We start from the raw sequence: 57,671 nt of genomic DNA on the forward strand, positions 1-57,671 counted from the left end.
AAGAGGCCCTGACCGCTTCTATGCACGGCCAGATGCTCTCGTCCTCCCCTAAAAAGAAAGAGGTTTTTATGTCGGTTTTTTAATTTGGATATATATAAATCACTACTTTACAATGTGAATTTTATATCTTGATCAGTTTGATCGTTATCAGATACATTTGAGGTACTAACCCCATTAAAGATTTTCAGTGTCCTTGCTGCATTTGATGCTCCAGAGCCATGATATTCTTTATTATGGAATTGAGGATTTACATTGTATTTGTCTCCTAAGTTTACATTTCCGTTACATTTTGAAATGACAATACTGTCAACAATTGCAGGCATGCTCTTCACCTCTTTTTTACTTTTAGTGTATGCTGCTTATTTTGAAAAAAAGATTGTTTATGAAAATAAGTAACCTAATCCCGGGGATGGATTGTAAATTTATGTTAAAATATACATGTAGATTAACAGGTAAATTTAGTCGCTGTCGGTATTGATTTGTATACTGCTATAACACATTTTCTTCTCATTATCTGATCTACTAAACTGTTTTTTCAGCTATGAAAAATAATATGAAAGCAGGGAGATAGAGATGAAAAAGATTGCGCCAAGAACAATTCTTGAAAGATGGTTGGACGGTTTGTCGCTTATTGGGATTGTTGTGATGCTAATATATATTGGCTTCATATGGTTATCTTTACCGCATAGGATTCCAACTCATTTTGGATGGAATGGAGAAGCGGATGGATTTGGCGGGAAAGGGAATATTTTTATTCATCCGATTGTTGGGTTAGGATTCTATATATTATTTCATGTTTTAAGTCGTTTTCCTCATTTATTTAACTATCCTTCGCATGCTACAGAGGCGCAAAAACAACAATTATATTTACATTCCCGCACATTATTAGGTTGGTTACAATTTGAGATTATTACATTTGGTGTATATAGTACGTGGGAAAATGCACAAATTGCAATGCAAAAAGAAGTCGGATTTTCTACAATTTCACTTATCATATTTCTCGTTATATTATTTAGTACAATGATATTTCATATAGTTAGAAGTTTACGGATGATAGAAAAATAGAAGAGTAATTTTCATATGTATTGAAAAAGGTGACAGAAAGTCAGTTTTTTATTTTTTATGAAAAAATTTTGTCTGACCCCCCTAAAACTCATTTTCCTTCCGAATATGTATAGCAAAGAAAGCAAATGGAGGAAAGATGAGATGAAAAAGGTACTATTAAAAGGAACTATGATAACAATGATGGCATGCAGTCCATTTTTAATGGGGACGGCGGCGTATGCTAGCAGCAACACAGATGCAGCAAAAACAACAGAGACAGAAAAGCCGACTTTAGTGCAAGGGGATTTCTTTTACTTTGTAAAAACGATGGTAGAAGATATTAAAATGGCGCTTGCGAACAATGATTTAGACAAGGCAAAGCTACTATCTGAACAAGCGGCAGAACGCATTGCTGAAGCGGATGTGTTAATGAAAAAGGGGAAAGATGATTTCACACAAGATACATTAGAAAAAGCAGCTGAAAACTTAGAAAAAGCGGATGAGCTTTCAGGAGAAACGAAAACAGAAAAGACTGCTGAGGTAAAGAAAGAAGAAACAGAAAAAGCAGCCGACGAAACGAAAACAGAAGTAGAAAAGACTACTGACGTAAAGAAAGAAGAAACAGCAAAACCAGCTGATGAAACGAAAACAGAAGTAGAAAAGACTACTGACGCAAAAAAAGAAGAAACAAAAAAGCCAGCTGACAAAGAAAAAACAGAAGTGGAAAAAGTAAAAGTACATATTGGACACAATATCGAAGCATTAGCAAAAGCGCTTGATAAAGTGAAAAATCCGAAGGCGAAGGAAGCAATTTCCAAAAATATAGAGAAGAGTTTTGCAAGAATTGCTGTTAAAATAGAAAAAGTACAAGAAAAGCAAAAGCATGTTGTTGCACAGGAAAATAAGCCAGTAGATCAAAATATAGAAGAAACTTCTGAAAAAATGGAAGACACAAATAAAGTCGAACAACCATCACAAATAGAGCAGTCCGCACAACCAGCACAGCCAGCACAACCAGCGCAACCAGCGCAACCAGCACAACCAGCACAGCCAGCACAACCGGCACAACCAGCACAACCAGCACAACCAGTACAACCAGCACAACCAGTACATAAAGCTGCTGTTTCTCATGAGAATCATGAAAAATCCAAACAAAAGGAAAATCATGAAGAGAACGGTAAAAAAGTCGGTCAAGAAAAGCGTGAAGAAAAACATGAGGAAAAACAAAGAGAGAAACATGAAGATAAGCACTAAGAAAAGTATGGAAATACTGTAGTGAAATGGTCACTTCTTTAGTGACCGTTTTGCTATTTTAGCAGAGGGGAGGAGAGGGACTACCTGTGTTAAGTTTATTGATGAAAGTCGTAAAAAAATCGACAATAGAAGACGTAGTATTTAAGATACAAAAAAATGAAGAAGATAAGGAAGCTTTTATCGCTCAGTATCGACCTTTTATTCGAAAATCGATTTCGGCTGTCTGTCGTCGTTATATTACGGAGCAGGACGATGAATATAGCATTGGACTGTTTGCATTTCATCAAGCCATTGAACAATATTCATATAAAAAAGGGAAATCTTTTCTTTCGTTTGCTGAACTTCTTATAAAAAGAGATGTAATTGACTATATTCGTAAGGAGTCTAGGCATAACCTCGTCTTTTTAAAAGAAGACCAGCAAGAGGAAACATTAGAAATGCAAGCAGCCCTTACGGAATATATGAAAGAGATGGAAAGCAGCAACCGGAAGGAAGAAATTCTTCATTTTCAAAACGTGCTATCTGAATTTAAAATATCGTTTGCTGAGCTTGCTAAAGAGTCTCCGAAGCATCGTGATACGCGGGAGCATTTAATAGGAATTGCAAAGATTATTGTAAAAGAAGAGAAAATGATAGAAGAGCTGTTCCGAAAGAAAAAGTTACCTCTCAAACAAATTGAACCACATGTTAGAACAAGCCGTAAAACGCTGGAGCGGCATAGGAAATATATCATTGCTATGTGCATTATTTTTGTAAACAATTACGTATACATTCAAGAATATATAAGAGGTGGGCAGGGTAATGAATAAAGGGATTGTGATGGATATAAAAAAACGCAGCATAGTTGTGTTGACACCGGACGGAGAATTTATTAATTGTAAGAAAAAGTTGAACTCTTACGTGATCGGACAGGAAATCGTATTTCCTGAACAAGAAAAGAGACAAGTGTCTTTTTCAGTTCCTTCTATATTAAAACCGGCATCATTAATTTTTACTTGTTTTCTATGTGTCTTTTTGTTTTTATTCAATCAGCCAGAAGAAAAAGCACTTGCCTATGTTTCTATCGATATTAACCCAAGCATAGAGGCGAGTGTGACAAAGGATCTTCGTGTTACGGAATTACGAGCTTGCAATGAGGATGGCAAGCGAATTTTAAAAGAATTAAAACGGTGGAAAAATGAGCATTTGCAAGACGTAGTGCGTGCAATTGTAAAACAAAGCAAAGAGGATGGATACTTAACGAGTGACAAGCAAGTTACGTTAACATCTGTTGCAAAAGAAAAATCATTGGAACCAGAGCTGCAAAAGACTATTCAAGAGTTAAAAAGTGAGTATGACGCAAAACATGTTACAGTCATATTTCAGGAAAGTACGATGCAGATGAGGGAGGATGCCCAAAAAGCAGGAGTCAGCACAGGGGTTTATCTGAAACAAGAAAATGAGAAGAAGAAATCACCTGTTTCCCCTGCGCCGCAAGTACAAGAGGAACAACCTTCTGAAGTAGATTCGCAGCCGGATTCATCGTCTCATTCAGATTCACCAGCGAATTCTTCGTCTTCTGAGCAACAAGACAGAACTGAGCAGAAAGAAGAAAACGAACAACAGCAACCAGCTCATGTACAGCAGCCGCAGGAAAGAAATAACGGCCATCGAGAAGAAAATAAAGAACAGAAAAAAGAAGATCACGAACAGAAAAAAGAGGAACAAGAGCAAAGAAAAGAACAAAAAAAAGAATATCACGAACAAAAAAAAGAACAGCAAGAGTATGAAAAAGAGCAACGAAAAGAAAATAAGCATGGAAATTCTTCAAAGCATGAAGAAAAGGGAAACGGAAAACATAATCGGTAAAAAGGTATAATATTGTATACCAAATAGTTCCGTTAATACGGGATAAATCGCATACCTAGTAATAAATCAACGCTCAGAAATCTATCATTCTGAGCGTTGATTTATTACTTCGCTTATTCAGTTAAAGCACCAGCTAGTTTAGTAAACGATTTTCATTTGAGGCAATATTGTTTTTAACTCTATTAAGTCATTTATCACTAAATCAGCCTGAGCAAGTTCCTCTTCTTGTGCAAAATCAAAATTACATCCAATTGCAATTAAACCATTATCTTTAGCTGCGTTTATATCAGATAACCGGTCTCCAACTACTGCTGCCTTTTTTATATCATATTTATTTATAATTGTTTTAACTAAATCTCCTTTATTGAGCGTTTGTATTTGTTGAATACTAAATGTTTCAGTAACCCAATTATCCAAATGATAATACCTCACAATTGCTTGTAAATATTCCGTTAAACCATTACTTGCTATGTAAATGGAACAATTATTTTCTTTTAAATAACTGAAAACTTCTTTTACATTAGGATATAGAGCACCTTTCCCACTTCTTATGTTTTCAATTAATCTTTCCAGAAAATAAGCATCTGTTTGTTCCCTTATTTCATTGGAATGATTAGGTAACAAAGCTTCCCAAACTTTTGGCAAAGGTACACCCATAATTTCACGGTATTGATCAATAGGGGTTACTGCATCCCATAAATTTAGTGACCGTAAATGGTTAAAAGTATCATCGAGTGATAATTCTAGAATTTTTTCTGTTTGAAATAGAGTTCCATCCATATCGAAAATCAGTGATTGTAACATTTCTTTCTCTCCCTTTTTAGCGTTGCTGAATAACTTATCACTATTCAACGAATCCCGTTTAGATAGATTTTAACATAAATTTACAATGATAATGACTATTGTCACGCAGTTATTCGGTACGCCCTTTACAAGGAATGTGAAAAGTACATATAAACCAATTTTGCAATATTGTTAAAAAATTCTAAAAAATCCTTCCCTTTTGATTTTTATGTTATATAATATAAACATAAAAATCAAAACTGTTATAAAACAGTTTGTGAAAAGGAGAGGCTAATATGTCGACGCAAACTTCGCGGGTTACACTCGTTGGAGAAGTATTACCGGCGTATTTGGAGATTTTGACACCGGAAGCACTCGCATTTATAAAAGAGTTGCATGAGAATTTTAACGGACGCCGTAAGGAATTACTACAGAAACGAGTAGAAAAGCAAAAGAGAATTGATGCAGGAGAGTTGTTACACTTTTTAGAGGAAACTGTAAATGTTAGGGCGGATGATTGGATGATTGCACCGCTTCCGAATGATTTACAAGATCGGCGCGTAGAAATTACAGGACCGGTTGATCGTAAAATGGTTATTAATGCCCTCAATTCAGGAGCGCGTGTGTTTATGGCGGACTTTGAAGATTCGAATGCACCAACATGGCAAAATGCAATGGAAGGGCAAATAAATTTACGAGATGCAGTTAAGGGAACGATTTTATATGAAAATGAAAATGGTAAAAAATATCGTCTCAATGAACAAACAGCTGTATTAATGGTGCGGCCTCGCGGGTGGCATTTACAAGAAAAGCATGTGTTAGTAGATGGTGAAGAAGTATCTGGGAGTTTATTAGATTTTGGGTTGTTCTTTTTTCATAATGCAAGGGCGTTAATAAAAAAAGGGAGCGGTCCATACTTTTACTTACCGAAAATGGAAAGTTACTTAGAAGCGAGATTATGGAATGATGTGTTCGTATTTGCGCAAAAATACGTTGGCATTCCGCATGGAACAATTAAAGCAACGGCACTGCTCGAAACGATTCATGCTTCATTTGAGATGGATGAAATTTTATATGAGCTTCGTGATCATTCAGCAGGGTTAAACTGCGGACGTTGGGATTATATTTTTAGTTTCTTAAAAACGTTTCGCAATCATGAACAGTTTTTACTTCCGGACCGGGCACAGGTGACGATGAGTGTTCCTTTTATGCGCGCGTATTGTTTACGCGTCATTCAAACGTGTCATCGCCGGGGTGCACCAGCGATTGGAGGGATGGCAGCGCAAATTCCAATTAAGAACAACCCGGAAGCAAATGAAGCAGCATTTGAAAAAGTGCGCGCTGATAAGGAGCGCGAAGCTGGTGATGGACATGATGGGACTTGGGTTGCCCATCCGGGACTTGTTCCTGTGGCGATGGAAGTATTTGATCGCATCATGACAAAGCCAAATCAAATCTATCGAAAACGGGAAGAAATACGTATCACAGAACAAAGTTTATTAGAAGTTCCAGTGGGAACGATTACAGAAACAGGTCTTCGTACAAACATTAGTGTTGGTATTCAATATATTGCATCGTGGTTAAGCGGCAGGGGAGCTGCACCTATTTATCACTTAATGGAAGATGCGGCAACTGCAGAAATTTCAAGGGCACAAGTGTGGCAATGGATTCGTCACAAGGAAGGAAAGCTCGAGGATGGAAGAAAAATTACGTTTGCATTAGTAGAACAGTTTAAAGCAGAAGAATTAGAGAAAATAGAGCAAGAGATTGGTAGTGATCGATTTGAAAAAGGACGATTTGTCGAAGCTACGAACCTATTTACAAATCTTGTTCGTAATGATGAATTCGTATCATTTTTAACGTTACCGGGCTATGAGATTTTATAAAGGGAAAAGGGGATGGAAGTAATGGGAAATAAAAGAGCCTTGCAATTACAAGAGAGCTGGGAGCTTGATAAACGTTGGAAAGGAGTTACACGTCCGTATTCTGCAGAGGAGGTCATTCGTCTTCGCGGATCGGTTGATATTGAATATACGTTAGCACGCCGCGGTGCAGAAAAACTTTGGAATTCTCTCCATAGCGAAGATTACATTCATGCGTTAGGGGCATTAACTGGGAATCAAGCAATGCAGCAAGTAAAGGCGGGGTTAAAGGCAATTTATTTAAGCGGTTGGCAAGTAGCGGCAGATGCAAATTTATCAGGTCACATGTATCCAGACCAAAGTTTGTATCCGGCAAACAGTGTGCCGGCGGTTGTGAAACGGATTAATCAAACGCTGCAGCGTGCAGATCAAATTCAGCATATGGAAGGAAGCGGTGATATTGATTACTTCGTGCCAATTGTTGCTGATGCAGAGGCAGGTTTTGGCGGGCAACTCAATGTATTTGAACTGATGAAAGGAATGATTGAGGCAGGGGCGTCTGGTGTTCACTTTGAAGATCAACTTTCTTCTGAAAAGAAATGTGGTCATTTAGGCGGAAAGGTATTACTCCCAACACAAACGGCAGTGCGTAATTTAATATCAGCACGTCTTGCGGCAGATGTAATGGGAGTGCCAACGCTCATTATTGCGAGAACAGATGCTGACGCAGCGGATTTAATTACGAGTGATATCGACCCTGTTGATCAACCATTTATTACAGGGGAAAGAACACCAGAAGGGTTCTTTCGGACGAAAGCTGGACTGGATCAAGCGATTGCACGCGGCTTAGCATATGCACCGTATGCCGACCTTGTTTGGTGTGAAACATCAGAACCGAATTTAGAAGATGCAAAACGCTTTGCAGAAGCAATCCATAAAAAATTCCCTGGAAAACTACTAGCTTACAACTGTTCACCGTCTTTTAACTGGAAGAAAAAATTAGACGATAAAACAATTGCAAACTTCCAAAAAGAAATTGCATCTTACGGCTATAAATTCCAGTTCGTAACACTTGCTGGCTTCCATGCGCTAAACTATGGCATGTTTGAGCTAGCGCGCGGTTATAAAGAACGAGGTATGGCTGCGTATTCAGAGCTGCAGCAAGCGGAATTTGCCGCAGAGCAGTACGGTTACTCAGCAACGCGTCACCAACGAGAAGTTGGTACAGGATATTTTGATGAAGTAGCACAAGTGATTACTGGCGGAACTTCGTCAACGACAGCATTGAAAGGATCTACTGAGGCAGAGCAGTTTACACGATGAGAAAAGAGAGAGTCAGCTACCCTGCTGACTCTCTCTTTTATTACAAATATTTCAAAATGGGAAAAATAAAATTGTCTACCAAATAATTTTATTTTCTATTGGAAGATTATGTAGTTTCATTCTGTTATTTATACAAACGTATAAAAAGAATTTTTAATTAATTAATAAGGGATTGTAAAAAAATTGAAAATATCAATTATTTTTTGTATAAAATGGTACAATTATCCATGTAGATAATTGCATGAAATTATCCAAAATTGACAAAGGAGAGGAAGAAAATGACTGGTAAAGTCGAAAGATACACGCCGCAGTACATTGTGAATTCAAAAACGATTGCGCTGCTTCCAATCGTTTTAAATGATAAACGTATTGTAACGCGTGTAATTGAAGAAAATGATGAATTTTTTGTGTATCAAAAGCCGCTTGAGATTGTAGAACAAAGTTGTCGTCAATATGGCGCTAGCTTTGGCGGGCGAAAAGATGGTACGAAGGAATACACAGGCTTTACGCATAAAGCACCGATTGCAATTAGTCCTACAGATTATATCTATTTTTTCCCCACATTTTCTTACTCTCGCAAAGAGTGTGCTTGGTTATCGCATTTTCATATCGAAAATGTAACCAAGCTTCCGCATGGAAATATTCTAATTGAATTCATAAACGGTCAAACCATTAAGCTAGAAGTATCTAAAAACAGTTTTGAAAATCAGAGAAATCGAACTGCACAACTTCGTGCCGAATTTGAAGATCGAAAAAGAAAACAAGCGGCGACAAAATTTTTACTAGTGAATCAAAATGAGGTTTTAGAACTAACGCCAGCATATGAAAAAATGTATCTTTTTAAAAAAGAAGATTGATCATATGGAATAAGAAGAAGGAACTATCCTTCTTCTTATTCATACATCAGCAGAACTTTTTATCTGTTTTTACCAGTAATTATGTGAGATAATGTAAATATATATAAATCGCTGCCAAATTTGTTCTTACTTTTTCCTTTTATGCTAAGTCTTTATGTCGAAGGGAATTTTATGCATGGCCAGAGGTTCTCGTTCATCTAAAAAGAGAGTGTTTCTATGCCATTTTTTAATTTGTATTTATATAGTTGAGTCCCAAAAATATATCTATTATTATATAGTTAATTTTTCTATTATTTCTCAATTCTTCCAATAAAGTTTGACCGGGGCTTTTTAGTTATTTTTTTACATAAATCAAACAAGATTTTTTGAAGGTGATGAAAAATGAAACCTATGAAACTACTATTTTCTGTAACTGTAGCATCTATCACGTTATTAACCTCGGTTAATAGTGCGTTTGCTGATAGTACACTTATTATTCCAAATTTGCCTAAGGAACCATATCGCAATGGTATAGGCATGTATGAAGGGGTTGTAGCGCATTCAACTGCTACTCCTGAAGTACCGGCAATTAATATTCAACGTTTTCAGTCTCGTACATGGTCATCCGCTTTTGTTCATTATGTTGTTGATTGGGATGAGACGATTCAGACTGCGAGTACAAAATATCGTGCGTGGGGGGCAGGGCCAACTGCGAATGAGAGATTTGTTCAAGTTGAATTAAGTGAGACGAAAAATCCAGTAAAGTTTAAACAGTCCTATGAACGTTATGTAAAACTGCTAGCGGAGATTTTGCGTAACCGCAATATTCATCCATCGAAAGGGTTATTGACTCATAAAGACGTTACGTATAAGTTCGGTGGTACTGATCACGAAGATCCATTATCTTACTTAGCTAGTCACGGTATATCGGAAGCACAATTTCGTGCGGATGTGCTAAAAGCTTATAATGGAAATGCTATTTCAAGCGGGGCAAAAGTGCAGCAATCGAATAAGGCGCAAGGTACGGTATATGTTAATAGAAATAATGTGAATCTACGTTCTGGCCCATCAACGAGTAATCGTATTATTCGTAAAGTGCAAAAAGGAGAAGTGTACAAAGTGTGGGGGCAATCAGGAAACTGGTTAAATGTAGGTGGGAATCAGTGGATTTACAATGATGCATCGTACATTCGTTACACGAAAAAATAATGATTCTTTCGTTCGTAAACAAGTAAACGGATTTGAACTCTTTTTTCATTATATAAGTTTCTAAAATAAAAGAATCGACGCCCAATAAGCGACGGTTCTTTTGTTTATATATATCTACTTTGATCTTTTAACATTTAAGTTGCTGTTATGTAAAACAAAAAGTGATATGCACCTCCCTTTGTTTTTACATTGCCTGTGGCAGAAAAGGGCCCTGACCGCTCGAAGCGTGACTAGCCGCTCTTGCCCATCTAAAAAAAAATGGTTTTTATGTTGTACATTCTTTTTTTAATATGGTATAGTTAATGTATAGTTGAATACTCTTAAATCAAGCAATCCATATATTATCAAGTGCCGTGAAGCTAGCGAGAAAAATTATGTATGTGTTCTGTTTCGCATTTGATAATGTGTGGATTCTTTTTTTATGTTGTGAAAACTAAAAAATATGTTTATTTTCAGGAGGAAGTTATTATGAAAACAGGTCAAGTAAAATGGTTTAACAACGAAAAAGGTTTCGGTTTCATCGAAGTTCCAGGCGAAAACGATGTATTCGTACATTTCTCTGCTATCACAACTGAAGGTTTCAAATCTTTAGAAGAAGGCGAAAAAGTTAGCTTTGAAGTAGAAGAAGGTAACCGTGGACCTCAAGCTAAAAACGTTGTAAAACTATAATCTTATAGATCATAGTAAAAAAGGATGGCATTTGCCATCCTTTTTTTGTTATTTGAAAAAGGATTTTTTCTAGGAAATATGGAAATTAAATATATATTTAGTTGTCAGATATATCATTTCCCCTTATTGCTTAATAATGGTAAAGTAATAACAAGAAAAGGTAAACGGAAACGTTAGTCAAGAAATATTTTTCTCATGGAGTTGCACAAATCGCGTTCTTCTAGGAAGTGTAATGTCCTCTTCATTCAGAAAAAAGTTACAATTCATTAGAGCATGTAAAGGGGTACATAGTAGGATGGATTTTCAAACAATTAAAGAATTTTTCACAATAGAAAATATGGAACATTTGTTAAAGAGCTATCAGGCATTTGGTCCGTTAATTGGCGTTGGACTTCCGATGATTGAAGCGTTTATTCCAGCTTTGCCTCTCTTTTTATTTGTGATGGCAAATGCAGTTGCCTTTGGATTATGGCTTGGCTTTTTCTATTCATGGCTCGGTTCATGTATAGGAGCGATGCTTGTGTTTTTTATCATTCGTCGTTTTGGAAGAAGTCGCTTTTTTGCTTTTGTAAATAGGCATCCACGAGTTCGCAGTGCGATGACATGGATCGAGCGAAAAGGATTTGCACCCATTTTCCTTTTATTTTGTTTTCCATTTACACCGTCAGCGCTTATCAATGTAGTAGCGGGTTTGTCGCGTATTAGTAAGCGGCAGTTTGTTTTAGCACTTTCACTCGGTAAACTTGTGATGATTTTCATGTTAAGTTACGTTGGTCATGATCTTACCTCTTTTATGCATAAGCCGGTAAAAACAACGATCGTACTAGGTATCATTTTTGTTTTATGGTACGTTGGAAAGAAAATTGAAGTAAAGCTTGAACTGAGCAGAGACTAAACTTCGTAAGTGAGCGCACCCCTGTTATAGAAAAGAGAAAGGGATGTGGCATGATGAAGCGAAAGTGGAAAAAAGAAAGCATAGAGTGGATGAGAGTCATTTTAGTAGGTGTTTTATTAGCTGTATTTTTCCGCACTTTTTTCTTTGCAACGTACGTGGTAGAAGGGAAATCGATGATGCCTACGCTTCAAGATGGTAATATGCTGATTGTGAATAAAGTGGGTTATCAGTTCGGTGAATTGAACCGCTTTGATGTTGTTGTTTTTCATGCGAATAAACAAGAAGATTATGTAAAACGAATTATTGGACTTCCAGGAGACCAAATTGCATACAAACATGATAAACTATATATTAACGGACAATTTATTGAAGAGCCGTATTTAGATGCATACAAAAAACAAATTCATGGAAGACAGTTAACCGGAGACTTTACCCTAGAAGAGTTAACAGATGAAAAGATTGTTCCGCAAGGGTTTATCTTTGTAATTGGAGATAATCGTTTAGGAAGCTGGGATAGTCGTCACTTCGGATTTGTAAAAATAGAACAAGTTGTTGGAAAAGTTGATTTACGCTATTGGCCAATCAATGAAGTACAAACAAATTTCTCTAAAGGGTAATTCGAAATTTCGAATTACCTTCTTTTTCGGATAAAGTGAAACTTTAATCAGAGGGGGTTTTCTTCATCACCCCTCTGATTATTAGTTGAACCAATCGGGCTTTTACGGGCAGTTATCCCACACCTATCTTCTTCGATTCTTTCTCAATCTTGAGGTGGGGGTCTTACTGCCCGTTAATGCGGGATAGATTTTGATTGGTCGAAGTTCACTTATAGAAAGGCGGGTTTACATGTCACTTCGATTTATAATAGGACGAGCTGGAAGTGGAAAGAGTACGATGTGTTTGCAAGAAGTACAGCATGATTTGCAGCATCGTCCAAAAGGTGAAACGATTTTATATCTTGTGCCAGAGCAAATGACATTCCAAACGCAGCAAGCATTAATTAGTGGGGACGTAAGCGGCTCTATTCGTGCACAAGTGTTTAGTTTTTCACGGTTAGCCTGGAAGGTGCTTCAAGAAGTAGGCGGAGCAAGTCGCCTTCATATTGATGAATCTGGTGTGCATATGTTGCTTCGTAAAATTGTTGAGGCGCGTAAAGAAGAATTATATGTTTTTCAGAAAGCAGCAGAGCAAAACGGATTTTTTGAACAACTTGGCAGTATGATTACGGAATTTAAACGCTACAATTTAACGCCGTCAAATGTATATGCAATGTGGCAAGAATTAGAGGCTCATAGCAATGGAAATGAACAGAAACTGTTAGCAAACAAAATGTATGATTTGCAGCTTCTATATGATGATTTTGAACGAGCGTTAGTTGGAAAATATTTAGATTCTGAAGATTATATGAAGCTTTTATTTGAAAAGCTACCGTATTCAGAGTATGTGAAAGGTAGCATAATTTATATTGATGGATTCCACACATTTTCACCGCAAGAGTTAGAGATTGTAAGGCAGCTACTGCGATGCGGGGCAAAAATGACAATTACACTCACGATTGATGAAAAGACGTTATCACAGCAAGTAGGCGAACTGGATTTATATTATCAAACGCTTATCACGTATGAAAAAGTAAAACAAGTAGCAAGTGAAGAGAAAATTGTTATTGAAAATACGATTGTCATGCGAGAACAACCACGCTTTATGTCACCAGCACTTGCACATTTAGAGGCGCATTATGATTCTCGTCCTTATGCAGAGTTTCAAGGTGAATCACACATTACACTATATGCTGCGGCTAATTTACGGGCGGAAGTGGAAGGTGTTGCGCGAGAAATTCGCAGATTAGTAGCAGAAGAAGGGTATCGTTATCGTGATATCGCGGTGCTTCTTCGTAATGGTGAAAGTTATTACGATATGATGAGGACATTGTTTGTTGATTATAATATTCCATTCTTTATTGATGAAAAACGCCCAATGCTCCATCATCCATTAATTGAGTTCATTCGCTCTGCGTTAGAAGTCATTAGTGGGAATTGGCGTTATGACGCGGTATTTCGCTGCATAAAAACCGAACTGTTGTACCCGTTAGATGGCAATAAAGCGAGAATGCGTGATGAAATGGACGAATTTGAAAATTACTGCTTAGCGTATGGCGTGCAGGGGAAACGATGGACTTCGGAAGAGCCGTGGACATATCGTCGCTACCGTTCATTAGATGGTATACACGGCGGTCAAACAGATAGCGAACGCGAAATGGAAGAAAAGATTAATCGTCTTCGTGAGATTGTTCGCACACCGATTATTCGTTTGCAAAAGCGATTAAAACGAGCAAGGGCGACAATGAGTATGTGTGAAGCAGTTTATTTGTTTTTAGAAGAGCTAGACGTTCCGAAAAAATTAGAAGAGTTACGCCTGCAAGCAGAGGAAGAAGGGAATTTCTTATTTGCAAGTGATCATGATCAAGTATGGGAACAAGTCATCACGCTGCTAGATACGTGCGTTGAAATGCTTGGGGAAGAGAAAATGTCTCTATCTATGTTTACAAATGTGATGACGACAGGACTCGAGTCACTCCAGTTCGCGAATATTCCGCCGTCTTTAGATCAAGTGTTAATTGCCAATATTGACCGTTCTCGTCTTTCAAATATTCGAACGGCATTTGTAATTGGAGCAAATGAAGGGATTATTCCAGCGGCGCCGTCAGATGATGGTGTATTATCTGATGAAGAACGAGAAGTACTTGTTTCAGCGGGGATCGAACTGGCACCAACAGCGCGGCAAAAGTTACTCGATGAACAATTTGTCATTTATCAAACGGTAACGAGGGCAGCGGAAAAGTTATATATATCTTGTCCACTTGCAGATGAAGAAGGGAAGACGCTATTAGCATCTAGCTTTATAAAGAAAGTGAAAAGAATGTTCCCTTCTTCTGCGGAAATCTTTTTAACGAATGATGTAAATGATTTGTCTCATAGTGAGCAAATTTCATATGTGGCAACGCCAGAAGTGACACTTTCATATTTAACGCAGCAACTGCAAAACTGGAAACGATACGGCTTTGAGGGAAATCTTTCTTTCTGGTGGGATGTATACAATTTTTATGTTACAACGCCGGAGTGGAAGCAAAAGAGCACTCGTGTGTTATCCAGTTTGTTCTACCGAAACCGGGCGCGAAAATTAAGTCCTGCTGTAAGCGAGGAATTATACGGTGACAAAATTAAAGGCAGCGTCTCACGTATGGAGCTCTTTAATCGCTGTGCGTACGCTCATTTTGCACAGCATGGCTTATCTTTAAAAGAACGTGATATTTTCAAATTAGATGCACCGGATATCGGGGAACTGTTCCATGCTGCGCTGAAAAAGATTGCTGATAAATTATTGAAAGAAAAGCGTACTTGGGCTGATTTAACGGTAAAAGAGTGTGAATATCTTTCTGTGACAGTAATCGAAGAGTTAGCACCGCTTTTGCAGCGCCAAATTTTATTAAGTTCTAACAGGCATCATTATTTAAAACATAAATTGCAGCAAATTATTTTCCGTACTTCACTTGTGTTACGAGAGCATGCAAAATCGAGCGGATTTGTACCTGTTGATTTAGAAGTCGGATTTGGTATGGGCGGAACAAACTCATTGCCAGCTATGAAATTTGAATTATCAAATGGTGTGGAAATGGAAGTGGTTGGACGAATTGACCGCGTTGATAAGGCGGAAGATGAAGCAGGCACGTTTTTACGTATTATTGATTATAAATCGAGCGCGAAAAAATTAGATTTAACGGAAGTATATTACGGTTTGGCATTGCAGATGCTGACGTATTTAGATGTTGTCACAACAAACGCAAGCAAATGGATGGAGCGCGGCGGAAATGTAAATCCTGCCGGAGTCCTGTATTTCCATATTCATAATCCAATTGTTGAAATGAAAGGTGACGTGTCGGAGTCGGAAATTGAACAAGAAATTTTAAAGAAATTTAAAATGAAGGGACTCGTAATTGGAGACGCTGATGTCGTTCGGTTAATGGATAACACGTTAACGACAGGAAGCTCAAATATCATTTCAGCGGGCCTTAAAAAAGATGGTAGTTTTAGTGCTCGTTCTGATATTGCGAGCGAACAAGAATTTGATGTACTGCAAAAATACGTACATCGTACATTTGAAAACATCGGGACAGATATTACAGAAGGTGTCATCGATATTGCTCCGTATAAAATGGGGAATAAAACAGCATGTACGTTTTGTAATTTCCGCTCTGTTTGTCAATTTGATGAGTCGTTAGAAGATAACAAATTCAGGGCACTGCAAGATATGAAAGATAGTGAAGCGTTAGAGAAGATGAGAGAGGAGACCCAGTCATGATTCAAACTTGGCCAGCAAAACCAGAAGGAAGTCAGTGGACCGATGATCAGTGGAAAGCAATCGTTGCGGATGGCCGTGATATTTTAGTTGCAGCTGCAGCTGGGTCGGGAAAAACAGCGGTACTTGTTGAACGTATTATTCGTAAAATGATTCGAGAGGACGATCCAGTTGATGTTGATCGCCTGCTTGTCGTAACGTTTACAAATGCAGCGGCGCAAGAGATGAAAAATCGAATTGGGGAAGCGTTAGAAAAAGTATTAATTGATGATCCAGCTTCGCCGCACATTCGAAAGCAGCTCAGTCTATTGAACAGAGCATCGATTTCGACAATCCATTCTTTCTGTTTACAAGTGATTCGAACGTATTATTATATGCTTGATGTTGACCCGCGTTTTCGCATTGCGAATCAGACAGAGAATGAATTATTAAAAGAAGAAGTACTGGATGACATATTAGAAGCAGAGTACGGCATGGAGAATAATGAGTTGTTTTTTGAACTTGTAGATCGTTATACGAGCGACCGCACTGATGATGATCTGCAGCGGATGATTTTTGCGCTCCATACTGAATCAAGAGCGCATCCAGATCCGAATGGCTGGCTTGATAAATTAGTTGAAGCATATGACGTAGAAGGAAAAGCAATTGAAGAATTAATGTATGCTTCGTATTTATTAGAAGATGTAAAGGTGCAGCTGGAAACAGCAAAGCAATATGTCGTAAAAGCACTCGAACTTGCGATGTTGCCAGATGGTCCAGCACCGCGCGTCGAAACGCTGCAAGCGGATCTTTTGTTACTTCAGAACTTGTCCGAAGCAGCTTGTCACTCTTGGACAAGCACATATGAGGCAATGCAAACTGTTTCTTGGCAAACGTTAAAGCGTATTAAAAAGAGTGATTATAATGAAGAGATTGTGAAACAAGTTGATGCATTGCGGAATAAAGCGAAGGATGAAGTAAAGAAACTGCAGGAAGAGTTATTTAGCCGCAGTCCAGAAAGTTTTTTACGCGATTTTCAAGATATGCACCCAGTTTTACAAAAGCTTGTTGATCTTGTAAAAGTATTTACAGAACAGTTCCAAGCGATTAAGCGCGATAAAGGAATGGTTGATTTTACAGATTTAGAGCATTTTTGCCTACAAATTTTAAGCGAGCGTACAGATGAGGGAGAAATGCGTCCATCACCAGTTGCGTGGCAATATCGTCATAAATTTACAGAAGTGCTTGTTGATGAATATCAAGATACGAACTTTGTACAAGAATCGATTATTAAGCTTGTCACAAAAGATTCGGAGCAAGACGGCAATTTATTTATGGTGGGCGATGTAAAACAGTCCATTTATCGCTTCCGTTTAGCAGAGCCAGGACTATTTTTAGGGAAATATAAACGTTTTACATCTGAAGGTATCGATGGCGGCATGAAAATTGATTTGGCCAAAAACTTCCGTAGTCGTCATGAAGTACTAGCAGGGACAAACTTTATTTTTAAACAAATTATGGGCGAAGCTGTCGGAGAAATTGATTATGATGAAGACGCTGAGTTGAAGCTTGGCGCGAGTTATCCAGAAGGGGCGGATCCATCAGCGGAATTGTTATTTATTCATCAATCTGATAGTACGGCAGTGGATGAAGAGGAAGGTGTGGAATTAGAAAAGGCGCAATTAGAAGCTCGCCTCATCGCGCAAAGAATAAAAGCAATGGTCGATTCTGGTTATGAAGTTTATGACCGAAAAACAAATGGTATGCGTCCCGTTGCGTATCGTGATTTTGTTATTTTACTGCGCTCTATGCCATGGGCGCCGCAAATTATGGAAGAGTTAAAACAACAAGGTATTCCTGTTTATGCAGAGCTGGCGACTGGTTATTTTGAAGCGACTGAAGTGAATGTAATGATGAACCTGTTTCGCGTCATTGACAATCCAGCGCAAGATATTCCGTTAGCAGCTGTGCTTCGTTCGCCAATTGTTGGATTAACAGATGAAGAGCTGGCGATACTCCGTTCTCACGGGAAAAAGAGCTCTTTTTATGAAGTGCTGCGCTCTTTCTTGCAAGGAGCACCACTTCAGGAAGAGAAAGAATTGCATGAGAAACTATCATGGTTTTTCGAGCATTTACAAGAGTGGCGTGAATTTGCGCGTCAGCAGTCGCTTTCGGATTTAATTTGGAAAGTGTACCGAGAAACGGGTTATTATGACTTCGTCGGCGGTCTTCCTGCTGGTAAGCAGCGCCAGGCAAACCTTCGTGTGTTATATGATCGCGCCCGTCAATATGAAGCGACTTCATTTCGTGGTTTATTCCGTTTCTTGCGTTTTATTGAGCGGATATTAGAACGCGGTGATGATATGGGAACAGCGCGTGCGCTTGGCGAACAAGAAAATGTTGTGCGCATTATGACCATTCATAAAAGTAAGGGACTGGAGTTTCCAGTCGTATTTGTAGCAGGGCTTGGCAGACGTTTTAACACACAAGATTTAATGAAGCGTTTCTTATTGCATAAAGATTTCGGATTTGGCTCGCAGTTTATTGATCCGAAAAAGCGCATTAAATATACGACATTATCGCAGCTCGCGATTAAGCGCAAAATGAAAATGGAGCTGATTGCGGAAGAAATGCGCGTCTTATATGTAGCATTAACACGTGCGAAAGAAAAGCTCATTTTAATTGGGACAGTAAAAGATAAAGAAAAAGAAATACAGAAATGGCAAGATGCAAGAGAGCATACAGGCTGGTTATTGCCTGATTATGTACGTGCCGGGGCAACTTGTTACTTAGATTGGATTGTACCATCGTTATGCAGACATAAAGATAGTGATATGCTTTTTGAGATGGGACAAGGAAGTATTCCAGCTGAAATATATGAATATGATGCAAACTGGAAAGTAGAAGCGGTTGACGTGGCAGAGTTGCAAGCGCCAGAGCCAATGAAAGAAGAAAAGCAAGAGTTACTGGAAGCGCTTCGTGAGCAAAAAGCCGTTTCTTTATGCAGCGAACGACAAGGGGAAGTATATAAAAGGCTAACATGGAAATACGGATTCGAGGATGCGGCAACGCACCGTGCCAAGCAATCTGTTACGGAAATTAAACGAAATTACCAAGCAGAAGAAGGTAGTGATACGGCGTTTATCAAACGAGTTCGTGCGCCGATTGAAACGCGTCCGCGTTTTATGGAGAAAAAAGGACTTACGTATGCAGAACGCGGGACGGCTGTTCATACTGTTATGCAGCATGTAAACTTAGCGAAAGCAATAACAATTGAAGTGATTCAAGAACAAATTGCAGAAATGGTAAATAAAGAGCTGTTAACATTTGAACAAGCAGAAGAAATCGCACCGGAAAGAATTGTTGCCTTTTTTGAAACAGAACTTGGAAAACGACTGTTAACTGCAAAGTACGTAGAGCGCGAGGTACCGTTTACGATGATGTTATCTGCAGATGAAGCATATCAAGATTGGACAGATGAACAAGACGAATCCATCCTTGTTCAAGGGGTTATTGATTGCATGATTGAAGAAGAAGATGGCCTCGTTTTAATTGATTTTAAAACAGATGCAATTGAAGGGCGTTTCTCAGGTGGATTCGAACAAGCGAGACCAATATTAGAAGAGCGGTACAAAATACAGCTAGCACTTTATCGGAAAGCGCTAGAGAAAAGTTTGCATCAATCCGTAAAAGAAACATATTTATATTTCTTTGATGGCAGTCACGTATTGCGAGTAGATTGATAAAGTGAAACTTCCATCAGTGGGGGGCTTTATCCCCTAGATGGGCTCTTACTTCCCTAAAGTAGCGGGAGAAAGAAAAAACGGAGGGATTCCCTCCGTTTTTTCTTATGCTGTTCCAATTTGATCTTGATCAGCTACATCAGAATCAAATGTATTTGTACCACTTACACCATTAAAGGTATTCAGGATAAAGGCAACATTTGATGAACCTGATCCGTTATAAGCTTTCGTATTTTCTTTCGGAGATACATTATAGAAATCCCCTAAGTTAAAAGAACCGTTACTATTTTGAACGACTAAGTTTCCAACAAGAGACGGCATATTTTCACCTACTTCAATTTCCTTTTATGGTACTATATGCCTTATTGGCGAAAAGGTTCTTTTGTAACAAATTGGTTCAGCACCGTAACATGGGGTTGATTTTTTAAAAATGAATCATTTTTCATACACGGAACGGAGAGTGGCGACTCCTGCGGGAATAGCGAGGAAAGTGAGACCCCGCAGGCTTGCCGAGGAGGCTCGCTCTCGCCCGCGGAAAGCGTCCGCTCGGAGTGGAGTGTACATCTATTTATATGTCACCCCCGTCTTTTGGTGATGAACCAATAAATTGGCGAATTTGTAAAATGCGTGAGTTTGCAAATACATAATCAATAGATCCGATATGAAGACAAGACGCGCTTAGCATGCTTTGGATAGTAATGCGATTTACTTCAATAAAAGGATTTTTATTAATAACTTTCATTTGTACTTCGTTTACGCGAGTTGGAATTGTGATTTCGTCATCGACAAATATTTCATATGATTCGAAGCTTCCTTCTTTAGAAAGAAAGTTAGGCATTTCGCGGTGAACGATAATCGCTCTGCTTTTTAACTCTGCGTGATTTGTATCACCAATTTGAACAACGGCACTAAGTCCTAGCGAGGAAACCGAAGGTTGATGTACAACAGAAATATGTCGAAACACAATGAGTCCTCCTTATCTAGGAGTAGTAGGTACAGCAGTTACGAGTGGTACAAATGGACCTCCTGTAACAGATTCAAATGGTGTATCTAAAATAGAAGATGAAATAATGAAGTTTGCATCACCGACTAAGAATAAAGCAGACGAAGATAACCCGATCGCTCTAATGTTTCCTACTTTGATTTCATGATTAATAACAGTGAAATTCATATGCATTTACTCCTTTCGGAAGTTACGCGGTATATGCTGAATAAAGGAAAGAAATGCTTTATCGATATCTTGTTTCATTGCTTGGATAATGACATCTTTCATATACTGTGGGTTAGATGTAATTTCTGGATGCGGCTGTACTTGAGATAAATAGTACGGAAGACGGTGTTCCATTTGTTGCTTTATATCATCAATCATCATTTGACGGTACATATCGTCGAGAGGTGTCCGTTCTTCTTGCTCAAAATGAAGAATACGACTATATGCTTCTTCGTCTAGATAGCGGTGCATTTCTTGAATGATGTCTTGATAAAAATCGGGATTTACTTGGGTTTCAGGGTTTACTTTTAATGTTTCAGTATCCACATTAAAGTCCTCAATCATTTCTCCTTTGCCTGTAAAGGGATTTAATCCTATATTTAATGTACCATTTAAATTTTCGACTTTTAGCTGATCAAATTTATATTCGACTTTTCCAATGGAAGAGGATGGACGCTGTTTTAGTTCTTCTATTTGCTCTGTTAGCTGCGCTAGTTGTGTTTCTAGAGCGTTTATTTTCTCTTGTTGTTGTTGAATGAATTGTTGCATTTGCTGTAAATAAGTATATAGATCTTGACTCACTGCTAGAAGCCTCCTTTTCGATCTGGAGGGTGTATTGGTATATGTCTATGATATTAGTACGTTAAGAAGAACTAGGAGGAGGGGAAATAGAAATAATTTGTCCCTGAGCTGTTAGCGGTGGGGTTGGTTGTGTGAATCCGCCTGTATTAGAAAACTTTGATAATGTTTTAATACTGCCGGCACTTCCGATTTGAAAGACAGATGAAGTTGTAATACTATCTACCCTTAAATTGTTAATGATAATACTTTGATGTACAAAGAGTTTCAATTTCTATTCCCCTCCTTTAATAAGTAGCAGTGATTGGCTGATCGATAACATCATTATCATTTACATTTGTCGTACTTTCGTAATTATATACAGCTACATTATCTCCAACATTAAAAGACCCCGCTCCTGCAAATGCACGGGAATAACTAATAGGACGAATAGCAAATACATCCCCAATGTGCAATACACCGCTTGATCCGATATTAACAATATTAATGTGTCCAACCATTGCAGGCATAGAAAACACCTTTCATGTGAAAAATTTTTTGTATTTGTCCCTTTTTACTCCGAATGTCTATGATGGGAGTATTACTCTATTATTGTATGGGCGTCTGGGCAAATATGTGTCTGTTTTTTGAAAATAAAAAACGTGCACTTAGTGAGAGTGCACGTCTGTATGTTGAGTTGGCGTATCATCTATTTGTATGAGTAATATAACATTCAAGAGCCTGTCCAGCTCTTGACTACAACTAACCGTTTTTTGAGATGTCATTCCGTATCGTTTGGCCAAGTATTTCATTTTTTCACGTTTTTTTTCAATTGCTTGCTCAAACATAGAATCGGCTCCGTCTCCTTATAGATTTTAGGTGTGTCTGTAGTACATATTATACAAACTTTCCATAAAAAAGAAACGTATTCGCTAAAAGAAGAAGGAATTCTACATATTTTGGCAAAAAAATTTTTCGATTATGTGAACATTAGAGAGAATATTGTAAATTAAAAATATTTTTGGGAGGATTTTTGTTAATAGGTACGAATACAATTACAGTATGAATTTGAAGATGGGATGTGGAAATATGCGGTTTGTGACAGCAAAAACAGATGAAAAAGTGTTTGTTGGTGTTGTAGACGAAACATCACAAACGGTGTTGCATGTAAGAGAAGCGCAGAGGAAAAAAGGAGAAAAAGTTACGATTCCTATTACGATGTTAGAGTGCATTGAACAAGGAGAATCCTTTATTACGAAAGTAAATGAGATTGTCGAATGGACGAAAGAACATGATAAAGATGCTTATTATTCATTATCGGAAGTTAAGTTATTAGCTCCTATTCCAAGACCAAGAAAAAATATTCTTTGTGTTGGGAAAAACTATCGTGAGCATGTAATCGAAATGGACAAAGAGGGAACCATTCCAGAAGATCTTATTATGTTTACAAAGGCTCCAACAACGGTAATTGGCGATGGAGATCAAATTTATAGTCATCCGCATGCGACAAGTGAGCTTGATTATGAAGGAGAGCTTGCCATTGTAATCGGCAAGCGCGGAAAGGAAATTCAAAAAGAAGAAGCCCTTCATTATGTGTTTGGTTATACGATTATAAATGATGTTACAGCCAGAGATATTCAAAAGAAGCATAAGCAATTTTTCCTTGGAAAAAGCTTTGACACGTTTTGTCCAATGGGACCTGCTATTGTACATCACTCAATGATTGCGAATCCGAATGATCTTCAAATTGAAACAAAGGTGAACGGGGAAGTACGTCAATCATCTTCAACGGCAAACATGATATTTTCTATTGAAGAAATTATCTCGATTGTAAGTAAAGGGATGACGTTAGAACCAGGAGATATTATTGCAACTGGAACACCTGCTGGAGTTGGAAAGGGATTTCACCCACCGCGATTTTTGCATGCTGGTGATGAGGTTGTTGTTACTGTAGAAGATGTTGGAACGCTCCGTAATGGTGTCAAATAAAAAGGCGCGTTCTCCATACTTCTGGTTTATCCCCATTATTTTTGCTTTGCATAATGCAGAAGAATATTATTTTTTTCCGGAAATGAAGTATTTCCGCCCGGTTCAAATGGAAGAGAATATGCTGCAATCTAAGCATTTTTTCATAGCGTTACTGATATTAACTGTTTTTGTGTGCGGGGTTGTGTTTATACACAATCTGTTTTTAAAGAAGATTACGTTATATATGGTGTTGTTTACACAGGCCATGATTTTTATGAATGGGATTGTTCATCTTGTAGGGGCAATCTTAAAGAGAGGGTATGTGCCTGGACTTGGTACAGCTATATTTTTAGTCATTCCTTTTTCATTGTTTTTGTTTTGGAAAGGGAGTGTATGTAGTTGGTGGAAATGGAAGCATGTGTGGATATCATGTGTCATCGGTATTTTACTCATGTTTCCTATTCTAGCTAGTCTGTTATATATCGTTAGGACCATTGTATAGCAAAAAGAAGGTTGCCTTTTAACGGGCAACCTTCTTTCGTATTAAGATAATACTTCTTTAATTTTTTCGAATGCCCATTGTAAATCTTCTTCAGAAATAACAAGAGGCGGAGCAATGCGGATTACATTTTCATGTGTTTCTTTACATAGTAAACCAGCTGCCTTTAATTGTTCGCAGTAAGGGCGTGCAGATTCATTTAATTCGATACCGATAAATAATCCTCTTCCGCGTACATCTGTAATCATTGGATTGTCAATTTCACGTAATTGATTTAACAGCTTTTCTCCTAATTGTAAAGAGCGTTCTGTTAATTTTTCTTCTAATAGTACTTCTAAAGAAGCAAGAGAAACTGCACAAGCTAATGGATTACCACCGAATGTAGAACCGTGAGAGCCTGGCTCGAATACTTCTAAAATGTCACGGTTTGCAGCAACGCAAGAAATTGGGAATACACCGCCGCCTAGCGCTTTTCCAAGGATGTACATATCAGGAATAACATTGTCCCAATCACATGCAAATAATTTTCCAGTACGGCCTAAGCCTGTTTGGATTTCATCTGCGATAAATAATACATTTTCTTCTTTACATACATTGTATGCTTCTTGTAAGAATCCTGCTGGTGGAATGTTAATACCAGCTTCGCCTTGGATTGGCTCTAAAATAAAGGCAGCTGTATTTGGTGTAATTGCTCCCTTTAATGCTTCGATGTCGCCGTAAGGAATAACAACAATACCTGGAAGCATTGGTCCAAATCCGCGTTTATATTCATCATTGGATGACATGGATACAGCACCCATTGTGCGGCCATGGAAGTTATCTACGCAGACAATAATTTCAGCTTTATTGTCTTCTACTTTTTTCACATCATATGCCCAGCGTCTTGCTGTTTTGATAGCGGTTTCAACAGCTTCCGCACCTGTATTCATTGGTAAAATCATATCTTTATTAGTTAATTTCGCAACTTTTTCATACCAAGGACCTAATTGATCGCTGTGGAATGCGCGTGATGTTAATGTAACACGCCCAGCTTGGTCGATAAGTGCTTGAATAATTTTTGGATGGCGATGACCTTGATTTACAGCAGAATATGCACTGAGCATGTCCATATAACGGTTGCCTTCTGGATCTTCTACCCAAACACCTTCAGCTTTCGCAATTACGATTGGAAGTGGATGATAGTTATTTGCGCCGTAAGTTTCTGTTAATTCGATAATGTCCTTTGTTTGAATCATGCTAGTTCCCCCTTTTGTTTTTACAAGAAGTTTGTAAATACTCTAAATATTATATCATTTAAGTGACAAAAAAGCGAAATATTTCCTGTAAAGAAATGAACGTGGTATCATATAAAGTGAAAAAGTTTGGGAAAAGAGGAGGAAGAAATTTATATGGTACATATGCACATTACGGCATGGGCGCTTGGGATTATTTTATTTTTTGTGGCATATTCGATGTATACAAGTGGAAAACAGGCAAAAGGCATGCACATGGTAGTTCGCTTACTGTACATTTTAATTATTGCATCAGGGTTATTAATTTATAAAGACGTCCACTGGATGCCTATGATGTATGGGATTAAAATGCTTGTTGGCATCTGGGTAATTGCTTCAATGGAAATGGTTCTTGTGAAAGCAAGTAAACAGAAAGCAACAGGGGCGTTTTGGGCTCAATTTGTTATTATGTTTGTAGTTGTATTATATCTTGGTTTACGATTACCGCTAGGATTTTCGCCATTTGCTTAATCAAAGGAGCACTTTACCTCGCTTATAGAACGAGATAAAGTGCTTTTGTTTTTACATTTCAATGTGTAATTCATCCCCATCCGCTTTTGTAATTTTAAATAGATCCTTATTATTTGTAGAAGAGCGGACATAATGATGATGGAGGGCACAAATTAGTTCTTCATTATCAAATAAGAGAATATTAACGCCTTTGCATGGCTGGTCTTTTGGCTGGAATGATAAAAAATTGTGAGCATAGATGCAGTCGTATAGAGAGTATCCCAGTGATTGTAATGTTTCGGTTACAAGTGAAAAAGCCGAATCTGGCAGTTCTTCTATCCATTCATGATAGCTTGTTATTAATTTTTTTCGAATGCGAATCGTTTCACCGTTTTGCAACGGATGATGTTCATTTGCTACCTGTAAAATATGATCCTCATAAAAACGAGCGGGTAACCAATTGTTGTTATATAAAACTTCAAACCCATCTCCAATCATGTCTTCTAGCAAAGAAGCTTCGTCGCTTTCTTCGTCAAAAAATACCCATTCTTCGTTTATATATTCTACATTTCCAATTGTATGAGCACGCGGTTGACTATACAAAATATGTTTACGCTGTTTCATTCGTGTTCGCTCCTTTATATAGAAGTTTCTATTCTTGTTATAGACAGTTCGGTCTATCTTTATAACAAAGGCACATAGAATTAAAATTGGGCATAGAATAAAAACAGACTGCGGATATGAGATGAGAAAGGGTGATCGCAATGTGTGGCATTACAGGGTGGGTTGATTATACAAAAGTGTTATTACAGGAAAAAGAAGCAATAACGAAGATGGCAGAAACGCTCGCAAAAAGAGGTCCGGATGACACGAACGTTTGGCTTCGGAATCATGTTGCTTTTGGCCATAAACGGTTAATAGTTGTCGACCCAGAAGGCGGTAGACAACCGATGGTGCGGGAGAAAAGAGAAGAACGTTACGCCATTTGCTATAACGGCGAACTATATAATACAGAAGATATTCGGAAAGAATTATTGCAAAGAGGTTATACGTTTAAGGGGCATTCTGATACAGAAGTGTTGCTCGCTTCTTATGTGGAATGGAAAGAACAGTGCGTAAATCATTTAAATGGTATTTATGCATTTGCTGTATGGGATGAACAGGAAGAAAAAGTTTTTATTGCGCGTGATCGCTTGGGAGTAAAGCCGCTCTTTTATAAACATGATGCTGGGCGATTATTGTTTGGCTCAGAGTTAAAAGCGATTTTAGCTCATCCTAATGTGAAGGCAGAGATTACGACAGAGGGATTAGCAGAAGTATTTGGATTAGGTCCGTCTCGAACTCCTGGGCATGGTATATTTGCTGGAATTGATGAATTGCGTCCAGGTCATGCACTTACGTTTTCAAAAGATGGTTTAAAAGTTTGGCGCTACTGGAATGTTGTGAGTGAAGAGCACACACATAATTTTGAAGAAACGGTCGAGCGAGTTCGGTTTCTATTGCAAGATGCCATTACAAGGCAGTTAGTATCGGATGTTCCGCTCTGTACATTTTTATCGGGCGGCGTCGATTCTAGCGCGATTACCGCATTTGCGGCGATGGCGTATGAGCGAGAAGGGAAAGGGAAGCTTCATACGTATTCGATTGATTATGAAGATAACGAAAAATATTTCAAATCAAATGCATTTCAGCCAAATTCAGATGCTCCGTTTATTACGCTAATGACAAATACATTTGATACGATCCATCATCGCTGTGTAATTTCTAACGAAAGTTTAGCAAAACATTTAACGGAAGCTGTCATTGTTCGTGACTTGCCGGGGATGGCAGATATCGATTCCTCATTACTATGGTTTTGCCGAGAAATTAAACAAGATTTTGTCGTAAGTTTATCAGGTGAATGCGCTGATGAAATTTTTGGTGGTTATCCGTGGTTTTACCGCGAGGATGATTTGCAATCCAGTGCGTTTCCGTGGATGCGATCAACAGAAGCTCGTGAACAATTGTTAAAAAAAGAATGGCGTAAAAAACTAAATTTACAAGAGTATGTTCAATATCGTTATGAAGAATCAGTGCGTGAAACTCCGGCGTTGGAAGGGGAAAGCGTACTTGATGCAAAAAGAAGACAACTATTTTATTTAAATATGATTTGGTTTATGACAACGCTGCTTGACCGAAAAGATCGGATGAGTATGGGGGCTAGTTTAGAAGTGCGTGTGCCATTTGCTGATCATCGACTTGTCGAATATGCGTGGAATATTCCTTGGGAAATGAAAATGTATAAAAACCGCGAAAAAGGTCTATTGCGCAAGGCGTTAGAAGGTGTCTTGCCAAATGATGTGTTGTATAGAAAGAAAAGTCCGTACCCGAAAACGCATAATCCGTACTACACGAAAGCTGTCACTTCATGGCTGCAAGAGCTATTAACGGATAAACAGTCGATTCTCCATGAATTATTTGATAACGACCAGTTGCATGGATTAATTGAATCAGGTGGAAGTGCATTTCAAACGCCGTGGTTTGGGCAGCTTATGACAGGGCCGCAGCTGTTGGCGCATTTAGGGCAAATTCATGTTTGGTTTAAAGAGTATGGGGTTGATATTAAAGAATAAAGGGAACCTTCCATCGGTGTGATTGTATTGAACACTGATGGAAGGTTTATGTATAGTTCGTTTTTAAATAAAGATTGATAGCGGATAGGGAATATGTGGTAAAATATTCATAGGATAGGCATCGCTATAGCTGAAAAAGTATAAGGTTTTTTATAAACATTTGTCTTGGACTGTTGCTTGTCAGATTTCTTTTCGAAATACATGAAAAGGAAGGTGCCGAAATATGAATAAAAATCATGTATGGTTGGCTTTGCTTTTAAGTTTCTTAGTGATAAGGCCATTTAGGTGGCTTTTTCCCTTTTCTTCATTATTCTTCGATATTCTCTATGATTTAACGAAGTTCATTTTGTATTTCTTAGTAATACTATTAATACTTCGCTTGTTGCAATATGTAAAAGATAAATTAAGTAATGAAAAGCAAATGGTTGAACTTCTAAAAGAAATTAAGAATGCAGTGGAACGTAAAGAAAAGTAAGTTTTCGATATGAAAATGAAAAAGCTCAGAGTTTTTTGCTCTGAGCTTTTTGGCTTAATTTTTGTTCAAACATAACCTACCTCGGTGAATTGTAACCCCCTTGGTGGTCTAACTTCCCATCAAACATATCTCCAAGTGATTCAATTTGCTCATATGCCCGTTCGCCGTGAAGGGAAAGGTCGAGGCCCATTTTCTCTTCATGTTCATGCGCACGAACTGGGAGGAATAAACTGATCCCTTTAATAATTGCATATGTCATAGTAGCTGTAAATGCATAGGTCGCTCCAATGGCAAGGAGTTGTTTCCAAAGAAGTGCAGCGTTTCCGTAAAATAGTCCGTCTGCACCTGCGCTGTTAACGGATGTTGTAGCGAAAAGTCCTGTTGCAATACCGCCCCAAGTTCCGCCGATGCCGTGACAACCGAAGGCATCGAGTGCGTCGTCGTAACCGAGTTTATGTTTTAAGAAATAGACTGCTAAAAAGCAAAGTGCACCACCGATTGCCCCGATAATCAGAGCGGAGAGTGGTGTTACGAATCCGCAAGATGGTGTAATTGCGACGAGACCAGAAACAGCTCCGCAAGCGGCACCTAGTACAGTTGGTTTTTTCTGAAAAAACCATTCTGTCAGCATCCATGTAAGTGCGGAAGCTGCAGCAGCAGTATTTGTATTAATAAAAGCGGTGAGTGCGACGTCATTTAATGTTAATGTACTACCGACGTTAAAACCGAACCAATCAAAATTACCGATAAGCCCATTCCAATCAGGACCGAATGCTAAAGAATAACCGATGAAAATCCATTGAATAGACACGATTGCCATCGCACTATAACTGTGCATTGTTGTACTAAGTACATTTTTACTGCGAACCATTCCCCCGTAAAATAAAGCAAGCCCAGGTGTCATAATCATCACCATGACAGTAGATAAAAAAAGAAATACTGTATCCCCCATATGCATCGTTTCCCCTCCTATTATGTTATATAAACTAACATCAAATAATATATTTAGTATCATATTCAAAAAAATATAATAAATTAACAGATTTTTATGAAAATTTATTTTTTTGTGTAAGAAAATATAACATGACGTACTTCTTTGTGATTGAAATGCGTTAGTATACGAGAGGGGTTTAAATTGTTATACTTTTCTTATAATTAGAAAAGTTGGGGGAAGCGATGTGAAGAGGGAGTTATGGCGATATTTTCTATGTTTCATATGTTTATTGTTTGTATTTCAAATGCCTATTCATGTGTCGGCTGAGGAAACAAGGTCGTGGGAAGATGAGATTGTGTATTCTATTATGATCGATCGTTTTAATAATGGTGATTCAAGAAATGATAAAGGGATTGATACGAATCGTTTAGAAGCATATCAAGGAGGAGATATTCAGGGGATTATAAAACGACTTGATTATATAAAAGAGATGGGCTTTACTGCTGTATTGTTGTCACCACCCACTGCAAGTAGTAGTTATGATGGGTATTCTCCAACTGATATAACGAAAATGAATGAACATTTTGGCCAGGTGAAGGACATGCAGCAACTTGTCCAAGAAGCGCATGAGCGAGATATGAAAGTAATGCTTGAATTTGTAGTGAATAATGAAAATCAAACGGATGCGATTGAATATGCGAAACAATGGATTAAGCAGACGGATATAGATGGTTATCATTTGATACATAATGAGAATGTTCCGAAGTCAGTTTTGAATGAAGTGGTTGCATCTGCGCAAAGTGTGAAACAACATTTTTTTGTAATAACGGATACGCAAATGGAAGGAGCAAAAGGAGTATGGAATCAAGCTTATCAAGAGCGCATGACAGACGTGTTTGCAAAGCCGAATATTTCTGTAAAGTCATTGTATGATGTGACGAAAAGCGGCGGCGATCGTTTGGAAGGGACGTTTGTAGATAATAGTCAAACGGAGCGTTTTGTTAGAAAAGCAAAAGAAAATAAATATTATCCACCGGCCCGTTTGAAATTAGCGCTTGTTTATTTATACACATCACCGGGCATTCCCTTTGTATACTATGGTACTGAAATTGCATTAGATGGAGGGAATGTACCTGATAATCGCCGTTTAATGGATTTTAAATCAGATGAGAAATTTTTGCAGTATATAGGGAAATTAGGAGAACTTCGCAAAACATTACCATCACTTCGTTACGGAACATTTGAATTATTATATGATAAAGATGGTATGAGCCTAATAAAGCGTAGGTATAAAGGTGAAACAACACTTATCGCCATAAATAACACAACGGAAACACAAAAGGTGGAACTTGCCGCAAATGAATTTGGGAAAGATCATGAGCTGCGTGGATTGTTAGAAGATGATAGGGTGCGAGAAGAAGATGGGAAATATTACATTGTGCAAAAAAGAGAAACTGCGAATGTATATGCGCTTGCGGAAAAAACAGGGTGGAACTGGTCGTTTATTGCTGCTTTAGTAGGTGTGAATGTGTTATTTATCATCTTCCTTGTATTGATAAAGAAACGAAAAGGAACGGAATCATCTTGAAAAATAAAAGAAGCTGACCAAAAAAGTGGATTTTGGTCAGCTCTTTTTATGTATGACTATCGGTAGTTGATAAATTGTACGTCGATTGATAAATCAGCTCCGCGTACAGCTGCGATAACTGCTTGTAGGTCATCACGGTTTTTTCCTGTTACACGAACTTGGTCATCTTGTACTTGTGTTTTTACTTTTAATTTTAATTCTTTAATAATGTTATTAATTTTTTTCGCATTTTCTTTATCAATGCCTTGTTGTAATTTTGCGCGTTGACGTACTGTACCGCCAGAAGCGTTTTCGACTTTTCCATAATCTAAGTTTTTGATCGGAACTTCACGCTTAATTAATTTTGAAATCAAAACGTCTTTTACTTGATCTAATTTGTACTCGTCGTCAGAAGTTAATACGATGTCCTCTTTTTCTAATTTAATGTCGCTTTTACTTCCTTTAAAGTCATAGCGATTTTGAATTTCTTTTAAAGCGATATTAATCGCGTTTGTTACTTCTGGAAACTCTACTTTTGAAACGATATCAAAAGAACTATCCTTTGCCATAATAAGCACCTCCAAATTAAATTCCACCTCTATTATAGTGAATTTTGGTCAGTTGGACAAATAAAGGAAAAACCGTGTATAATGAAACTTTGTTTGGAATGATAAAAAAATGATATAAAGCTGTTCTCGATGCGGGTGTTTTTATATGAAAATACGACCCGTTAGAATAAGATAAATTATATAGAGAAGGGAATTAAAAATATGAGGCTACAACCAGGAGCGATTGAAGAAGTAACGGTTTTACGCGAAACAGAAATTGGATATATGGTCGGTTACGAAGAAGATGAAGTGTTTTTACATAAAAATGAAGTTGCTGGAGAAATTGAAGAAGGCGACACAATTGAAGTGTTTTTATATCACGATCATCAAGAGCGCTTAGCGGCAACAATGAAGACACCGCTTATTACAACAGAGGACTGGAACTGGGTAAAGGTTGTGGAAGTGAAGCCTGGTTTAGGGGTGTTTGTTGATATCGGTGTTTCGAAAGATATATTAATTCCAGCTGATGAGTTTCCGATTTATACACCAGTATGGCCGCAAGAAGAGGATGAATTGTATTGTACATTAAAACTAACAAATCGCGGCCGTTTAATTGCTCTTCCAGCAAGAGATGCAGATATGCAAGAGATTGTAGTGGAAGCGACGCCATCTATGTACAATAAAAATGTAAATGGTCGTGTGTACCGTTCGTTGCAAGTGGGATCATTTGTATTAACGGATGAACATTTTCGTGCCTTCTTGCACCATTCTGAGCGCAAAGAGCAAGTGCGTATTGGAGAGCGTGTAACAGGTCGTATTATTGATGTGAAAGAAGATGGAACAATTAATATTTCTCTTCTTCCTCGTAAAGAAGAAGGAATGGAAGATGATGCAGCGGTTATTTATGAGTATATGGAAAGTCGCGGCGGTGCAATGCCATTTTGGGATAAGAGCCACCCAGAAGATATTGGGGAGCGTTTTCAGATGAGTAAAGCAGCCTTCAAACGTGCTCTTGGTAAATTGATGAAAGAAGAAAAAGTTTATCAAGAAGAAGGCTGGACATATTTTAAAAAGTAATAAAAAGTAGCCGAACAAATGTGTAATTTGTTCGGCTGTTTTTTATGATTGTTGGAGACGTGTAAAAGTATCCTTTAAGTCGTCGTCTTTTACTTTAATATTTTCTTTCTTTAATTCGTCCATTAATACTTTTTGGCGCCATGTATTATCTTGAATGCGCTCAGCTTCAAGTGTTTTGCGAATAGAATCTTTCACTTCGTCGTATGGCTTTAATTCTTTTTTGTCTGTTAATTTAATAATATGGTATCCTTTTGTTGATTTTACAGGTTCGCTTACTTCACCGACATTTAATTTATAGGCTGCATCTTCAAATTCAGGTACCATTTTTCCAGGGCCGAAGTAACCTAAATCTCCACCATTTTCTTTTGAAGCCGTATCCATGGAATATTTTTTTGCTAATTCTTCAAATGATGCACCGCTATTCAATTGTCTTTTTATATCGTTTGCTGTTTGTTCGTCGTTTACTAAAATTTGGCTAGCTTTAATTTCTGGTTTATATCGAGCTTTTATGTCTTTTTCCGTTATTGTTTGCTTAATTGCTTTATCGATAGCTAAGCTAGAACGAATTTGTTTTTTTAAATCGTCTTCGTTCTTCATGCGGTTCGTTTCAAGGAACATTTTAAAATTATCGCCTGCTTGTTCTTTCACTTTATTAAATTCTTTATTCACTTCATCATCAGACACTTTATATTTTTTAATCATAATATCTTGTGCCATCATTTCATAAAGCATATCTTTTCCGAAGCGTTCTTTTAACGCCTTATCAAATTCGCCTTTTGTTATCGTACTAGTAGTAGAAGTTGCGATTGGATCCGAACCTTCTTTTGGATCACAGGCAGCTAGCATTAATGTACCGAGCGTTGCTGCTGCAATAAATAATTGTCTTCGTTTCATATAAACACCTCATCCGAAATTTGTTATTACTATTGTAGAAAAAGGAAGTGAACATGATGTGAATTTGAGATGACTTTTGTAGAAAGAAAAAGTACATCAACAAAATGTTGATGTACGAAGAAGGTTTGTTCGTATGAAATAGAGGATTCAAGTTTAGAAATTTATAGATGGTCCGTCTTTTTGGAGTAAGCGCGTTTTCCTTGCGCTATATTTTTTTGTTGTTCTTCATTTTTTTGTGTGCGTTTTGCGTTATTATCACGCGCTTTTTTGTCATTGTCACTTGTATGAGGCATATGATTCAACTCCCTTCATAACGGTTGTACGTTTATCATTTCCGTTTTCGTTAAGACTATGTATAATGTATACGATGGAATTTATATAAAGGTGGACTGGGAGATATGGACTTAAAACTGAATTATGCCGAACTTACTAAAAAATTAGTCGTTGTTATCGTTGCCGGTTTGTTAAATGCAATTGGAATGAACTTATTTTTAACGCCAGCGAAAGTGTACGCCAGTGGTTTTGCTGGATTGTCGCAATTGCTTTCGCAAGTGTTAGGAGATTTTTTATCAATTCATATTTCTACGGGAGTACTTTTTAGTTTATTTAATATCCCGGTTGTTATTTTAGCTTGGAAAAAAGTAGGGAAATCATTCACGTTTTTTAGTTTTTTAAGTGTCGCGTTTATGACGCTATTTTTAGAAATCGTGCCAGTCAAAGCGGTATCGCATGATATTATTTTAAACGCCATTTTTGGAGGGCTAATTTCTGCGGTAGGCGTAGGACTTGCTTTAAAGTGGGGAGCTTCAACGGGTGGTTTAGATATCATTGCGATGATTTTATCTAGAATGAAAGGTAAGCCGGTCGGAACATATTTCTTCTTATTTAATGCCGTTATTATTATCGCAGCCGGTTATTTATATGGTTGGGAAAAGGCGCTTTATACGTTAGTGACATTATATGTATCTTCACGCATTATTGATGCCATACATACACGTCATGTGAAAATTACGGCATTCATTGTAACGAAAAATGGAGCAGAGGTGCGAAAGGCAATTCATGAACGATTAGTTCGAGGAATTACCTCAGTTCCAGCAACAGGTGCGTTTACAAATGAAAATAAAGAGATGTTAATGATTGTTATTACTCGTTACGAGTTATATGAATTAGAAAGAATTATTAAAAAAGTAGATCCGGGTGCATTTACAAATGTTCTTGAAACAGTTGGGGTGTTTGGATTGTTCCGTAAAGATTAATAAAAAGAGGACCGTATTTGGTCCTCTTTTTATTTGTTTCTCTAGTCACAGTTACTCAGTTGTTGAAATACTTTGAAGCTCTTCTTGCATTTCGCGCAATTGTACTTTTTCGGCAGTAGAAGAATTTGTATAAGCGGACAGCAATGCATTTTTTGCTTGATTAACAAGTGCTTGCTGTTTGCTGTCATTGGAACAAGATACAGCTTGTGAGACGGCATCTCGTGCTTGTTGGAATAGTAAGTTACCCATTAGAACCCTCCGAGAGAAGAGTTATTTCGTTCTTTTTCTGCTTCAGCTAATGTACCACGGTATGGGAATCTTGCGTCGTGTTGCATAACGGAATCTGCTCCTTGTTGCACGAAACGTTTTGATTTGTTCTTTTTACCCATTCGTAATGCCCCCTTTTAGCAGAAAAGCATGGACACATTTGCTGTGTCTCCTATAGTATGTGCGCTTGGCCTCATACTATAAGCAGGGAATTTTCACCTTACAATCCAAGTGTCTCCTCTAAATAAAGGGCAATGCCATCTTCTTCGTTTGATAATGTTATGTGATTTGCTAATGATTTTAATTCTGGAATGGCGTTCCCCATGGCGATTCCATGTCCGGCAAATTCAATCATTTCAAAATCGTTATCTTCATCACCAAACGCGATGATACGTTCTTTTGGGATGTTGTAGTGACTTGAAATTTTTTGGAGGCCAATTGCTTTATTTAATCCGCTTTTCACAATTTCAATAATTGGCCAAGGAGCTCCCCATTTGCGGTGATCAATTACTTCTGCATGCATATCTGTTAAATGTTGGCGGATAGAATCAGATTTTGATTCATGTGCATCGATTAATAAACAAGTTGGATGATCTTGTAAAATGTTAAGTAAATCACCTGTGAAAATTTTTGGAGAACCAAACTCGAAAATATGTTTTTTGTCTGCATCGATTTGCTTCACATAGACATCATCAATCACTTCTGCGTAAATATTTTCTACTCCAAAGTCCCTACATGCACGAACGATTTCTTGTGCGGTAGCAAGTTCAAGTGGAGAGTGATGCGTTCCCCAATTCGTATCAAGTGGGTGATGGACGTATGCACCGTTGAAATTTACAATCGGTGTATTTAATCCAAGTTCTTTATAATATGCGTGACTCGCACGAAATGGACGGCCCGTTGATATCACAACGATATGGCCTTGTTCTTTTGCTTTTGCAATGGTTTGTTTTGTACGAGATGAAATTATTTTTTGGTCTGTAAGTAAAGTGCCATCTAAATCTAATGCAATTAAATGTTGTTTTTTCATGCGTCTCACACCTTTTATAAAAAGTTTTATGTATATTCATCTTAATTCCTGGGTGATTGCGCTGTCTACTATTTGTCGTTGGTAACGAGAAAAGTCAAGTTTTTTTCTGAAAGTTCGAATAATGTTCCTTTCCTTTTGTACAATTTGTGAAAGGGGTTACAAAGCGGAGATTATCGTGTTTATAATGAGAGTGTAATCTTCTCGTATAAGTTGTTTGACTCTCCTTTGATACTGGTCTTTATGGCCAGTTTTTTTTGTTTCTACATATATTAATGTATCTCCTGCTAAAATGTGTAATTTCATTATATGAGCATCGTTTCCTAAACATAACAGAAAAGGTTTTCTAAAATGGGACATACTAAAGATGTAATGATGGAATGGAAGGAGAATGGACATGGGACAAAGTCATCGATTCCGAGCTGGTCAAAAAGCGCCGAATGACGGCATATATGTTGAAATTGGTGAAACAGGAAGTATGGTTAAGGATCCAAAAATGGTAAAGCTTTCTGCTGGAGATAAATTTCCGGAAGTTACAAATCAAAACAGACAATGGACATATAAAAGAAGACCATAAGAAATCCCGCAGTTATAAGCTGCGGGATTTGTTGTGGTGAAATGGATTTTAAAAATAAGATTGTCAAAAAGTCCTCTTCGTTGAATAAAATAGGTGACTTGTCGTATAATCAAATCAAAGGTCAAAAAAAGTCAAACTATAAAGGGGCTGTGGCACGATGGACTTAAATCGAATGACGACAAAAACACAAGAAGCGATTATGGGTGCACAATCAATTGCTACTAAGCATCATCATCAAGATATTGATATTGTACATCTTTTAGCCGCACTTCTTCAGCAACAAGATGGATTAGCAATTCGAATTTTTCAAAAGATGAATGTAAATATAGATCAGTTCGTACAAGGAATAGAACGCTTGTTAAAGCGGAAGCCAGCGGTTACAGGGGGAGGCGCAGAAGTAGGGAAAGTTTATATTACAAGTGTGCTTCAAGGGCTGCTTGTAAGAGCTGAAGAAGAAGCGAAATATTTGCAAGATGATTATATTTCAGTGGAACATCTTCTTCTTGCATTATGTGATGAAAAGAAAACGAATGATATACGTGAATTATTTACGTCGCTTCGTATTACGAAAGAAGCGTTATTGCAAGCATTAACAGAAGTTCGGGGGAATCAAAGAGTGACGAGTCAAAATCCAGAAGTAACATATGAAGCTTTAGAAAAATATGGTCGTGATTTAGTAGCGGAAGTAAGACAAGGGAAAATTGATCCGGTCATTGGACGTGATAGTGAAATCCGCCGTGTGATTCGCATTTTATCGCGTAAAACAAAAAATAATCCTGTATTAATTGGTGAACCCGGTGTTGGGAAAACGGCGATCGTGGAGGGATTAGCGCAGCGTATTGTTCGTAAAGATGTACCGGAAGGATTAAAAGATAAAACGATTTTTGCGCTTGATATGAGCGCACTTGTTGCAGGTGCGAAATTCCGCGGTGAATTTGAAGAACGTCTGCAAGCGGTCTTAAATGAAATTAAAAAAAGTGAAGGAAAGATATTATTATTTATCGACGAGCTGCATACCATTGTAGGCGCTGGTAAAACAGAAGGAGCAATGGATGCCGGAAATATGTTAAAACCAATGTTAGCGCGCGGCGAGCTGCATTGCATCGGGGCGACAACGCTTGATGAATATCGTAAATATATTGAAAAAGACCCGGCATTAGAGCGTCGTTTCCAACAAGTATTAGCTGAAGAGCCGACAGTTGAAGATACCATTTCTATTTTGCGTGGTTTAAAAGAACGATTTGAAATTTACCATAGTGTGAATATTCATGATCGTGCTCTTGTTGCAGCTGCAACGTTATCAGATCGCTATATTTCTGATCGTTTCCTACCGGATAAAGCAATCGATTTAGTTGATGAAGCATGTGCAACGATTCGGACAGAAATTGATTCGCTGCCAACAGAGCTAGATGAAATCACACGTCGTATTATGCAGTTAGAAATTGAAGAGGCTGCACTAAGTAAAGAAACAGACCAGGCAAGTAGGGAGCGTCTGCAAACATTGCAGCGTGAGTTGTCGGATTTAAAAGAAAAAGCGAGTGGAATGCGGGCACAGTGGCAAAAAGAAAAAGAAGAAATTCATAAAGTGCGCGATTTACGCGAAAGTCTAGAGCGTTTGCGCCGCGAGCTAGAAGAGGCGGAAGGAAATTATGATTTAAATAAAGCGGCAGAGCTTCGTCACGGCAAAATTCCAGCTGTAGAAAAAGAATTGAAAGAAGCAGAAGAAGCAAGTGCGAATAAACAGCAAGATAACCGTCTTCTTCGTGAAGAAGTAAGTGAAGAAGAAATTGCGGATATTGTATCACGCTGGACGGGTATTCCGATTGCAAAGCTCGTAGAAGGAGAACGTGAGAAGCTGCTTCGTTTAGAGCAAATTTTATCAGAGCGTGTCATCGGACAAGAAGAAGCGGTCGGTCTTGTGGCGGATGCAGTATTACGTGCTCGTGCGGGAATTAAAGATCCGAATCGTCCGATTGGTTCGTTTATTTTCTTAGGACCAACGGGTGTTGGGAAAACGGAACTTGCGAAAACGTTGGCGCAGTCATTATTTGATAGCGAAGAACAAATCATTCGAATTGATATGTCTGAGTATATGGAAAAGCATGCCGTGTCTCGTTTAATTGGAGCACCTCCTGGGTATGTCGGATATGAGGAAGGTGGACAATTAACAGAAGCTGTGCGCCGTAAACCGTATTCTGTCATTTTATTAGATGAAATTGAAAAAGCACACCCAGAAGTGTTTAATATTTTACTGCAAATGTTAGATGATGGGCGCATTACAGATTCACAAGGACGTACAGTTGATTTTAAAAATACAGTGATTATTATGACGTCCAATATCGGATCGCAATATTTATTAGAAGGATTAGGAGAAGATGGTTCTATTCAAGAAGAAGCAAGAAACCTTGTAATGGGACAACTTCGCGGTCACTTCCGTCCAGAATTTCTGAATCGAGTGGACGAAATTATTCTCTTTAAACCACTTACAACAAATGAGATAAAAGGTATTGTTGATAAAATTGTGAAAGAGCTGCAACATCGTTTAACAGACCGCCATATTACAGTAGAACTTACAGATACGGCAAAAGAGTTTGTTGTAGAGTCTGGGTTTGATCCAATGTACGGTGCGCGTCCGTTAAAACGCTACGTACAGCGTCAAATTGAAACGAAGTTAGCGCGTGCGCTTATTGCAGGCACGATTACAGATCATAGTCATGTATTAATTGATGTGTCGAATAACGAGTTAGTTGTCGACGTTAAATAAAAAAGAGTCCGGGTATCCGGACTCTTTTTTATTAATGTTGCTGTGCAGGTTCGTTTGGAATTAATGCTCCAATTGCGATTACAAGTACAGTAAGAATTACAGAAAAGATAGACGCTTGCCCAAAATCGTATGTACCACCTGGCGTCATCGCGCTAATTACGTAGCTCATCATTTGCACAAGCAAGAACGACCAGATAAAGGCCCAAATTACACGCATCTTATTACACCTCTATTCGTTCAGTTTGTCTTTATTGTATCATAACTCGAAAAAGAATATAGAAAAAATATTTGTCGTTTTTGCAAAGCAAATTGCTCTTCGTATCATACATTATAAAAGAGTATATTTGATGTTGTCATATAAGGCGGGAGAAGCATGAGGATTACGGAACGTTTTTTCTTTTTAGAACAAGAGCCATGTGTAATTCATTTACCAGAAAAGCCAAATGGATTTGGGATATTGTTATTAGGTGACTATAATTACTTCATTGAGAATGGTACAAGTTTATGGCTGCAACATGCCGGGCGCTTACAATTTTTAAACGAATTGCGCAAGAATGGTTATACAGTTTTTTCTTCTAATCTATACGGCAGACATTGGGGGAATGAACAGGCGATTCGTTTAGCGAAGCGATTGTATCATATCGTCATGAAAAAGGAGATTTTAAACGAAAAAATTCATATTATAGCAGAAGGAATGGGTGCGCTTGTTGCTATGGAAATGATGGCGCAATACCCTGAGTGTGTGCGCTCTGTTCTTATGTTTAATCCGTGCCTTCATTTACCGGCACACGTTGAAATTGAAATGGAGCACAAATTTTTTTATAAGCGATTAATTCGTGAACTGATGCAAGCATATGATGCAACTGAATCGGAATTAGAACGAAAAATTGAAAAGAAAGCATTTCCGTATTTAGTATCTTCCGTTCCAGTAAAAATATTTGTATCCGCTCAAGAAAAAAAAGAACGAAAACAGTTGCTTCGTGAATATGAAAAGAAACGTTTGCAAGAGAATTGTCCGACTTCATTATCCTTTCATATACAAGATGTGAAGTATAAAATGGCACAAAATGCATGTCAGTTTTTTAAGTGGTATGAAGATTTATAAAGCTCCTATACATAGGGAGCTTTTTATCTCGCGCTAACGGGCAGTAAGACTCCCACCTCAAGATTCGGTGAAAGCATTGTCTAGCCGCTTCCGCTTTTCTTAAGAAGCTAGGTGGGAGATAACTGCCCATAAGAGCCCGATTGGGCGGGCTTTCCATCAGTGGGGGAAGAATATCCCGCTGATGGAAGTTTCACTTTATCTATGCGGGGAGGATGAGAAAATGAAACGAGTCATTGTCGTTGGGGCGTTAACATTTATCGGTTATCATCTTGTGCAAAAGTTTCTTGAAGAAGAAATTGAAGTGTGTGCGTTTGATTTTGATGAAATGAATAGTGTTTCCAAGATAAATGAAGAAAAATTATATTTAATTGGTCGAAATGCATTGTTTAAGTATTTCTCGCTTCGAGATAATGACGGATGGGAAGCTTTGGAGGAAATAGATATTGATGCTGCATACTTTTGTTTATGTGAGCCAAATCAGCAAAAGAATTTTCGAAATGAACGTACCATATTGCAATATGTAAAGCGCTTTGAGAGTTATTGCAAACGAAAAGAAATAAAATTCGTTATTTCATCTTCTGTAGAAGTGAGTTGTGCTCATAGTCGCAATGAAAATCGGATGCTTTTTTCAAAAATTGAGCGAGAAGTACAAAAAGGCGATGCAGATTACTGTATACTACGTGTTCCAACAGTATATGGACCGTGGCAACCGTCATTTATGTCATATCACCATATTATTCTAGCTCAGTTAAAACAACAAACGATTTCTCTTAGGGTAGAAGAATGTACATGTGACCTTTTATATGTCGAAGATGTTGCGAACTATTTATATACGATTGGTCAAAGAAAAATGGAAAGGAAACTATATTCTCTTTGCAGTGAAGAGAAAAATCGCTGGCAAAAAGGAATGGAACTATTACAGAAAACAAGTGCTTTTCAAATACAGGAGAAAGAGTGCGTAACAGGTGAGGAAGAAAAAGTAGTTGTTCCAAGTAAGTTTTCTTTAGAACAGGGGATGGGGCGTCAAATTTCTCACATAAAACAATATCGGCAGTTATACGAGACAACTAACACGTGGTAAACTGGAAATGAGAGTTTTGATGTGGAAAGGATGAAGAAAGATGAACGAAAAAAATATGCAGTTTTTACAAATCGCAATGAAACATTTACCAGAAGCAAAGGCAATTTTAGATGATCACGGCGTGGCGTTAGATATGGCAAAAGCACAGCCTGTATTGGAATTATTAATGAAGGTAATGGGCGAAGCATATGAACTTGGGAAAGCAGATGCGAAGGAGTAAAATAAATACGAATTGAAAAACCGACATAAAAACCGCTTTCTTTTTAGGGTGGGTGAGAGCATCTGGCCGTGCGTAGAAGCGGTCAGGGCCTTTTTCTGCCACGTGCAAGGTTAAAACAAAAGGAGAAAGCGAGTAGCTGTCATGTTATTTTCTGCATAGCAGTGACTTATCGATTATAAGGGTATAAAAAAGAGACCTTTCCTTTTTAATGGAAAGGTCTCGCTTTTTTATTTAGCTACTTTATTTTTTCGTTTCAATTTACTTACTACTTCATACACAATTGGTACGATTAATAATGTTAATAGGGTAGAGCTTGTTAATCCGCCGATTACTGTGACGCCAAGACCTTTTGAGATCAGTCCGCTTCCTTCGAAGCCTAATGCAAGTGGAAGTAAGGCGCCAATCGTTGCGATCGCTGTCATTAAAATTGGGCGTAATCTTGTCGCGCCAGCTTCTAATAATGCTTCGCGCGTCGTAAATCCTTCGCGTTCTTTATGAATAACGCGGTCAATTAATACGATAGCGTTTGTAACAACGATACCGATTAACATAAGGGCACCAATCATAGAAGAGATGCTTAATGTTTCACCGGAAATTAATAAGGCAACAACGCCGCCAATAATCGTAAATGGAAGCGAGAATAGAATCGCAAATGGAGCTAGTGCTCCGCCGAATGTTACAACAAGAACGAAATATACAATCGCAATGGCAGCTAACATCGCTAAGCCAAGTTGTGTAAAGGATTCTTGAATATCTTTAGATACCCCGCCCATTGACACATTAATGCCAGATGGTAAGTCTAGCTTATCTACTTCTTTTTGAATGTTGCGAGTAGCTTTTGCGACATCGTCTGTCATTGGTTTTGCGGTTACTGCTGCATATACGCGGCCGTCGCGTCTTGTTACTGTATTAGACGTTTCGCCTTCTTTTACCGTCATAATATCTTTTACAGCCACTTCTGTACCTAGCGGCGTTTGTACTTTTCGATTTGTTAAATCATCGACGTTTTCGTAATTTTGTTTGTTCACTTCAACATACACATTCATTTCTTTTCCGTCTTTTTTAACTGTTGTTAAGACAGGGCGGTCGTGAGAGTTGGAAAGTCCCATGCCAACCTGCGCGGCAGTTAATCCGAGTTTACTTAATTTCTCTTGATCTGCCACTAATGTGTACTCATCGTATGTTTTAGAAAGGCTTGAATCGACGTCTTTTAACGTTTTATCTTTTTTCATGATATTTTGAATGTCTTTTACGACAGGTTTAATTTCTTCTATATTATCGCCGTATACGTATAACTTAATTTCATTGTTGCCTCCGCCAGATGAGAAGTCTTGGTTTTTCCATTCTCCTTTGTCTGTCATCTTTTGCAGATCTTTCACAACTTTTTCTTTTTCCTTCTCAAAGTTCTTTGTATCGTCTTTGTATTGAACAAAGAATAATGCTTGGTTCGATTTACCTGGGCTCATCGGATTTTCTCCGCCAAGTGAGAACTGAATTGTTTTCACATCTTTATTTTTCTTAAAATAATCTTCTGCTTTTGTCGCAATATTTTCGACATCTTGCAATGTTTGTCCAGGTTCTGGATTGTAAGAGGTGATTACTGTTTTCTCTTCTTCTGATGGTAAGAAACTTACACCTACAATCGGAAGAAGTGCAATGCTTCCTACTAATAATAAAACCGTAATGCTAGACGTAATAATTTTATGGTTTAATACCCATTCTAGAAGGCGTTTATATCCATGAGCAAGTTTACTTGGTTTCTCTTCATGATTATGTTGTTTTTCTTTCGCACTTTCCTTTTTAAATAAAGAATGTGCCATCATTGGAACAACTGTAACAGCTACAAGAAGAGATGCTAATAAAGCGAAAACAATTGTTAAAGCAAACGGTAAGAATAGTTCACCGATCATTCCCTTCACAAGACCGAGCGGTAAAAAGACTGCAATGGTTACAATTGTCGATGACATAATTGGTACGAACATTTCTTTCGTTGCTTCGCGAATTAAGTCTTTTCCTTTTAATTTTTCACCTGGTAAAGCCATGCGCCGGTAAATATTTTCAATAACAACGATGGAATCATCGACAACGCGGCCGATAGCAACGGTCATTGCCCCAAGCGTCATGATATTTAATGTAATATCCATTTCTTTTAATGCTAAAATTGCAATTAATAAAGAAAGTGGAATGGAAATAACAGAAATAAGTGTTGTTCGAATGTTACGTAAGAACAACATGATGATAATCACAGCAAAAATGGCGCCGAAAATTGCTTTATTTAACATTGTGCTCACTGATTTTTCGATTGGTTCACCTTGGTCGAATGTTGAAGTGATTTCGATATTATCAAATTTCTTTTCAAAATCATTTGCTTTGTTTTTTACAGCATTGACAACGTCAACCGTATTCGCATCAGCTGCTTTTACAATTTGTAGGCTGATCGCTTCTTTTCCATTTGTGCGCGAGATGGATTCTGCTTTTCCAACTTCTTTAATATCGGCAATATCTTGCAATGATACAGATGGAATACCTAATGCTTGTCCTGCTGGATTCATATTCGGCTGCTGCACTTGAGCCGGTCCATGTGAATTTCCTTGATTTGGAGAAGGAACAAGCGGAATTTTCATTTCTTTTAAAGCTTGTAACGTTGTAATATTGCCATCTACAACAACGGATTTTTCTTTGTCTTTAAATGTATATAGTCCTAGCGGCATCGAAACGTTAGAACCTTTAATCATGTTCTTGACTGTATCTTCGCTTAGGCCTAATTCTTTCATTTTCTCTTTGTTGAAGACGAGCTGTACTTCTTCTACTTGTTGACCAGAAATTTGCACATCGGCAATGCCGTCTAATCCTTGTAAGCCTGGAACAATATCTTTTTCTACTCGCTCTGTTAGCTGTGCAAGAGATTCATTTTTATTTGTGACACTTAATGAAATAACCGGAAAAGCATTGATGCTAAGGCGAGAAATTTTAGGCTCTTTTACGCCTTCCGGTAAAGGTAAATTAGCGAGTGCTTCTTTTACTTCCGTCTCTGCCTTTTCCATATTTTTATCAAAGTTATACTCCACTTGAATAGAAGACGCATTTTGATAAGAAGAGGAGCTGACAACAGTTACTCCACTTAAGTTTTGCAGGCGTTGTTCAATTGGTTTTGTAATCTTCTCTGTTACCTCAGCTGGAGTAGCGCCAGGATACACAGTTGTCACTGTCACAAGTGGCGTTGTGATGTCCGGGATTGTTTCTAACTTCATACGAAGACCAGAGTAGATTCCGGCAATCGTAATAATAATCGTTAATAGCCAAACTGCGAACTTATTGTTTAACGAAAAGTTAATAATTTTATTCATTTCTACGCTCCTTTTTACGAAAACTGACTCATCGGTCATAACAATCAAAGTATAAATGACTGACTGGTCAATGGTCAATGGAAAAGGTAAAATACTGTGAACTACTTGCAATTTTTGACTGATGAGTCATAATGCGGATAAGAGTGTTTTTTATAGGAGAGGAAAAAAATGAAGGAAAAAGAACGGTTAATTATTGAAACGGCAATTAAGTTATTTGCGCTAAAGGGCGTGAATGCAACGTCTATTCAAGAAATCGCAACAGAGTGCGGCATTTCGAAAGGTGCTTTTTATTTGCATTTTAAATCGAAAGATGCGTTAGTATCGGCAATGCTAGAGTATTACTATGATGGAATTCAAAATAAAGTGATGGACATCGAAAAAGAATCGTTACCCCCGCGTGAGAAGTTTGAAAAACAATTGCACTGTCAGTTTTATGAGTTACAACAAAAAAAAAGAATTTATTATTATGTGTATGAGAGAAAATGTAATTCCTTTTAATAAAGAAGTAGAAACATTTATGACGAGAATGAAATTGGAATCGTACGCTTTTTATCAAAACAATTTACTTTCTATTTATGGAGAAAAGATTATTCCTTACCTTATGGATGCAATGACTATGTTCGAAGGGATAACACGTGGATATTCGGAATTGATTATCTTTAATGTGGTAAATATAGATATACCATATACAGTAAAATTTATCTTAAACAGAATGGATGATATTGTAGCAGGTCTGCACCGTTCCAAGGAAAAACCAGTTATTTTAGAACGGGAATTGAATCATTTTTTCTGTGGTGTGAATACAACTCCTATACATAATGAAGAAGAATTTGTAAATGAAATTATTCAGTTAAAACGTACATTAGTAGATCGAGTAGAGAATGATGAATTATTGGTAACTTTAGATGTATTAGAGGCAGAAATGAAGATGAACAAGCCGAGAGTACCAGTTATTCAAGGAATGTTGTCCAATTTAAAATTGTATCCAGAATTTCGTGATTTTCGGGAAAGGCTGGCCATGTACTATAAAATAACAAATTAATAATATATAGACAAAAGGAAATTTATCATTTAAAATTAGTACCAAGTCATAAGAATTGATATAAATCGGAGGGTTGCAATGTGAATGTAGGTATTTTAGGGATCGGGAGATATGTGCCAGAAAAAGTTGTCACAAACCACGACTTAGAGAAAATAATGGATACATCTGATGAATGGATTCGAACAAGAACAGGAATTGAAGAAAGACGAATTGCTGATGATACAATAGATACTTCACATATGGCAGTAGAGGCTGCAAAAAAAGCACTTGAAAATGCAGGAATTAGCGGGGAAGAAATTGATCTTATTTTAGTTGCAACAGTAACACCAGACCGTTCGTTTCCGGCGGTTGCTTGCGTAGTTCAAGAACAAATTGGAGCAAAACATGCAGCAGCGATGGATTTAGGTGCAGCTTGTGCTGGTTTTATGTATGGAATGATTACAGCGCAACAATTTATTCAAACTGGAACTTATAAAAATATATTAGTAGTTGGTAGCGATAAATTATCTAAAATTGTAGATTGGAATGACCGAAATACAGCTGTTTTATTTGGAGATGGAGCAGGCGCTGTTGTTATGGGGGCTGTTTCAGAAGGGAAAGGCATTCTTTCATTTGAATTAGGAGCAGATGGAAGTGGTGGTAAGCACCTTTATCAAGATGAATATGTTATGATGAATGGCAGAGAAGTCTTTAAATTTGCTGTTCGTCAACTTGGTGACTCTTGTCTTCGCGTTTTAGAAAAAGCAGGCATTACGAAAGAAGATGTGGACTTTTTAGTGCCTCATCAAGCAAATATTCGTATTATGGAATCAGCGAGAGAACGGCTAAATTTACCGCAAGAAAAAATGAGTACGACAATTTCCAAGTTTGGGAATACGTCAGCTTCTTCAATTCCGATTGCGATGGTAGAAGAATTGCAAAATGGACGTATTCAAGATGGAGATCTCATCATATTAGTTGGTTTTGGCGGCGGATTAACATGGGGAGCAGTTGCTCTTCGTTGGGGTAAATAAGGACTGAGAGAAAAGGAGTGTATTTTGTATGGAAAAAAAGCGTGTTGTAGTTACAGGAGTAGGAGCAGTTACTCCAGTAGGAACGGATGTAGAAACTGCTTGGGAAAATATTAAAAATGGTGTATCTGGAATCGGACGTCTTACACGCTTAGATGCAGATCAATTTCCCGTGAAAGTAGCCGCGGAAATTAATGATTTTGAAGTAGAAAAATATATGGATAAAAAAGAAGCACGTCGTATGGACCGCTTTACACAATATGCAGTAGCAGCAGCAAAAATGGCTGTAGAAGATGCAAAGCTAGAAATTACAGAAGAAAATGGACCGCGCATTGGTGTGTGGATTGGATCTGGAATCGGTGGTATGGAAACATATGAAGAGCAGTTCAAAATTTTTAATGAAAAAGGCGCGCGCCGCGTTAGTCCATTCCTCGTACCGATGATGATTCCTGATATGGCTGCAGGCCAGGTGTCCATCGTATTAGGTGCAAAAGGGATTAATACATGTACAGTGACCGCTTGTGCATCCGGTGCACATTCTATTGGTGATGCATATAAAGTGATTCAGCGCGGAGATGCAGATGCGATGATTGCAGGCGGAGCGGAAGCACCGTTAACAAACCTGGCCGTTGCTGGATTTTGTTCAGCTAAAGCATTAACATTCAATGAAGACCCGGCAACTGCTTGTCGTCCGTTTGATAAAAACCGAAGCGGATTCGTAATGGGAGAAGGAGCAGGGATTCTTGTATTAGAAGAATTAGATCATGCGTTAGCGCGCGGTGCACACATTTATGCTGAAATCGTTGGATACGGAGCAACAGGTGATGCATTCCATATTACGCTTCCAGCTCCTGGCGGTGAAGGCGGCGTGCGTGCGATGCGTCAAGCGTTAGAAGAAGCAGCTCTAAAGCCAGAAGATATCGATTACATTAATGCGCACGGTACAAGTACTGAAGCGAATGAAAGATATGAAACGATGGCAATTAAAGAAGTATTTGGCGAGCATGCATATAAAGTAGCGGTAAGCTCAACAAAATCAATGACAGGACATTTATTAGGTGCAGCTGGTGCGGTAGAAGCAATTATATCTGTGAAAACAATTAAAGATGGCGTAGTTCCGCCAACAATCAACTATGAAACACCAGATCCAGAGTGTGATTTAGATTGTGTACCAAATAAAGCAAGACAACAAACAGTACGTGCTGTATTAAGTAACTCATTAGGTTTCGGTGGTCATAACGCAGCACTAATATTTAAAGAATATAAATAAATACAAATTGAAAAACCTTCTTTTTAGATGGTCGAGAGCACCTGGCCGTGCATAGAAGCGGTCAGGGCCTTTTTCTACCACGTGCGAAGTTCAAACAAAGAGAGAAAACGAGTGTAGACTACTTTTTGTTTTGCGTGGCGGTGATTTGTATGTTGAAAAACAAAATGGATTTATATAGGTTCATCACCATAACATGTGGTTGATTTTTCTGAGATGAATTCATTTTAGTACACTCTCGCCCCGCGGAAAGCATCCACTCGGAGTGCAGTGTACGCAACTACGACTTTTGGTGATGAACCTTTATATAATAGAAATTCCATTGAATGTATAGAATTTGAAATGAAGATAATCGTCCATATAGTAGATGGTTATCTTCTTTTTTATGGGCTTTTTTAATGAATTGGATGAAAATCTGCACTTTTTTTATGCTTTCTTTCGTTTTGTTGCATATGTATGGAACAAAAAGGAGAGTGGGAGAGATGGGAGTGATTCAAACGGCAGAGTGGATGCGTACGCATTATCAAGAGCCGGAAAAAATTTGTGAGAAGTTTACAAAGTATATTCCGCTCCAGAAAGAAACGTTGTATCGATTTCTTGTGTCAAAAGGAATGTTTCGGCCGGTAGAAGGTGGTGAGAAAGAAATAGACATATTGCAAAAAGAACGAGTATGGGAGCAATTGGCGGTAGAATATAAAAAACTGCAGCAATGGTTAAAAGGGCCTAATATACCGGTATTTATTCTGTTGTCAGATCCGCATAATCGTACTGTTCAACGAGAATATAACGGCAAAGCAGGATTAGCAATGCGAAATGCTTTGTTTTTATTTGTAAATTCACAAAGTGCGATTGCTGAGCTAAAGGCATTGCTTACGCATGAATATCATCATATATGTCGGATTCATGCAAGTGAGAGGAGGGAAGGAGAGTATACCCTTTTGGATACAATGGTGATGGAAGGATTAGCAGAACATGCGGTGTATGAACGGCACGGAGAAAGCTGCTATGCGCCGTGGGTGTCTTATTACGAGAAAGAAGAAGCGATTGCATTTTGGCGCCGGTTTATACAAGATAAGCGGGGGATACAACGAGGGACGCGCGAGCACGATATATTGCTAAATGGACGAGGATTATTCTATCCGAAAATGCTTGGGTATGCTGTAGGATTTCATATCGTAAAAGATTGTGTAGAGCATAAGAAGTGGGACACAACTTCTTTATTAGGGATGGATGCGAAAGTTATTTTAGAAGGGGCGCTTTCTTTTTCTTCCGTATAAAACTTCACCTCAAAATTCCAAGAGAAGCGAAGGGTCAGCAGTGGACGAGGAAGAAATTAATTAAGAAGAATATATTTCCTCTCTTGGAATAAATTTTACGAAAGATGACCATAATGAGATTTACAAACAGTTGTGAAGTGAGGGGTAAGCAATGTTATATCTGCATGATGTATGGGTAAATTGGTTTGAAGGTGAAGAAAACGGGTATAACGTCTGTCATTTCTATGAATGGCGGAAGGATGATACGATCGAATTGTTAGATCAAGTACCATTAGTTAAAGTAGATTCCACATTATATCATTACATCGAGAACGAATTACTAGAACTTCCGCGAAAACTATTGGAAGACGTACATCATAAGGCGTATATTCGAAAAAATCATGAACGGCTGCAGCAGGAATATTGTTTTGTTGTATCAGACGGAAAAGGAATTATTGCAATTGATACAATTGGATACAACATTCCAATCCGAAAAAGCAGGTTGATTCCAAGACAAGAGCAAATGGTGTATGAAATGGTAGAAAACGTACAGGCAGAAACATATGATTTTGAAGGGGAATCACCGCAAAAAGAACATCATATCTTATCACCTTCCCCGCATATGATGAAGGGGTTAACACGGAAAGAACGACAATTAAAACAACTACTCTTTATGGCGCTAGATCAACTACATACAACGAAAAATCCAGCAGAAATTCGCTATTGGTTTACAGAATGGGATCCAGCAGCATATCCAGCTGTGCAACATCTGCCATTTGAAGACGTATGGAACCGTTTATATGAAGAAGCGAAGCACGGATGGTCAGACAAACACGAACAGCTCTGTGAGCGACTTGTAAGAGGACAACCGTTCTTTGAAAAGTTATGGGAAATGGAAAATGAGCAAAAGGTAAATTAAAAGGAATGATCCAAAAGGCGCGTATGTGCCTTTTCGGATCATTCCTTTTTTGTGTGCCCACAAAGATATCGGCGGAAGTGATGCGTTTATCGGCGATATTTACGATATATCGGCGGAAGTAAGGTGTTTATCGGCGATATCTGAAATATATCGCCGATTCGACACGAAATAAAGACTCTCCGACAAAATTCGGTATGCGAGCCGCCTCCGCATTTCTTTCTTATCTTCGTTTTCTGCTTAGTCCCATTGCATTTTCGACTTTGCGCAGTTGTTTCATTGCGACGCGGTTTGCTTTTTCAGCCCCTTGATCGAGGATTTCGTCTAATTCAGGGGAGTTAATTAGTTCATTATATTTCTCTTGAATTGGACTGATTGCTTCTACAACAACTTGTGCTAAGTCGCCTTTAAAGTCGCCGTATCCTTTACCGTCGTATTCAGCTTCTAACTCTGCTACTGTTTTCCCTGAGAAAGAAGAGTAGATTGTTAATAAGTTTGAAATACCTGGTTTATTTTCTTTATCGAATTTTACGATGCCGTCTGAATCAGTTACAGCACTTTTAATTTTCTTTTCAATCGTTTTTGGATCGTCAAGTAAACTAATCATCGATTTTGGATTTGGATCAGATTTACTCATTTTTTTCGTCGGCTCTGTTAAGGACATAACGCGTGCGCCTACTTTTGGAATGCGAACTTCTGGAATTGTAAACACTTCGCGATAACGTTTGTTAAAACGCTCTGCTAAATCGCGCGTTAACTCCATATGTTGTTTCTGGTCCTCTCCAACGGGAACAATCTCTGTATTATATAGTAAAATGTCTGCTGCCATTAATGGTGGGTATGTTAATAAGGCAGCTGGAACAGCCTCTCTTCCTTTTGCTTTATCTTTATATTGCGTCATGCGTTCTAATTCACCGACATACGCAGTACATTGCATAATCCATCCAAGCTGAGCGTGTGCTGGAACTTCTGATTGTACAAATAATGTAGATTTCTCTGGATCGATGCCGCATGCTAAGTATAGTGCTGCTAGACTGCGAATATTTTTACGAAGCTGTACTTGGTCTTGCGGTACAGTAATGGCATGTTGGTTTACGATGCAGAAATAGCAATCGTGTTCATTTTGTAGTTCTGTAAACTGCTTCATTGCTCCTAAATAGTTCCCAAGTGTAATGGTTCCGCTTGGCTGAATGCCTGAAAAAATAACTGACATATTATTTCCTCCTTGAAAAGGTGTATTGTTTTTAGTTTTTATATTTCCGTCTAGAATCCTAACGTCTTGTGGATTTGAACGAGCCGCTTGCGCTTTTCGGTATGTCCAGCTCCAGCGGCAAGAATCTCCGGTCGTTTCGCCCCCTCGGTCGAGGTAAAGAGCACCTCTCGGTCGGGAGCTCCAACGCCCTGCGATTCTGGGCGAGCCGCTTGCGCTTTTCGGTATGTCTAGCTCCAGCAGCTAGACTGTTCGGTGGCTTCGCGCCTTCCTGCGAGGTAAAAAGCACCTCTACGTCAGGAGCTCCATCCTCCTCTCAGTCTGGGCGAGCCGCTTGCGCTTTTCCATTGTCTAGCTCTGCCTCCTAGCCCTTCCTGTCTAAGGTTCTTCCGCACGAGAAAGTAAAAACACTTTCTGTGCGAAAGAACCTTAGACAACAGGGCTAAACAGTCGGCTCCGCTTTTCCAATAAAAAAAGCCCATTCATCCCTAAAAATAGGGACGAATGGACCGCGGTACCACCCTAATTATTTTGCGAAAAGCAAAATCTCTTTATCCATTGTAACGTTGGATGTGACGCCAAAGCCTACTCCTAAAATGTTTCGGTTTGGTGCTCAAAAGCCCATTCCATATTGCCCAATTACTTGTTCACACCACCCACAAGCTCTCTGAAATTGCCTCAATATGTACTCTTCTTTCTCATTGCATACGTATAAATTTTTTGTACTATTATAACACACAATCAATCGTTTGCAAATTTTTTAAACAGCAAAACTCATAATGCTTGATAAAGCCGCTAATATGATACCAGTAATTAGGATAGGGTATGTCCATGTAAAGGAATACGTTCGATATAATATTTCTTTCGGATCGTGTTCTTCTTCGCCTTCAATTAAAGATTCAATCTTATTATTGGATCGACCTAATTTTTTAAAAGCATATATTGTTACATTGAAAAAACCTCGTTGAAATAGAAATACAAAGCCTCCGATAATAATGAAGAGTAAAGCAATATAAAACATCATATTGACAAAATTCAACAAAAAAGAATTAGAAAATATAACAGCATATGCGCCAGAAATCGCAATTGTACTGCCCGTTAGTATACTAATACGTGAAAAAAATGTATTCAAATGCTTCCCCTCCGTAAAAATATTACTAGAATTATTATACTATAAAAGTTATAATATGTACTATAAAGAATTTTTAGAAAAAAAATATAATTGCGCATTTTCCTTTAATGAGATAACTCCAATGTTAAGTCCTGTCTTTACAAAATATATACAAAATACACTGTAAATTAAAAATTTTAACAAAAAAATAAAAAATTATATTCACAATCGACTCATTATATGTATAATGAAAATTGTAGAAACTTGGAGATAATTCTTTTAATTCTAATTTTTTACAGATGAAGGTGTATAATGCGCAATTAGAGAACCTGATTTGCTAGATTCATATTTAAATAGGGTTATTACAAATGGTAGTAATAATGCAGTTTATTCCATCGTTTTCAAGGGTATATGCCTATGATGGGCGTATGCTCTTATTTTTAAAGATAATAGTAAGAATATTTTAAACTATCTTATTGCTTTTGAAAAAATGGGGAGGTGCTATTTATGGGACGTTATACACTACAACGTTTCGCGTACATGGTCATTACATTATTTTTAATCACAACTTTAACATTCTTTTTAATGAAGTTGTTGCCAGGTTCTCCGCTTAAAAATCAGGAGAAATTATCACCTGCACAGAAAGAAATCATTTTAGAGAAGTATGGCTTAAACGATCCACTACCAGTGCAATATGTTCACTACATGAAAAATTTAGCTAAAGGGGACTTAGGGGTATCATTCCAATATGATAACCGCCCAGTAACAGAAATGATTGTTGACCGCATTGGTCCATCTGCACAATTAGGTTTTCAAGCCATTGTTTTAGGTACTATTATTGGATTATTACTAGGTATTGTTGCAGCGCTTCGTACCAACACATGGGCTGATTACGGAGCAACGTTCATTTCGGTACTCGGAATGTCTGTACCAGGATTCGTTTTTGCGGCACTATTACAATATTATGTAGCAGTAAAAGCGGGATGGTTGCCGGTAGCGTTTTGGAAAGGGTTTGAATATACAATTCTTCCAACAATTGCATTGGCGGTATCTGTAGTGGCTACAATAGCTCGTTTTGCGCGTACTGAATTAATTGAAGTTATGCAAGCAGAATACATTTTAACAGCAAAAGCAAAAGGGCTTAGTCAAGGTGTAATTATTGTGAAACATGCACTGCGAAATGCGCTTATTCCAATCATTACAATTTTAGGTCCAATGGTTGCAGCTTTAATGACAGGAACACTTGTTGTTGAACAAGTATTTGCTGTACCAGGTTTAGGGGAACAGTTCGTTAAGTCTATTCCAGTGAACGACTATACAGTTATTATGGGTACAACGATGTTCTATAGTGCGCTGTTCATTCTTGTTATCTTTATTGTTGATATCTTATACGGCGTAGTTGATCCTCGTATTCGTTTAGCGGGAGGGAAAAAATGATGAAAGATGTGCAAAAAATATCTCCAGATTTATTTCAACCAGCAAATCGTAGTAATGCAGATAATGAAGTTATTGCCCGTCCGAGTATAAAATTTTGGGAAGATGTAAGAAGAAGACTGTTTCAACATAAGGGTGCGGTCTTTGGAATGGTTATTTTAGCTCTCATTGTTCTATTAGCAATTTTCGGTCCGATGATGAGTAAATATTCTTATAAAGATCAAGATTTAAATCGTGCAAAAATACCGCCGAAAGTACCGGTTTTAGAGAACATTCACTGGTTGCCTTTTGATGGTGTCGACCAATATGGTGTAGATCAGTATGAGAAACGCGATATTAAAGATTATTTCTGGTTTGGTACAGATGATCTTGGCCGTGATATTTGGACAAGAACGTGGGAAGGAACACGAGTATCTTTATATATCGCAGTATTAGCAGCGGTAATTGATTTAATTATTGGGGTTGCATATGGTGGGGTTTCTGCATTCTACGGAGGCCGCGTTGATAACTTCATGCAACGTTTCGTTGAAGTATTAAATGGTATTCCGTACTTAATTGTCGTAATTTTAATGGTAATTATAATGGATCCTGGTATTCTATCAATTACACTTGCGATGACTCTTACAGGATGGATTGGAATGTCACGTGTTGTACGTGGACAAGTGTTGAAAATGAAAGATCAAGAGTATGTGTTAGCATCACGTACACTTGGGGCAACAAATACACAATTAATTGCAAAGCATTTAGTGCCAAACTTAATGGGATCTATCATTGTTATGACAATGTTTACAATTCCACATGCAGTATTCGGAGAAGCGTTTTTAAGTTTCATTGGTCTTGGAATTCAACCGCCGTTAGCATCATTAGGTTCTTTAGTAAGTGACGGGTATAAGTCAATTCAAACATATCCGCATATGATGTTTATTCCGGCAGCTGTAATTAGTATGTTAATTTTAGCATTAAACTTATTAGCAGATGGTTTACGTGACGCGTTAGATCCAAAAATGCGTAAATAAAGGAGAAAGGAGAGGGAATGATGAAAACATTGTTAGAAGTAAAAGACTTACATGTTTCTTTTGACACACATGTTGGTGAAGTACAAGCAGTGCGCGGGGTTACTTTTGACTTGAAAAAGGGAGAAACGTTAGCGATTGTAGGGGAGTCTGGTTCGGGGAAATCAGTTACATCTAAAGCGCTAATGGACTTGATTCCAAAGCCGCCAGGTCGTATTAAAAACGGAGAAATCCTTTTTGATGGCCGCGATTTAACAAAGTTGTCTGAAAAGGAAATGCAACAAATTCGCGGAAAAGAAATTGCGATGATTTTCCAAGATCCAATGACATCTTTAAATCCAACGATGACAATTGGTAATCAAATTATGGAAGGTCTTATTAAACATCAAGGAATGAATAAAGCTGACGCGCGTAAGGTTGCGTTAGAGCTGATTGACCTTGTAGGAATTCCAAATCCAGAAGCACGTCTTAAACAATATCCGCACCAATTTTCAGGTGGGATGAGACAACGTGTCGTTATCGCGATGGCGCTTGCTTGTAATCCGAAATTATTAATTGCCGATGAGCCGACAACTGCGCTTGACGTAACAATTCAAGCACAAATTTTAGAGTTGATGAAAGATATTCAACAAAAAACAGAAGCGGCTATCATCTTTATCACGCATGATTTAGGTGTTGTTGCGAATGTTGCAGACCGCGTAGCTGTTATGTATGCGGGGAAAGTTGTAGAAATTGGAACGGTTGATGAAATTTTCTATAACCCGAAGCATCCGTATACATGGGGATTATTAGCTTCGATGCCAAGTTTAGAAGGCGGAGAAGAAGAATTATATGCGATTCCAGGAACGCCGCCAGACTTATTAAATCCGCCAAAAGGTGATGCATTTGCAGCGCGTAATCCACAGGCGTTAAAGATTGACTTTGAAATGGACCCACCTCTATTCAAAGTAAGTGATACGCATTATGCAGCAACGTGGCTGCTTCATGAACAAGCTCCAAAAGTGGAGCCGCCTGAAATTGTCCAAAGACGTATTCGACAAATGAAAGCGGGTGAACAGCATGACTAATAATCGTGAGAAATTAATTGAAGTAAAAAATGTAAAACAATATTTTAACGTGAACGGCGGAGTTGTTAAAGCGATTGATGATGTTACGTTTGATATTTTCCGCGGAGAAACATTCGGACTTGTAGGAGAGTCAGGTTCTGGTAAATCGACAACGGGAAGAACAATCATTCGTTTATATGATGCAACGGCAGGCGAAGTGTTGTTTGACGGGGAAAATGTACACGGTAAAAAATCACGTGCTGAACTAAAGAAATTTAACCGTAAAATGCAAATGATTTTCCAAGATCCATACGCATCGTTAAATCCGCGTATGAACGTTGGAGATATTATTGCAGAAGGAATTGATATTCACGGTCTTGCTAAAAACAAAGAAGATCGTATGAAGCGTGTGTATGAATTGCTTGAAACGGTTGGTTTAAACCGTGAGCATGCAAGTCGTTTCCCGCATGAATTCTCTGGTGGACAACGTCAGCGTATTGGGATTGCAAGGGCGTTAGCGGTAGAACCGGACTTTATCATTGCCGATGAGCCGATCTCAGCACTTGACGTATCGATTCAGGCGCAAGTCGTTAACTTATTGAAAAAGCTGCAAAAAGAAAAAGGTTTAACATACTTATTTATTGCCCATGATTTATCGATGGTAAAATATATTAGTGATCGCATCGGTGTTATGTATCACGGGAAAATCGTGGAACTTGCAACGAGTGAAGAATTATACGCACATCCAATTCATCCGTATACAAAATCACTATTATCAGCAATTCCGCTTCCAGATCCAGATTATGAGCGCAATCGTAAACGTATCGTGTACGATCCATCTCAGCATCAATATGGAAATGA

The 57,671-nt window shown here is 38.0% G+C and carries 55 protein-coding genes, 2 pseudogenes and 1 other annotated feature (1 of these 58 running past the window's edge); of the genes and pseudogenes, 35 read left to right on the forward strand and 22 right to left on the reverse strand.

What is annotated here, in order from left to right; translation table 11 throughout:
- Positions 1-107: 107 nt before the first annotated feature.
- On the reverse strand, positions 108-323 hold the full coding sequence (locus Q9306_RS03070; RefSeq protein WP_306195177.1) for a spore germination protein: 216 nt from the start codon (positions 321-323) through the stop codon (positions 108-110).
- A gap of 250 nt (positions 324-573) precedes the next feature.
- Between Q9306_RS03070 and Q9306_RS03075 the strand changes: the two genes are divergently transcribed.
- From Q9306_RS03075 to Q9306_RS03090, 4 genes are all read left to right on the forward strand, one after another.
- Positions 574-1,065 carry a DUF1648 domain-containing protein gene (locus Q9306_RS03075; RefSeq protein ID WP_306195179.1) on the forward strand — a complete coding sequence of 164 codons (492 nt, stop codon included), beginning with the start codon at positions 574-576 and terminating at the stop codon, positions 1,063-1,065.
- A gap of 141 nt (positions 1,066-1,206) precedes the next feature.
- Positions 1,207-2,298, forward strand: a complete 1,092-nt coding sequence (locus Q9306_RS03080; protein WP_306195181.1) for a DUF5667 domain-containing protein — start codon at positions 1,207-1,209, stop codon at positions 2,296-2,298.
- A gap of 86 nt (positions 2,299-2,384) precedes the next feature.
- On the forward strand, positions 2,385-3,107 hold the full coding sequence (gene sigI / locus Q9306_RS03085) for an RNA polymerase sigma factor SigI (RefSeq protein ID WP_306195183.1): 723 nt from the start codon (positions 2,385-2,387) through the stop codon (positions 3,105-3,107).
- Entirely contained in the window at positions 3,100-4,146 is a 1,047-nt protein-coding gene (locus tag Q9306_RS03090) for an anti-sigma factor domain-containing protein (protein WP_306195185.1), read from the forward strand. The genes sigI and Q9306_RS03090 overlap by 8 nt, the downstream gene beginning before the upstream one ends.
- Before the next feature lie 138 nt (positions 4,147-4,284).
- Here Q9306_RS03090 and Q9306_RS03095 read toward each other — a convergent pair whose 3' ends face one another.
- Entirely contained in the window at positions 4,285-4,950 is a 666-nt protein-coding gene (locus Q9306_RS03095; RefSeq protein WP_306195187.1) for an HAD family hydrolase, read from the reverse strand.
- Between the two features lie 275 nt (positions 4,951-5,225).
- Here Q9306_RS03095 and aceB point away from each other — a divergent pair, with 275 nt between their 5' ends.
- The 9 genes and pseudogenes from aceB to addA all read left to right on the forward strand — a co-directional run bounded on the left by aceB (position 5,226) and on the right by addA (position 19,798).
- Positions 5,226-6,815: a malate synthase A gene (gene aceB, locus Q9306_RS03100; RefSeq protein ID WP_306195189.1), complete on the forward strand. Its 1,590-nt coding sequence runs from the start codon at positions 5,226-5,228 to the stop codon at positions 6,813-6,815.
- A 12-nt stretch (positions 6,816-6,827) separates the two neighbouring features.
- On the forward strand, positions 6,828-8,114 hold the full coding sequence (aceA, locus tag Q9306_RS03105) for an isocitrate lyase (RefSeq protein ID WP_371932302.1): 1,287 nt from the start codon (positions 6,828-6,830) through the stop codon (positions 8,112-8,114).
- A 278-nt stretch (positions 8,115-8,392) separates the two neighbouring features.
- Complete coding sequence (locus Q9306_RS03110; protein ID WP_306195193.1) at positions 8,393-8,971, forward strand: competence protein ComK; 579 nt, start codon at positions 8,393-8,395, stop codon at positions 8,969-8,971.
- Between the two features lie 390 nt (positions 8,972-9,361).
- A pseudogene (locus Q9306_RS03115) lies at positions 9,362-10,147 on the forward strand (N-acetylmuramoyl-L-alanine amidase); the annotation flags it as partial.
- A gap of 480 nt (positions 10,148-10,627) precedes the next feature.
- Entirely contained in the window at positions 10,628-10,828 is a 201-nt protein-coding gene (locus tag Q9306_RS03120) for a cold-shock protein (protein WP_035437341.1), read from the forward strand.
- Positions 10,829-11,123: 295 nt separating this feature from the next.
- On the forward strand, positions 11,124-11,723 hold the full coding sequence (locus Q9306_RS03125; protein WP_306195197.1) for a TVP38/TMEM64 family protein: 600 nt from the start codon (positions 11,124-11,126) through the stop codon (positions 11,721-11,723).
- Between the two features lie 53 nt (positions 11,724-11,776).
- Entirely contained in the window at positions 11,777-12,340 is a 564-nt protein-coding gene (gene lepB / locus Q9306_RS03130; RefSeq protein WP_306195199.1) for a signal peptidase I, read from the forward strand.
- A gap of 229 nt (positions 12,341-12,569) precedes the next feature.
- Positions 12,570-16,079, forward strand: coding sequence for a helicase-exonuclease AddAB subunit AddB (gene addB / locus Q9306_RS03135; RefSeq protein WP_306195201.1), 3,510 nt, complete (start codon positions 12,570-12,572; stop codon positions 16,077-16,079).
- Positions 16,076-19,798 carry a helicase-exonuclease AddAB subunit AddA gene (addA, locus tag Q9306_RS03140; RefSeq protein WP_306195203.1) on the forward strand — a complete coding sequence of 1,241 codons (3,723 nt, stop codon included), beginning with the start codon at positions 16,076-16,078 and terminating at the stop codon, positions 19,796-19,798. Before addB ends, addA begins: the two co-directional genes overlap by 4 nt.
- A 105-nt stretch (positions 19,799-19,903) precedes the next feature.
- Here the strand turns inward: addA and Q9306_RS03145 are convergent, their stop codons facing one another.
- The 7 genes from Q9306_RS03145 to Q9306_RS03175 form a co-directional block, all read right to left on the reverse strand.
- Positions 19,904-20,119: a spore germination protein gene (locus tag Q9306_RS03145; RefSeq protein ID WP_306195205.1), complete on the reverse strand. Its 216-nt coding sequence runs from the start codon at positions 20,117-20,119 to the stop codon at positions 19,904-19,906.
- Positions 20,120-20,366: 247 nt separating this feature from the next.
- Positions 20,367-20,762, reverse strand: a complete 396-nt coding sequence (locus Q9306_RS03150) for a spore germination protein GerPE (RefSeq protein WP_306195207.1) — start codon at positions 20,760-20,762, stop codon at positions 20,367-20,369.
- Between the two features lie 12 nt (positions 20,763-20,774).
- Positions 20,775-20,969 carry a spore gernimation protein GerPD gene (locus Q9306_RS03155; RefSeq protein ID WP_306195209.1) on the reverse strand — a complete coding sequence of 65 codons (195 nt, stop codon included), beginning with the start codon at positions 20,967-20,969 and terminating at the stop codon, positions 20,775-20,777.
- A 6-nt stretch (positions 20,970-20,975) separates the two neighbouring features.
- Complete coding sequence (locus tag Q9306_RS03160; RefSeq protein WP_306195211.1) at positions 20,976-21,590, reverse strand: spore germination protein GerPC; 615 nt, start codon at positions 21,588-21,590, stop codon at positions 20,976-20,978.
- A 61-nt stretch (positions 21,591-21,651) separates the two neighbouring features.
- Positions 21,652-21,858 (reverse strand): spore germination protein GerPB, encoded by a 207-nt coding sequence (locus Q9306_RS03165; RefSeq protein ID WP_098918548.1) that lies wholly within the window; start codon positions 21,856-21,858, stop codon positions 21,652-21,654.
- Positions 21,859-21,874: 16 nt separating this feature from the next.
- Complete coding sequence (locus Q9306_RS03170) at positions 21,875-22,096, reverse strand: spore germination protein (RefSeq protein ID WP_306195214.1); 222 nt, start codon at positions 22,094-22,096, stop codon at positions 21,875-21,877.
- Between the two features lie 138 nt (positions 22,097-22,234).
- Positions 22,235-22,414, reverse strand: a complete 180-nt coding sequence (locus Q9306_RS03175) for an aspartyl-phosphate phosphatase Spo0E family protein (protein WP_306195216.1) — start codon at positions 22,412-22,414, stop codon at positions 22,235-22,237.
- Between the two features lie 241 nt (positions 22,415-22,655).
- On the opposite strand from Q9306_RS03175, the gene Q9306_RS03180 reads away from it, so the two are divergent.
- Both Q9306_RS03180 and Q9306_RS03185 read left to right on the forward strand, forming a co-directional pair.
- Entirely contained in the window at positions 22,656-23,555 is a 900-nt protein-coding gene (locus tag Q9306_RS03180; protein WP_306195218.1) for a fumarylacetoacetate hydrolase family protein, read from the forward strand.
- Positions 23,542-24,036 (forward strand): HXXEE domain-containing protein, encoded by a 495-nt coding sequence (locus Q9306_RS03185; protein WP_306195221.1) that lies wholly within the window; start codon positions 23,542-23,544, stop codon positions 24,034-24,036. The genes Q9306_RS03180 and Q9306_RS03185 overlap by 14 nt, the downstream gene beginning before the upstream one ends.
- 41 nt (positions 24,037-24,077) lie before the next feature.
- On the opposite strand, the gene Q9306_RS03190 is transcribed toward Q9306_RS03185, so the two are convergent.
- Positions 24,078-25,268, reverse strand: coding sequence for an ornithine--oxo-acid transaminase (locus tag Q9306_RS03190; protein ID WP_306195223.1), 1,191 nt, complete (start codon positions 25,266-25,268; stop codon positions 24,078-24,080).
- A 153-nt stretch (positions 25,269-25,421) separates the two neighbouring features.
- Between Q9306_RS03190 and Q9306_RS03195 the strand changes: the two genes are divergently transcribed.
- Positions 25,422-25,775 carry a YisL family protein gene (locus tag Q9306_RS03195; RefSeq protein ID WP_306195225.1) on the forward strand — a complete coding sequence of 118 codons (354 nt, stop codon included), beginning with the start codon at positions 25,422-25,424 and terminating at the stop codon, positions 25,773-25,775.
- A 51-nt stretch (positions 25,776-25,826) separates the two neighbouring features.
- On the opposite strand, the gene Q9306_RS03200 is transcribed toward Q9306_RS03195, so the two are convergent.
- Entirely contained in the window at positions 25,827-26,378 is a 552-nt protein-coding gene (locus tag Q9306_RS03200) for a DUF2777 domain-containing protein (RefSeq protein ID WP_306195227.1), read from the reverse strand.
- Between the two features lie 140 nt (positions 26,379-26,518).
- Between Q9306_RS03200 and asnB the strand changes: the two genes are divergently transcribed.
- A complete protein-coding gene (gene asnB / locus Q9306_RS03205) occupies positions 26,519-28,366 on the forward strand; it encodes an asparagine synthase (glutamine-hydrolyzing) (protein ID WP_306195530.1) in 1,848 nt (615 codons plus the stop codon).
- 223 nt (positions 28,367-28,589) lie between these two features.
- Positions 28,590-28,841 carry a hypothetical protein gene (locus tag Q9306_RS03210; protein WP_306195229.1) on the forward strand — a complete coding sequence of 84 codons (252 nt, stop codon included), beginning with the start codon at positions 28,590-28,592 and terminating at the stop codon, positions 28,839-28,841.
- Between the two features lie 76 nt (positions 28,842-28,917).
- On the opposite strand, the gene Q9306_RS03215 is transcribed toward Q9306_RS03210, so the two are convergent.
- Complete coding sequence (locus Q9306_RS03215) at positions 28,918-29,799, reverse strand: ammonium transporter (RefSeq protein ID WP_306195231.1); 882 nt, start codon at positions 29,797-29,799, stop codon at positions 28,918-28,920.
- Between the two features lie 280 nt (positions 29,800-30,079).
- On the opposite strand from Q9306_RS03215, the gene Q9306_RS03220 reads away from it, so the two are divergent.
- Positions 30,080-31,363 (forward strand): alpha-amylase family glycosyl hydrolase, encoded by a 1,284-nt coding sequence (locus Q9306_RS03220; protein WP_306195532.1) that lies wholly within the window; start codon positions 30,080-30,082, stop codon positions 31,361-31,363.
- Between the two features lie 56 nt (positions 31,364-31,419).
- Here the strand turns inward: Q9306_RS03220 and Q9306_RS03225 are convergent, their stop codons facing one another.
- Positions 31,420-31,911: a YajQ family cyclic di-GMP-binding protein gene (locus tag Q9306_RS03225; protein WP_306195233.1), complete on the reverse strand. Its 492-nt coding sequence runs from the start codon at positions 31,909-31,911 to the stop codon at positions 31,420-31,422.
- A gap of 201 nt (positions 31,912-32,112) precedes the next feature.
- On the opposite strand from Q9306_RS03225, the gene Q9306_RS03230 reads away from it, so the two are divergent.
- The gene (locus tag Q9306_RS03230; protein ID WP_306195235.1) at positions 32,113-32,967 is read left to right on the forward strand and encodes a CvfB family protein; all 855 of its coding nucleotides are present in this window, start codon (positions 32,113-32,115) and stop codon (positions 32,965-32,967) included.
- A gap of 42 nt (positions 32,968-33,009) precedes the next feature.
- On the opposite strand, the gene prsA is transcribed toward Q9306_RS03230, so the two are convergent.
- Together prsA and Q9306_RS03240 are read right to left on the reverse strand one after the other, a co-directional pair.
- Positions 33,010-33,861, reverse strand: a complete 852-nt coding sequence (gene prsA, locus Q9306_RS03235; RefSeq protein ID WP_306195237.1) for a peptidylprolyl isomerase PrsA — start codon at positions 33,859-33,861, stop codon at positions 33,010-33,012.
- A 161-nt stretch (positions 33,862-34,022) separates the two neighbouring features.
- On the reverse strand, positions 34,023-34,154 hold the full coding sequence (locus tag Q9306_RS03240) for a DUF3941 domain-containing protein (RefSeq protein ID WP_098918564.1): 132 nt from the start codon (positions 34,152-34,154) through the stop codon (positions 34,023-34,025).
- A gap of 105 nt (positions 34,155-34,259) precedes the next feature.
- On the opposite strand from Q9306_RS03240, the gene Q9306_RS03245 reads away from it, so the two are divergent.
- Complete coding sequence (locus Q9306_RS03245; protein WP_306195240.1) at positions 34,260-35,117, forward strand: YitT family protein; 858 nt, start codon at positions 34,260-34,262, stop codon at positions 35,115-35,117.
- Positions 35,118-35,168: 51 nt separating this feature from the next.
- Here Q9306_RS03245 and Q9306_RS03250 read toward each other — a convergent pair whose 3' ends face one another.
- The 3 genes from Q9306_RS03250 to Q9306_RS03260 form a co-directional block, all read right to left on the reverse strand.
- Positions 35,169-35,366 (reverse strand): DUF3813 domain-containing protein, encoded by a 198-nt coding sequence (locus tag Q9306_RS03250; protein WP_306195242.1) that lies wholly within the window; start codon positions 35,364-35,366, stop codon positions 35,169-35,171.
- Positions 35,366-35,506 carry a hypothetical protein gene (locus Q9306_RS03255; RefSeq protein WP_020059838.1) on the reverse strand — a complete coding sequence of 47 codons (141 nt, stop codon included), beginning with the start codon at positions 35,504-35,506 and terminating at the stop codon, positions 35,366-35,368. The genes Q9306_RS03250 and Q9306_RS03255 overlap by 1 nt, the downstream gene beginning before the upstream one ends.
- A 98-nt stretch (positions 35,507-35,604) precedes the next feature.
- Positions 35,605-36,414 carry a Cof-type HAD-IIB family hydrolase gene (locus Q9306_RS03260; RefSeq protein ID WP_306195246.1) on the reverse strand — a complete coding sequence of 270 codons (810 nt, stop codon included), beginning with the start codon at positions 36,412-36,414 and terminating at the stop codon, positions 35,605-35,607.
- 394 nt (positions 36,415-36,808) lie between these two features.
- Between Q9306_RS03260 and Q9306_RS03265 the strand changes: the two genes are divergently transcribed.
- Together Q9306_RS03265 and clpB are read left to right on the forward strand one after the other, a co-directional pair.
- On the forward strand, positions 36,809-36,988 hold the full coding sequence (locus tag Q9306_RS03265; RefSeq protein ID WP_020059836.1) for a YjzC family protein: 180 nt from the start codon (positions 36,809-36,811) through the stop codon (positions 36,986-36,988).
- A 157-nt stretch (positions 36,989-37,145) separates the two neighbouring features.
- Positions 37,146-39,752 carry an ATP-dependent chaperone ClpB gene (gene clpB / locus Q9306_RS03270; RefSeq protein WP_306195248.1) on the forward strand — a complete coding sequence of 869 codons (2,607 nt, stop codon included), beginning with the start codon at positions 37,146-37,148 and terminating at the stop codon, positions 39,750-39,752.
- 31 nt (positions 39,753-39,783) lie between these two features.
- Here clpB and Q9306_RS03275 read toward each other — a convergent pair whose 3' ends face one another.
- Positions 39,784-39,969 (reverse strand): YjzD family protein, encoded by a 186-nt coding sequence (locus Q9306_RS03275; RefSeq protein ID WP_306195250.1) that lies wholly within the window; start codon positions 39,967-39,969, stop codon positions 39,784-39,786.
- Positions 39,970-40,125: 156 nt separating this feature from the next.
- On the opposite strand from Q9306_RS03275, the gene Q9306_RS03280 reads away from it, so the two are divergent.
- The 3 genes from Q9306_RS03280 (at position 40,126) to Q9306_RS03290 (ending at position 42,158) form a co-directional block, all read left to right on the forward strand.
- The gene (locus Q9306_RS03280; protein WP_306195252.1) at positions 40,126-40,857 is read left to right on the forward strand and encodes an alpha/beta fold hydrolase; all 732 of its coding nucleotides are present in this window, start codon (positions 40,126-40,128) and stop codon (positions 40,855-40,857) included.
- A gap of 220 nt (positions 40,858-41,077) precedes the next feature.
- The gene (locus Q9306_RS03285) at positions 41,078-41,938 is read left to right on the forward strand and encodes an NAD-dependent epimerase/dehydratase family protein (RefSeq protein WP_306195254.1); all 861 of its coding nucleotides are present in this window, start codon (positions 41,078-41,080) and stop codon (positions 41,936-41,938) included.
- A 40-nt stretch (positions 41,939-41,978) separates the two neighbouring features.
- Positions 41,979-42,158: a ComZ family protein gene (locus Q9306_RS03290; protein WP_020059831.1), complete on the forward strand. Its 180-nt coding sequence runs from the start codon at positions 41,979-41,981 to the stop codon at positions 42,156-42,158.
- A gap of 227 nt (positions 42,159-42,385) precedes the next feature.
- Here Q9306_RS03290 and Q9306_RS03295 read toward each other — a convergent pair whose 3' ends face one another.
- Positions 42,386-45,505 (reverse strand): efflux RND transporter permease subunit, encoded by a 3,120-nt coding sequence (locus Q9306_RS03295; protein ID WP_306195256.1) that lies wholly within the window; start codon positions 45,503-45,505, stop codon positions 42,386-42,388.
- 168 nt (positions 45,506-45,673) lie between these two features.
- Here Q9306_RS03295 and Q9306_RS03300 point away from each other — a divergent pair.
- The 5 genes and pseudogenes from Q9306_RS03300 (at position 45,674) to Q9306_RS03320 (ending at position 50,999) form a co-directional block, all read left to right on the forward strand.
- Positions 45,674-46,547 (forward strand): annotated as a pseudogene (locus Q9306_RS03300) (TetR/AcrR family transcriptional regulator).
- 80 nt (positions 46,548-46,627) lie between these two features.
- A complete protein-coding gene (gene fabH, locus Q9306_RS03305; protein WP_306195257.1) occupies positions 46,628-47,560 on the forward strand; it encodes a beta-ketoacyl-ACP synthase III in 933 nt (310 codons plus the stop codon).
- Between the two features lie 28 nt (positions 47,561-47,588).
- Positions 47,589-48,827 (forward strand): beta-ketoacyl-ACP synthase II, encoded by a 1,239-nt coding sequence (gene fabF / locus Q9306_RS03310; protein WP_306195259.1) that lies wholly within the window; start codon positions 47,589-47,591, stop codon positions 48,825-48,827.
- A 479-nt stretch (positions 48,828-49,306) separates the two neighbouring features.
- A complete protein-coding gene (locus tag Q9306_RS03315; protein WP_306195261.1) occupies positions 49,307-50,101 on the forward strand; it encodes a DUF2268 domain-containing putative Zn-dependent protease in 795 nt (264 codons plus the stop codon).
- Between the two features lie 151 nt (positions 50,102-50,252).
- Positions 50,253-50,999, forward strand: coding sequence for a YjbA family protein (locus Q9306_RS03320; RefSeq protein WP_306195263.1), 747 nt, complete (start codon positions 50,253-50,255; stop codon positions 50,997-50,999).
- Between the two features lie 220 nt (positions 51,000-51,219).
- Here Q9306_RS03320 and trpS read toward each other — a convergent pair whose 3' ends face one another.
- Together trpS and Q9306_RS03330 are read right to left on the reverse strand one after the other, a co-directional pair.
- Positions 51,220-52,209: a tryptophan--tRNA ligase gene (gene trpS / locus Q9306_RS03325; RefSeq protein ID WP_306195266.1), complete on the reverse strand. Its 990-nt coding sequence runs from the start codon at positions 52,207-52,209 to the stop codon at positions 51,220-51,222.
- A 490-nt stretch (positions 52,210-52,699) separates the two neighbouring features.
- Positions 52,700-52,917, reverse strand: a binding site (T-box leader).
- Between the two features lie 49 nt (positions 52,918-52,966).
- Complete coding sequence (locus Q9306_RS03330) at positions 52,967-53,338, reverse strand: DUF3899 domain-containing protein (protein ID WP_371932307.1); 372 nt, start codon at positions 53,336-53,338, stop codon at positions 52,967-52,969.
- A 486-nt stretch (positions 53,339-53,824) separates the two neighbouring features.
- Between Q9306_RS03330 and opp3b the strand changes: the two genes are divergently transcribed.
- The 4 genes in view from opp3b to Q9306_RS03350 are tightly spaced (at most 20 nt apart) and all read left to right on the forward strand, a layout consistent with a single transcriptional unit that may run on beyond the window.
- Positions 53,825-54,754, forward strand: a complete 930-nt coding sequence (gene opp3b / locus Q9306_RS03335) for an oligopeptide ABC transporter permease (RefSeq protein ID WP_306195268.1) — start codon at positions 53,825-53,827, stop codon at positions 54,752-54,754.
- A complete protein-coding gene (opp3C, locus tag Q9306_RS03340; RefSeq protein WP_306195270.1) occupies positions 54,751-55,767 on the forward strand; it encodes an oligopeptide ABC transporter permease in 1,017 nt (338 codons plus the stop codon). The genes opp3b and opp3C overlap by 4 nt, the downstream gene beginning before the upstream one ends.
- A 20-nt stretch (positions 55,768-55,787) precedes the next feature.
- Positions 55,788-56,831, forward strand: a complete 1,044-nt coding sequence (locus Q9306_RS03345) for an ABC transporter ATP-binding protein (protein ID WP_306195272.1) — start codon at positions 55,788-55,790, stop codon at positions 56,829-56,831.
- Positions 56,824-57,671: the 5' portion of an ABC transporter ATP-binding protein gene (locus tag Q9306_RS03350; protein WP_306195274.1), read on the forward strand. 88 nt of this gene lie beyond the right edge of the window; 848 of the gene's 936 nt are visible here — the first part of the coding sequence; its start codon is at positions 56,824-56,826; the stop codon falls past the right edge of the window. Before Q9306_RS03345 ends, Q9306_RS03350 begins: the two co-directional genes overlap by 8 nt.

Origin of the sequence: Bacillus multifaciens, from assembly GCF_030756675.1 — a bacterium.
Classification (GTDB): domain Bacteria; phylum Bacillota; class Bacilli; order Bacillales; family Bacillaceae_G; genus Bacillus_A; species Bacillus_A multifaciens.

Bases quoted from the DNA above. Each gene is read 5' to 3' on its own strand.
- prsA (WP_306195237.1), bottom strand. From the start codon at position 33,861: ATGAAACGAAGACAATTATTTATTGCAGCAGCAACGCTCGGTACATTA.
- opp3b (WP_306195268.1), top strand. From the start codon at position 53,825: ATGGGACGTTATACACTACAACGTTTCGCGTACATGGTCATTACATTA.
- fabF (WP_306195259.1), top strand. From the start codon at position 47,589: ATGGAAAAAAAGCGTGTTGTAGTTACAGGAGTAGGAGCAGTTACTCCA.
- Q9306_RS03125 (WP_306195197.1), top strand. From the start codon at position 11,124: ATGGATTTTCAAACAATTAAAGAATTTTTCACAATAGAAAATATGGAA.
- Q9306_RS03225 (WP_306195233.1), bottom strand. From the start codon at position 31,911: ATGGCAAAGGATAGTTCTTTTGATATCGTTTCAAAAGTAGAGTTTCCA.
- Q9306_RS03275 (WP_306195250.1), bottom strand. From the start codon at position 39,969: ATGCGTGTAATTTGGGCCTTTATCTGGTCGTTCTTGCTTGTGCAAATG.
- Q9306_RS03215 (WP_306195231.1), bottom strand. From the start codon at position 29,799: ATGCATATGGGGGATACAGTATTTCTTTTTTTATCTACTGTCATGGTG.
- Q9306_RS03345 (WP_306195272.1), top strand. From the start codon at position 55,788: ATGAAAACATTGTTAGAAGTAAAAGACTTACATGTTTCTTTTGACACA.
- Q9306_RS03320 (WP_306195263.1), top strand. From the start codon at position 50,253: ATGTTATATCTGCATGATGTATGGGTAAATTGGTTTGAAGGTGAAGAA.
- Q9306_RS03175 (WP_306195216.1), bottom strand. From the start codon at position 22,414: ATGTTTGAGCAAGCAATTGAAAAAAAACGTGAAAAAATGAAATACTTG.
- Q9306_RS03080 (WP_306195181.1), top strand. From the start codon at position 1,207: ATGAAAAAGGTACTATTAAAAGGAACTATGATAACAATGATGGCATGC.
- Q9306_RS03070 (WP_306195177.1), bottom strand. From the start codon at position 323: ATGCCTGCAATTGTTGACAGTATTGTCATTTCAAAATGTAACGGAAAT.
- lepB (WP_306195199.1), top strand. From the start codon at position 11,777: ATGAAGCGAAAGTGGAAAAAAGAAAGCATAGAGTGGATGAGAGTCATT.
- Q9306_RS03290 (WP_020059831.1), top strand. From the start codon at position 41,979: ATGAACGAAAAAAATATGCAGTTTTTACAAATCGCAATGAAACATTTA.
- Q9306_RS03075 (WP_306195179.1), top strand. From the start codon at position 574: ATGAAAAAGATTGCGCCAAGAACAATTCTTGAAAGATGGTTGGACGGT.
- Q9306_RS03195 (WP_306195225.1), top strand. From the start codon at position 25,422: ATGGTACATATGCACATTACGGCATGGGCGCTTGGGATTATTTTATTT.
- Q9306_RS03280 (WP_306195252.1), top strand. From the start codon at position 40,126: ATGAGGATTACGGAACGTTTTTTCTTTTTAGAACAAGAGCCATGTGTA.
- Q9306_RS03145 (WP_306195205.1), bottom strand. From the start codon at position 20,119: ATGCCGTCTCTTGTTGGAAACTTAGTCGTTCAAAATAGTAACGGTTCT.
- trpS (WP_306195266.1), bottom strand. From the start codon at position 52,209: ATGTCAGTTATTTTTTCAGGCATTCAGCCAAGCGGAACCATTACACTT.
- clpB (WP_306195248.1), top strand. From the start codon at position 37,146: ATGGACTTAAATCGAATGACGACAAAAACACAAGAAGCGATTATGGGT.
- aceB (WP_306195189.1), top strand. From the start codon at position 5,226: ATGTCGACGCAAACTTCGCGGGTTACACTCGTTGGAGAAGTATTACCG.
- Q9306_RS03315 (WP_306195261.1), top strand. From the start codon at position 49,307: ATGGGAGTGATTCAAACGGCAGAGTGGATGCGTACGCATTATCAAGAG.
- Q9306_RS03295 (WP_306195256.1), bottom strand. From the start codon at position 45,505: ATGAATAAAATTATTAACTTTTCGTTAAACAATAAGTTCGCAGTTTGG.
- Q9306_RS03250 (WP_306195242.1), bottom strand. From the start codon at position 35,366: ATGGGTAACTTACTATTCCAACAAGCACGAGATGCCGTCTCACAAGCT.
- Q9306_RS03265 (WP_020059836.1), top strand. From the start codon at position 36,809: ATGGGACAAAGTCATCGATTCCGAGCTGGTCAAAAAGCGCCGAATGAC.
- addB (WP_306195201.1), top strand. From the start codon at position 12,570: ATGTCACTTCGATTTATAATAGGACGAGCTGGAAGTGGAAAGAGTACG.
- Q9306_RS03210 (WP_306195229.1), top strand. From the start codon at position 28,590: ATGAATAAAAATCATGTATGGTTGGCTTTGCTTTTAAGTTTCTTAGTG.
- aceA (WP_371932302.1), top strand. From the start codon at position 6,828: ATGGAAGTAATGGGAAATAAAAGAGCCTTGCAATTACAAGAGAGCTGG.
- opp3C (WP_306195270.1), top strand. From the start codon at position 54,751: ATGATGAAAGATGTGCAAAAAATATCTCCAGATTTATTTCAACCAGCA.
- Q9306_RS03095 (WP_306195187.1), bottom strand. From the start codon at position 4,950: ATGTTACAATCACTGATTTTCGATATGGATGGAACTCTATTTCAAACA.
- Q9306_RS03170 (WP_306195214.1), bottom strand. From the start codon at position 22,096: ATGCCTGCAATGGTTGGACACATTAATATTGTTAATATCGGATCAAGC.
- addA (WP_306195203.1), top strand. From the start codon at position 16,076: ATGATTCAAACTTGGCCAGCAAAACCAGAAGGAAGTCAGTGGACCGAT.
- Q9306_RS03155 (WP_306195209.1), bottom strand. From the start codon at position 20,969: ATGAATTTCACTGTTATTAATCATGAAATCAAAGTAGGAAACATTAGA.
- Q9306_RS03245 (WP_306195240.1), top strand. From the start codon at position 34,260: ATGGACTTAAAACTGAATTATGCCGAACTTACTAAAAAATTAGTCGTT.
- Q9306_RS03090 (WP_306195185.1), top strand. From the start codon at position 3,100: ATGAATAAAGGGATTGTGATGGATATAAAAAAACGCAGCATAGTTGTG.
- Q9306_RS03120 (WP_035437341.1), top strand. From the start codon at position 10,628: ATGAAAACAGGTCAAGTAAAATGGTTTAACAACGAAAAAGGTTTCGGT.
- Q9306_RS03240 (WP_098918564.1), bottom strand. From the start codon at position 34,154: ATGCCTCATACAAGTGACAATGACAAAAAAGCGCGTGATAATAACGCA.
- Q9306_RS03180 (WP_306195218.1), top strand. From the start codon at position 22,656: ATGCGGTTTGTGACAGCAAAAACAGATGAAAAAGTGTTTGTTGGTGTT.
- Q9306_RS03190 (WP_306195223.1), bottom strand. From the start codon at position 25,268: ATGATTCAAACAAAGGACATTATCGAATTAACAGAAACTTACGGCGCA.
- Q9306_RS03220 (WP_306195532.1), top strand. From the start codon at position 30,080: ATGCCTATTCATGTGTCGGCTGAGGAAACAAGGTCGTGGGAAGATGAG.
- Q9306_RS03185 (WP_306195221.1), top strand. From the start codon at position 23,542: ATGGTGTCAAATAAAAAGGCGCGTTCTCCATACTTCTGGTTTATCCCC.
- Q9306_RS03200 (WP_306195227.1), bottom strand. From the start codon at position 26,378: ATGAAACAGCGTAAACATATTTTGTATAGTCAACCGCGTGCTCATACA.
- Q9306_RS03110 (WP_306195193.1), top strand. From the start codon at position 8,393: ATGACTGGTAAAGTCGAAAGATACACGCCGCAGTACATTGTGAATTCA.
- Q9306_RS03255 (WP_020059838.1), bottom strand. From the start codon at position 35,506: ATGGGTAAAAAGAACAAATCAAAACGTTTCGTGCAACAAGGAGCAGAT.
- Q9306_RS03260 (WP_306195246.1), bottom strand. From the start codon at position 36,414: ATGAAAAAACAACATTTAATTGCATTAGATTTAGATGGCACTTTACTT.
- Q9306_RS03230 (WP_306195235.1), top strand. From the start codon at position 32,113: ATGAGGCTACAACCAGGAGCGATTGAAGAAGTAACGGTTTTACGCGAA.
- asnB (WP_306195530.1), top strand. From the start codon at position 26,519: ATGTGTGGCATTACAGGGTGGGTTGATTATACAAAAGTGTTATTACAG.
- Q9306_RS03285 (WP_306195254.1), top strand. From the start codon at position 41,078: ATGAAACGAGTCATTGTCGTTGGGGCGTTAACATTTATCGGTTATCAT.